We start from the raw sequence: 57,671 nt of genomic DNA on the forward strand, positions 1-57,671 counted from the left end.
CCAAAAAGGTGGCGTAGGTAAAACCACTACGACCATCAATTTAGCAGCCTCAATTGCCGACCGTGGTTATCGCGTTTTAATTGTGGATATTGATCCACAAGGTAACGCTACCTCTGGTTTAGGAATTGAAAAATCAGAGATTGACCAGGACATTTACAATGTTTTGATTGACGAAATTCCTATTCAAGATACTATTCACCATACTTCAACGCCAAAGCTAGATATGGTTCCAGCCACAATCAACTTGTCTGGTGCTGAAACGGAACTAATTTCAATGATGGCTCGGGAGACACGCTTAAAGTCAGCTTTAGATGCAATTAGCGATCAATATGATTTTGTCTTTATTGACTGTCCGCCATCATTAGGGCAACTTTCAATTAATGCTTTTACTGCATCTGATTCAATTTTGATTCCAGTTCAGAGTGAATATTATGCTATGGAAGGACTTAGCCAACTTTTGAACACAATTCGTTTAGTCCAAAAGCATTTTAATAAAGATCTTGGCGTAGAAGGCGTTTTGTTAACAATGCTTGATGCCAGAACTAACTTGGGTGCTGAAGTGGTTAAAGAAGTGCAGTCCTACTTTAGCAAGAAAGTTTATAAGACCATCATTCCTCGAATTACTAAATTAGCTGAGGCCCCAAGTTATGGTCAGCCAATTACAGAATATGCACCAAAATCTCGTGGTGCCAAGGTATATGATGATTTAGCAAAAGAGGTGTTAAAAGCTCATGACAAGAGACTCAAGAAGTAAAGAGCCAAGAAAAAAGGGCGGCCTAGGTCGTGGTCTTGAAGCCTTATTTGAGGATGAGCCTCAAGTTCAAGAGGCAGAAGAAGTCCAAGAACTCGATTTGGGCGATATTCGGCCGAATCCTTATCAGCCTAGAAAAAGATTTGATGATAAGAGCTTAAAAGAACTGTCGGATTCTATTAAGGAAAATGGTGTTTTCCAGCCAATTATCGTGCGCGAATCAGTTAATGGATATGAGATCATTGCTGGTGAGCGTCGTTTCCGTGCTTCTAAATTGGCTAAGAAGAAGACTATTCCAGCAATTATTCGCAAGTTTAGCGAAAGCCAAATGATGGAAGTGGCAGTTCTAGAAAACTTGCAGCGTGAAGATTTAACTCCACTTGAAGAGGCGCAAGCTTATGAAATGCTGCAGAAGAATCTTGGCTTAACGCAAGAAGAAGTTTCGAAGCGGATGGGCAAGTCGCGACCATATATTGCTAATTATTTGCGTTTGCTCACTTTACCTAGCAAGACTAAGCGTTTACTCCAACATGGTGAACTGTCGATGGGACAAGCTAGAACGCTTTTAAGTTTGAAAGATAAGGAAAAGATTGATGCGCTGGCTAAGCGAGTAGTCAAGGAAGGGATGCCGGTGCGTAAGGTTGAAGCGGTAGTCAGTGAATTGAACGCTAAAAAACCTCGCAGCAAAAAGACCGTCAAGAAATCGGCCTTTATCCGGGCTAGCGAAAGCCAATTGGCTAATAAGTTTGGCTCTAGCGTCAATATTTCAGAAACACAAAAAGGAAAAGGACATTTGTCAATTGATTTTGCTTCAACTGATGAATTGAACCGCATTCTTGATTTGTTAGGTGTTGATTTAGATGGCTAAAGAAATTGTTTATAATTTGGCTGATACAGTTCAAATGAAAAAGCCTCATGCTTGTCAGACTAATGATTGGGAAATCCTGCGCATGGGTGCTGATATCAAATTAAAATGTATGGGTTGTGGGCACATAGTCATGATGCCGCGCAGCGAGTTTAACCGGAAGCTAAAAAAGCTATTAACTAAGGCGAATGATCCGGTTAATGCAAAAAAAGAGCAATATGTGCCAAAAGATCGTATCGCTCGGCCAAATTTTGGATAAAATAGACAAGTAAGTAAAAATAAAAAATTGATTTTAGAAAAAGAGGACAACAAATGTCATTAACTGCTGGTATTGTTGGTTTACCAAACGTTGGTAAGTCAACTTTGTTTAATGCGATTACTAAGGCTGGTGCCGAAATGGCTAACTATCCATTTGCCACCATTGAACCAAATGTCGGAATGGTTGAAGTTCCTGACAAGCGTTTGGCAAGAATTCAAGAATTGATTCCTGCTAAGAAGATTGTGCACACAACTTTTGAATTTACCGATATTGCTGGATTGGTTAAGGGTGCTTCAAAAGGTGAAGGTCTTGGTAACAAGTTCTTGGAAAATATTCGTCAAACTGATGCCATCGTTCACGTTGTTCGTGCCTTTGATGATGACAACATTACCTCAGTTACTGGTAAGGTTGATCCAGAAGAAGATATTAATACGATTAACTTGGAACTTGCCATCGCTGACCTTGATGCAGTTAACCGCCGAATCAACAAGGTAAAGAAGGTTGCTCAACAAGGTGACAAGGAAGCCAAGGCTGAAATGGCTGTTTTGAGCAAGTTGCAACCAGTACTTGAAGAAGGTAATGCTGCTCGTTCAATCGACTTTAATGAAGATGAACAAAAGATTGTTAAGGGCTTGTTCTTGTTAACTTCCAAGCCAGTTATCTACGTTGCTAACATTGCTGAAGACTCAATGGCTGATCCAGAAAGCGACAAGTATTACCAAATTGTTAAGAAGCATGCCGAAAGCGAAGGTGCAGAATGCTTAGGTATTTCTGCTGCAACTGAAGAAGAAATCGCTGGTATGGCTGATGATGAAAAGAAAGAATTCCTTGAGATGGAAGGCGTAGAAGAATCAGGCTTGGATCGTTTGATTCGTGCTGCATATCATATCTTAGGCCTTAGAACTTTCTTTACTGCTGGTGGTCCCGAAACTCGTGCCTGGACTTTCCACAAAGGGATGAAAGCTCCACAAGTTGCTGGTGTTATTCACTCAGACTTTGAACGTGGCTTCATTCGGGCCGAAGTAGTTTCATTTGATGATTTAGATAAGTTAGAAACTATGCAAAAGGTTAAGGAAGCTGGTAAGTTGCGTCTTGAAGGCAAGGACTACGAGGTTCAAGACGGCGATATTATTGAATTTAGATTTAATGTCTAGGAGTAAGAATGGCTGAAGAGACAAAGAAAGAACAAGATCAAACCAAAATTAACACTGAAAAACAAGCTAAATTAAAGAAGCAAACCGAGCTTGACACTCAAGATGAAAAAATTAAGCAGGAAGATCCAAAAACTTTGCGTGAAAAATTGAGTAATAAGAATAGGGATTATGTTTTCCGCTTGGAAAAAGAATTACAAAAACAAGGCTCAATGTCACGCGCTGATGCGGTTGCAATGACTAATGGCTTGCTCAGTGAAATCATTATTGCCCAACGTCATGGACAACCAGCCAATGGGCTTTACCTGGCTTCACCAGCAATTAAAGCTGAACAAATGCTTCATCCTAAGAAAAAGCCAGTGGCTACACCAACTTGGCAATTGATGGTTGATGGTAGTTTGCTTTATTCAGCACTGTTTTTTGCCATCTTTGGGGTAATGGTTTCATTTGAAAGTGGCAAACAAGCTTACAACGCACAGTGGGGCGTGTTAACTTTAGCAAGTATTGGTATTTTAATGGGTATAGTAATGGTCAAGTACAATGACTTACTGGTACCACAGGCAGGAAAACGACCTTCATGGGTTAAACTGATTCTAGGTGGAGTAGTTGTTGTGGTAATTATGCTTGTTGTATTGACCGTTTTGGCAACTCCATTATTACGTCCTATTAACCCTGTTTTGCCAGGACCAATTGATGTGGCTATTGCGGTAGTTGCTTATGGTGTACGTTATTTATTCAGAAAGCACTACAATATTATTGGTTCCGCATTTGCACCAAGGCCACAACAACATAAATAATTTACCTGTTTTGCAAGCATGTTAATTGAATTTCCGTAAAAATAAGCACATACTTAAACTTAATATAGATAAAAAAGATAAATGGAGATGATCCATTTATCTTTTTATTTGCGAGATTGAATAAAAGAATAGAAGGGTGGGTCTCTATGATCAAAACATTGAGCAAATCAATTAGGCAATATAAAAAATTGTCTTTGCTCTCACCAATGTTTGTTATTGGTGAAGTTATCATTGAAATGCTGATACCATATTTGGTCGGAATTTTGATTGATAACGGAATTATGAAGGGGGATATGTCCTATATTAGTAAAATGGGGCTATTGCTATTAGTGTTAACCATTATTTCGCTAATTTTAGGCGCTAGTGCGAGTTATGTCTCAGCTCATGCAGCTGCTGGTTTTGCCGCAAACTTGCGCCAAGACATGTTCTACCATATGCAGGACTATTCTTTTGAAAATATTGATCACTTTTCAAGTGCCAGTTTAGTTACACGTTTGACTACTGACGTTAACAACGTGCAAATGGCATATCAAATGATCATCAGAATTGCTGTTAGAGCACCAATGATGTTCATCGTTTCAATTATTATGTCAATTATTATTAGTCCGCGTTTATCATTAATCTTTGCAGTTTTAGGACCGGTTTTTGCAATTGCTTTGGGTTTGATTATTAAAACCGCTTATCCATACTTTCCTAAGATTTTTAGAGGGTATGACCGAATGAACCAAGTTGTGCGTGAAAATGTACGTGGTATTCGTGAAGTTAAGACTTACGTCCAAGAACAATCGCAGATTAAAGAATTCAAGAAGTCATCAGGTTTTATTTACAAGTTATTTGCGACTGCACAAAAGATTATGTCTTTGAACGCATTAGTAGTTGCAGCTGTTTTGAATATTTCAACGCTGTCAATCTGCTGGTTCGGTACAAAAGAAGTGGTTGGCGGTAGTTTACAAACTGGTCAATTAATTTCAATGTTTACTTATTCAAACTCAGTTTTGTTTAGTTTAAACATTTTAGCTATGATTACTACGCAATTGGTTATCTCAGGTGCCAGTGGTCGTCGTATTGCTTCAGTGATTACGGAAGAACCAACAATTGAAGATCCTAAGAAGCCATTGAAACGTTTGACCAATGGTGAAATTATCTTTGATCACGTTAGCTTTAAGTACGAACCTGCGGACAAGGCTGATGCTTTAAAAGATATCAATTTGCACATTAGGCCAGGTGAAACAATCGGGATTATTGGTGAAACAGGTTCATCGAAGTCAACCTTGGTTTCAATGATTCCGCGTCTTTATGATGTTACTTCTGGTGCCGTTCGGGTTGCAGGACACAACGTTAAGTCATATGACTTGAAGACCTTGCGTGATAACGTTGCGATGGTTTTACAAAAGAATGTGCTGTTCACAGGAACGATTAAGGATAACCTCAAGTGGGGTAACGAAAATGCAACCGATGAACAAGTTGTTGCCGCTGCTAAAATCGCCCATGCTGATGGTTTTATTCGTGAAATGCCAGATGGTTATGACACAATGGTGGAACAAGGCGGTAACAACGTTTCTGGTGGGCAAAAGCAAAGAATTACTATTGCCAGAGCCTTGCTTAAGAATCCGAAGATCTTGATCTTAGATGACTCCACCTCAGCTGTTGATACCAGTACTGAACGACAAATTAGAACGTCTTTGGCTAAAGATATGCCAGAAACTACTAAAATCATTATTTCACAAAGAATTGTTTCAATTAAGGATGCTGATCGGATTATCGTCATGGATCATGGTCAAATTCAAGCTATTGGAACCCACGATGAATTGATGAAGACTAACGAACTTTATAGTTCAATCGCTAAATTCCAGGAAGAACAAGGAAAGTAGGTGAGCAATTTGGATCAAGCAATGGAAAAAAGTAAAAATCAAACAAAGGGTAGCAGAACCAAAATATTATTGCGCCTATTGAAACTGGTTAATAGTACGAGTCCATGGATGCTCATCGTTTCCATGATCACTATTGTACTAGCAGCTGCCAGCAACGTTATTGGCTCGTTATTCATTGAACGTTTGATCAATAATTATATTGTGCCTTTAACTAAAGAAAAAGTTCCTAACTATGGCCCTCTAGCTACTGCAATTGCGGTAATGTTTGGGATCTATGCTATTGGCTTTTTATCCAACTACCTCTTTAACATGTTAATGGGTGTTTTGGCACAAAAGGTCCAATACCGTGTTCGTAACGAAATGTTTACCCACATGGAAAGCTTGCCAATTTCATACTTTGACCAAAATGAATTTGGTGATATCATGTCGCGTTATACTAACGATATTGATACCTTGATGCAGATGATTTCACAGTCAATTCCACAATTTACTAACTCAGCTTTGAGTTTATTGTTTGTAGTAGTTGCTATGTTTTCACTTAGTTGGCAATTGACGGTGTTCTCCTTCATTATTTTTGCTTTATCATTTGGAATTGTGCGCTACTTAACGGTTAGATCAAGTCACTTCTTCCAAGTCCAACAAAAGAAGCTGGGCCAAATCAATGGTTATAATGAAGAAATGCTTAATGGTTTGAAGGTCATCAAGGTCTTCAGCCATGAGCCACAATCTAAGGAAGGCTTTGATAAATATAATGATGAGTTGCGTCAAGCCTCAGGTAAGGCTAACACTTACGCTACAATTTTATTCCCAATTATGGGTAACATGGGTAACTTGCTTTACGTTTTGATCGCCTTTGTTGGTGGTGCTGCTGCAATTAATAGTTGGGCTCCGCTTTCACTTGGTGCCATTGGTTCATTCTTACAGTTATCTAAGCAATTCAGTATGCCAATTGCCCAAATTTCGCAACAATTAAACTCTATTGTAATGGCTTTAGCTGGTGCAGAAAGAATTTTCAACTTGGAAGATCAAAAGTCAGAAGCTGACCAAGGTACAGTTACTCTTTCTAAGAAAAACGATGAAGTCGGCAGTAAGTGGTACTGGAATGTACCACAAAAAGATGGCTCAACCAAGAAGGTTCAAGTTCGTGGTCATATTATTTTTGATCATGTTAACTTTAGCTACGTACCAGATCATCAAATCTTGCATGACATTTCCATTAATGCCAAACCGGGAATGAAGGTAGCTTTAGTTGGTGAAACCGGTGCAGGTAAGACAACCATCTCTAACATGCTTAACCGTTTCTACGATATTGATTCAGGAACGATTACTTATGACGGTATTCCAATTAAAAACATTAAAAAAGATGATTTGAGAAAATCACTTTCAATTGTTTTACAGGAAACCCACCTCTTTACTGGCACAATTATGGACAATATCCGCTTTGGTAATCCAGATGCCAGTGATGACGATGTTTATCAAGCAGCCAAGTTATCACACGCAGATGAATTTATCCATGACCTTGATCACGGTTATGAAACTGTGATTGATGGTGATGGCGGCGACCTTTCACAAGGGCAAATACAGCTGTTGTCAATTGCGCGGGCAATGATTGCTGATGAGCCAGTAATGATTCTTGATGAAGCTACCTCAAGTATTGATACTCGAACTGAAAAAATGGTTCAAGCCGGGATGGACAACTTGCTTACTGGTAGAACTAGTTTTGTTATTGCTCACCGTCTGTCAACGATTGTTAACTCAGATTTAATCTTGGTACTTGATCATGGTCATATTATTGAACATGGTAACCACGATGAATTAATCAAGCAAAAGGGTTACTACTATGAACTCTACACTGGCAAGAAGGAAATTCAATAAGCGTTAAACAAGGCAGCTGCTACTTAATCGTGTTGGGATAAGGGCAGAAAGAAGGCCTTTATTATGAAAAAGGGTAGTCTATGGCTGGTATCAATCTTATTGGTACTGCTTGGAGTGATGGTCTACTGGGATCATGGTTTTAAAGATTTTGGTCGGTCGGGAATGATCTTAACTTCAGTTTTACTTGTTTTAACGATTTTAATTGCATTCTTTGCGACAGTTAGTGATACCTTTAATTCTTGGATCGGCTCCTGGTGGGTTGTTCCAGATGGTATCTTATTCGGTTTTGCTAGCATGCTTGATTATGCAGCAGCACCTAAGATCTGCTGTTTTGCTTTGCTATTTATCGTCTGCGTTTATGTCGAAACTAAATTGCATGATGATAAGGTAAAGTAAATAGAATGAATACACGTTTTTCATTGATAAACTTGGGACTGATTAATCAGTCCCTTTTTTCCTTTCTATAATTTATATATTTCACTACTTAAATACGATATAATACATAGTGAATATCATAAAGGGGGTGATTATTTTGGATCAGTCTATAACTATTAAAGCACAACTGCTTAATATTGATGGTGAAACTGCAAGTGCGTTTAGAGATACTGTGCTTATGTATCGTGATGCTTGCAACTTTATTTCTCAATATGTTTTTGACCATGATTTTGAATTGCATCAAGCTAAATTGAACAAAGCTTTATATCATGATTTGCGTGATAAGTTTGCCCTTAAAAGTCAAATGGCTCAATCCGCAATCAAAACTGTAATTGCAAGATATAAGACGGTTAAGACGCAATTAAGTCAAAAGCCTTATCGCTATGATACTGGCAAAACAGATTCCAAAGGACATGCTATCTGGTCACAGTTTTCACGTGGTCTTTCTTGGCTTTGGCAGCCTATTTTCTTTAAACGTCCACAACTTGATTTACAGCGTGGTCGGGATTGGTCTTACAAAGCTACTACTAATCAGCTATCCTTAAATACCCTGCAAGGCAGAAAGGCAGTTGATTTTGCTTGCAAGGGCTTTGACCAATACCTTGATGAAAGCAAGTGGAAATTTGGCTCGCTTAAACTACTGCAATTTAGAAACAAATGGTATGTACATTTAAGTGCCACAATCTCATTACCTGACTTTCAAGCCTCACAAGCTGAGCATGTTGTTGGAATTGATCGTGGATTGCGCTTTTTAGCTTCTTGTTATGATGAACAAGGCAAAACCCTGTTTTATAATGGGCAGAAAGTATTGCGTAAAAGACGGAAATATAAGAAACTGCGTGCTCAGCTTCAAGCCAAGGGTACTAAATCTGCCAAAAGAAGATTGAAGAAGATTGGTCAACGAGAGAACCGCTGGATGAGCGATGTCAACCATTGCTTAACTAAGACACTCATTGACCATTATGGATCTAACACAATCTTTGCATTAGAAGATTTAACCGATGTGCGCTTTGCGACTGAGAAGTCCTCAAAAGATCGGCGCTATGAAATGGTATCGTGGGCTTTTTACCAATTTGAGCAGTTTTTGACTTACAAAGCCAACTTAAACTCTTCTGCTGTAGTTAAAGTCCCAGCTAAATATACCAGTCAGCGCTGCCCTAAGTGTGGACGGATTCGCAAGGAAAATCGAAATCATGATTTGCATTTGTACGTTTGTGACAAATGCGGCTATAAGTCAAATGATGATCGTCTTGCCTCAATGAATATCCAATTTTTAGGCACGCTATACCGCAGTGGTGAAGAGGCACCGCAGTTTAATAAACAAGCATCTGCCGAGTAAATCTTGGCAGATAAACGGGCATAGTCAACTGCCCGATGATGTAGTCTCTTTAGGTGGGAGTCACAAGACGCTAATACCACTATCTGTAAGCAGATGAGAACTACAAACCCCTGAATTTATTCAGGGGTAGTTGATGATGGAGAAACGTGTATTTTTTAGTACTAGAATTTCCCATAGAAAAATCTTCGAAATTTGTGGTTATATTTCGAAGGCTTTTTTTGATTTATTCTTGTGCTAATTTACTTACAATGAATGCGTTTAAAGAAACATTTTCGTCTTCGGCTTCTTCAGCTAGGTGAGCGTGTAATGATTTAGGCATTCTTAATAATAATTTTCCTGAATATTTTTTGGTTAATGGTTCAGGAATTTTTACATTGCGTCGAAGACAAGATGAAAACCATGCTTTTTTTGCTTCTTCTAGTTCAGCCATTCCTTCTTCTAGATCATCACCATAGGCAATTAGGCCAGGAAGTCTTGGTACTGTTACTCTGTAGTAAGTTTCACCATCATCTTCCATAATTTTTTGAAATTCAGTCTTTTCTTACTGGCTTTTGCCGAAACTTTTCTTCTAATTTTTTAGAAAAAATAAAGATAGGGGATGATCTTAGGCCTTTTTATGAAAAATGGGTAAAATAGGGATAAGATTTGCTAAACTATAAATAGTTAATTCGAAGAATAATAAACAAGAAGGAGGAACATTCCTCGTGAAAATTTTAGTTGTTGATGATGACAAAGAAATCGTAGAACTATTAAGCATCTATCTTAAAAATGAAGGCTATGAACCTGTCGCAGCTTACAGCGGTAAGGAAGCAATTACTAAATTGACCACTACGCCAGATATCGTTTTGATGATTTTGGATGTGATGATGCCAAATATGTCAGGAATCGATGTAATTAAGGAAGTTAGAAAAGACTCCGATATTCCAATTATTATTGTTTCTGCTAAAACCGGTGATATGGACAAGATTCAAGGATTAATCACTGGTGCCGATGACTATGTTTCTAAGCCATTCAATCCACTTGAAGTAATGGCTCGTGTACGTTCACTTTTGAGAAGAAGTCAAAAGCAAGTTAAGAATGAAAAACCAGATATTTTGGAAGTAGGACCATTGGTAATTAACCGTGATTCACATGAAGTTAAGACTATTGATGGTAAGACTATCCAATTAACTGCCTTAGAATTCGGTATCTTATACTTACTTGCTAGTCACCCTAACCGTGTTTTTTCAGCTGATGAAATCTTTGAACGTGTTTGGCAACAAGAATCAATTGTTTCAGCTAAAACTGTCATGGTACACGTGTCACACCTTCGTGATAAAATTCAAAAAGCCACTGATGGTGAGGATGTCATCCAAACTGTTTGGGGCGTAGGTTACAAGGTCGAGGCATAAGATGAAAAAAGAACGCGTCAAGCTAACTGGCGCCGAAAAGAGCGAATTGTTTGCAGAAGGGGTCGTAACGGTCGTCCTTCTGCTTTTATTAAATTTATCAATTATCATTCTGATTCACTTAGCTATTTTGCAGGATGAAAGCCTGGTCAACGGAATCTACTTTCTAAAAAAGACGATCACTTTTGCAGGTGGCTATCATCTCTGGTCCTGGCAAAACGTATTCATCGTCTTAATGGGAGTGGGCGACTTGGTTGTTTTGTACTGGCGCTTGATTCGACGCTATCACCAAATGCAGCTACGTCACATTATTTTGGAACTTCACTATATTGCTAATGGTCATTTTGATCATCGGATTAATTTTCGGGTACGACCAGAATTGCAACGAGTAGTGGATTCGATTAATTCGTTGGTTGATAGTACTGTAAATTCGATTAATGAAGAACGGGCAATTGAGCAATCTAAGGATGAATTGATCACTAATGTTTCGCACGATATCAGAACGCCGCTAACATCAATTATTGGTTATCTTGGTTTGTTAAAAGCAGGAGTGACTTCGCCAGAAGATCAGAAAAAGTATGTCAATATTGCCTATACTAAGGCAGAACAAATGAAAGCACTGGCTAACGATTTGTTTGAATATACTACTTTGAAGTCGACCAATACTAAGTTAAATTTGACTGACTTGCATATTTATTCAATGTTGGAGCAGGTAGCGGCCGGTTTTGAATTAGAAGCAGAAAAAAATGGCATTGAAATAGAGATTGAAGCGCGGCCAAAGAATCTAACGATTAAGGCTGATGCGGAAAAGCTGGTCCGCGTTTACAATAATTTGATTTCTAATGCTTTCAAGTATGGTACAGGGGCAACTAAAATTAAATTGGTAGCCAATTTAGTCAACAAACGTGAAGTAGAGTTGCGCGTTGAAAATAATGGGGCACCAATTCCGAAGAAATCATTAAATAAAATCTTTGAGCGTTTTTACCGGGTAGAAACTTCGCGAAATACTAAGACAGGCGGAACTGGTTTGGGATTATCTATCACCAAAGGTGTGGTTGATTTACACCATGGTACAATTCGCTGTGAATCAAACGAAAAGTGGACTAGTTTTATTATTCGTTTGCCACTTGATCCGAAGAAAGCGTCACCAACACACTAGCTGTGTTATAATTTTGACTGAAATGTTTTAAATACAACGAGGAGAAAAGCTAATGAGTATTTCCTTAAATACCTGTATATTAATCTTAAAAGAGCATCACTTGCTCAAGTCAAGCGCAGTGCAAGATACAGTAGCTACTAAAATGGACTATGTGTCTTATGACTCACGCGATATTCAAACTAATACATTGTTCTTCTGCAAGGGAGCAGGCTTTAGACCAACTTATTTGTCAATGGCTAAAGACAATGGGGCCATTTGTTATGTAGCTGAACAACCATATCCAGAAGGAAAAGGAATGCACGCTTTAATTGTGCGCGATGTTTCTAAGGCAATGGCTCTTTTGTCAGCTGCTTTCTTCCGTTTTCCACAAGATGACTTGTTTGTTGTAGCTTTCACTGGTACAAAGGGAAAGACTACATCAGCATACTTTTTGAAAGGGATGCTTGATCAAGCAAATGGTGGTAAGACAGCTCTGATTTCTTCAGTTAATGATGTGGTCGGTCCTAAGCCTGAAGATAGCTTTAAGTCAAGCTTGACCACACCAGAGAGTTTGGACTTATTCCGAGACATGAGAACGGCTGTTGATAATGGCATGACTCACTTGGTAATGGAAGTTTCTAGTCAAGCATATAAGAAAAATCGTGTCTTCGGTTTAACTTATGATTTAGGCTTTTTCCTGAATATTAGTCCAGACCATATTGGTCCTAACGAACACCCTAATTTTGCAGATTATTTGCACTGCAAGTTACAATTGCTTGTTAACTCACGTAAATGTATTATCAACGCTGAAACTGCACACTTTGATGAAGTCTACGCTGCCGCAACAACTACTACCAACCCCGATAGTATTTATTTGTTTGCCCGCGATAATTTTGAAAATCCAGACTTGAAGCAGCCAATTGATTTCAGATTCTCTTCTGAACAATTAGATATGAAAGAAACTCGGTTCAATTTAGTTTGTGCTAGTGATAAGGCACGTAAATTGCCAATTAATGGTGATTATACTTTAAAGATGCTGGGTGATTTCAACGAGTCAAATGGTACTGCCGCAATTATTGGAGCAGGCTTGGCTGGACTTAACCATGATCAATGTGCGAAGGGTATTCGCGATGTTACTATTCCAGGCCGGATGCAAACCGAGAGAACAAAGAAGCACGGCATGGTTGTAGTTGACTACGCTCATAATAAGGCCTCAATGATGGCTTTAATGAGATTTATGCGTAACGAATTCAACGATCCTAAGATTATGGTTGTTGTTGGAGCTCCTGGTGATAAAGGCGTGTCACGTCGTCCCGGTTTTAGTGAAAGTTTGACTGCATACGCAGATAAAGCATTTTTAACTACAGACGATCCGGGCTTTGAAGATCCAAAGAGTATTGCCGAAGAAATTGATTCAGGAATAGATCACTCTAAGTGCGACGTTACTATTGAGTTAGATCGTAAGAAGGCCATTCATGATGCGATTGCCATGGCTACGCCAGATGATGTTGTGCTAATCTGTGGTAAGGGGGCTGACGCTTTCCAAAAGATTCGCGGAGTAAATACCCCATATCCATCTGATATTGTGGTTGCACAGCAGGTAATTAATGAGTTGGAAGGTCAAGAAGAACACTTTAGAAAGTAAGTGAAAATAGTGAAACACTTCTTTAGTATTATTGGCGGCATGGGAACTATTGCCACAGAAAGCTACGTTCGTTTAATTAATCACCGTGTAAAAATAGCTAAGGACCAAGATTATTTAAATTATATTTTGGTTAATGATGCACAAATTCCTGATAGAACGGCTTATATTAAAGATCATACTAAACCAAACTTTTTCTATGATTTACGTGACGATGTGCTGGGCCAAGCCAAATTGGGACCAGACTTCTATGTGATGCCATGCAATACCGCTCACTATTTTTATGATGATTTGGCTGCATTGACTGATATTCCATTTTTACATATGATGAGAATAGCAGTGCATCAATTTATTGAAAAATACCCACAAGAAAAGAAAATTGGCTTGATTGCGACTGAAGGGTCAATCTATGATCATTTGTATGTGGATGAAATTCATGCGGTTCACCGTGAGGCAGAATTAGGTGGTCCGGAAATTCAACCGATGGTTAATAAGCTCATTTATTCCGATATTAAAGAAAAGGGAATGGTTGATGGTAAATTGTACCACCAGATCTTGCAAAAAATGCATGATGATTATGGCTGCAACGTAATCTTGCTGGGATGTACAGAATTGTCGTTAGCTCAGGAAAAGGCACCAGATCATCCTTACAATGTGATTGACCCACAATCAATTATTGCGGATGTATCGATTGAATTAGCTTTGAAGATTCGTAATGGTATGGATTCTAAAAAAGCATGTGCTAAGTATATGTATAAGTAACTCTGCAATGAGGTAAAAAGCTCTGCTACTTGCAGAGTTTTTTATTAAAATAAATGAATCGATGAAGAACATGAAAGATTCTAAAATGGTTGTAGGGATGCATCCTGATATTAATGAAAAAGTCGAAAAAGAGGGATAAAAATGTATCAAGAAAATAAAGATGGTTTAAAACAATGGCTATTAAGTAATATTACTGACCTACTAGTAAATGAAGATACTAAGCCAGAAGAAAGAAAAATCCTACTTGATGCAAAGCATGAGTTAGAAAATGGTGAATCAGCTAATTATGTCTGCAACTTAATTCGAGTTGGTCTTGATCCATTAAGCTGGCAGAGTAAATTGTCACATGATGTGATGAAGTTTCATTATGCAATTACTAGTGATGCTCGTCCCGTATCAGCTAAAGCAGGTGCATGTGGTGGTGCTGCCTTAGGAATGGCTTTTTCAGGTCTTATGGGCAAATAATTATTGATTCAAAAGGGAGATTAAGCGCCATATTTTGCTTAATCTCCCTTATTTTTTACCAAATAAGTCTAAAAAACGACCGAATCTGTCACTTTTGTTTATTGACCTTCAATTTGTGGCACAATATTTTTATGAAAGAGAAAACTTGATGAACAATAAAAACTCTAAACCTAAATTTTCAGGTTTAAATATGCTAATTTCAATTTTAATTGGCTGGGCGATTTTTTTCTTTGGGGCCTGGGCCTGTATGAAATTTAGCTCGGAATTTTTTGCTATGCCTCGCTTTATTGCAGTGATTATAGTTTCTATAGCTGGGGCGGTAGTGATCGGACCAGCTATCTATGGCTTTTTATACCTGGGGAGAAAAAAGTAAATACTAAAAGATGTTGACAAATTGACTAATAAATATTAGTGTATTAGTTAAGTAGTACAGAGAGGACTCGTAGACATGCTGGTAATGAAAATAATTTTTAACGTGCTAATCGCATATTTGGTAATTTGCACAGTAATTTCAATCATTAGAACTGTAGGTGCCAAACGCGAAGAGTGGCATGTTTACAACGGCCAGGGCATGAGCTTCAATCAAGCTTTCGTCAGATACTTCATTGAAGATGCGACTCTGGGTCAAGTGACGATATAGCGGGGGATAGATCAATGCTTTACTTAGTATATATTTTAATCGGTATGTTAATTGTCTTGGGTGTTAATTTGTTAATCACTGCATTTTGGGCTTTACATGATATGTATGTGAAAAAAGAAAATGCAGATTTACCTACTTTTAAAAAGTATTTTGTGAAAAACAATAATATTCCAACTAAGATGTCGGATTTATTTAACTAGAAACTGCCGTAAGGCAGTTTTTTTGTTTTCATATTTTGTGTAATAGTTATTTAAATGAAAGTCGATACTATCGCATTTTAAAGTGAGGTAGTATGGAAATTTGCTTTTTTAGATAAAAAAATCTTCAGTTCTTGTTTTTGACACCGCTTACAAAAGCGGATACATTAGTTAATATAGGATGTTTCAATTTGGAAAGAAGTGTCAAAGATGGACTTTAAAAAATTAACTGCAACAGATATAGATAATTTGAGTAAATTTATCTCAGATCCAGAGCGATTCATTACTAAGCCAACTGTTCATTGGGATCATGACCAATTTAAGACGGTTAGAGCAATGCCTGACTTGGTAATTCAACCTGAAACTAATGAAGAAGTCGAAAACGTTGTTAAATATGCAAGTGATCATCATATTCCTATCGTTCCGCGTGGTAATTCGACTGGTCTAATGGGTGGCAATTTAACCGTTGAAGGTGGCATTTCACTGGATATGGTGAAAATGAATAAGGTTTTGGAATACGAGCCAGAAAGTCTAACGATGACTGTGCAAGCAGGTATTCGGTTGAAAGATATTGAAGAATATTTAGCCAATAAACCATTTACTTATATGCCAGCTCCAGCAATGCATTGGGCTACAATTGGTGGTAATGTGGATACTAACGCCGGTGGGTTGAAAGCAATTAAATATGGCGTTACTCGAGAACATATCCGCGAATTGAAGGTTGTTTTAACTGATGGTAAACTTTACAAATTTGGCGCTAAGGCAGTTAAGTCCTCATCAGGTTATTCGTTAAAAGACCTGATCATTGGCTCAGAAGGGACTTTAGGTGTAGTAACTGAAGTTACCATGCGTTTATATCCACGTCCTAAACAATCGATCAATGCAATTATTCCGTTTCCTAATTTGGATGAAGCAATTAAATCAGTACCAGCAATTTTGGCTTCTGGTGTAGTGCCAACAACCGTTGAATTTATGGGTAGAAAAGTCATTAGTCTCTGGGAAAAGTATTACGATGAAAAATTCCCAATTGCAAATGGCGATGGCTTCATTATTCTAGGGCTTGATTCTTTAACTAAAGAGGAATTGGATGCGGAATTAAAGCTTGCCCTTGCAGCAACGAAGAAGTTTAAAGCAGCTGATGCGGTAATTTTAGATGCTAATTCAGAGGAAGCAAAGAAAATTTGGGCTTGTCGGGAAGCATTACTTTTGGCTATTCAAAAGTCCACGCCAAAGATGGATGAAGTTGATATTTGTGTGCCAATTAATCATATTCCTGATGTTTTGCATAGAGTTGATGAATTGGAACAAGAGGTTGGTATGCGAATTCCTAACTTTGGCCATGCAGGCGATGGTAATTTACATATTTATCTTTGCTCAGATGCAATGAGTGACGAAGAGTTTGAGCAAAAGAGTCATTATGTGATTACCGAACTTTATAAGACAGCTAAAGCTTTGGATGGAAATATGTCTGGCGAGCATGGTATTGGTTATGCCCGCAAAGATTGGTTTGAGGATTTCTATGGTCATGATTACACTGAACTTTTGAGAAAGATCAAGCATGTTTTTGATCCAAATTATGTTTTGAATCCAGATAAGATTTTTCCAATGGAATAAATTAAATAAAACTGCCGTAAGGCAGTTTTTTTGTATTTAAATACAAAAATTTTTGAAGGTGTTTTTTCTGGTATGACCCAATTGATTAGCTTATTGTGCTAAAATTGAAAGCGAATACATAACTTTTGATTTTTTAGAGGTAAATTATGATTAATCAACTTACTGATTTTACTAAAGATGGACAAAAAATTACCTTAAACTATGAGAATGGACCAATGATTTTGACCGTGTTAACACCGGAAATTATGCGATTCTTTCAAGATCGAGGTAATGCTAGCAATTCTTATGCTATCGAAGGCGATAAAGAAATTAAAACTGATTTTACAGTTAAAAATAAAGGCGGTCATATTGAAATAGCCACGGCTAAGTTGATAGTAAAAGCTTATGATGATGAAAAAATTGACGTCTTTGATGAACAAGGCAATCCATTGGTCGTAGATTATCGGGGGAAAAGAACCCCAATTGACCGACAGATGGATGAGGAACATTTGAAGTTGGCTGAATCTGAAGGCCATGATGTGGATAAATTGTTGGGGAAGCATGACGGCGATTATTATGAAGTGGTCAAATCACTAGCAGATGACGAAGAATTTTATGGCTTGGGTGATAAAACCGGCTATTTGAACAAACGCCACTATGCTTATGATAATTGGAATACTGACAATCCTGATCCGCAAGTAGAGAGCTTTACCCGTTTGTATAAGTCGATTCCAATTTTATTAGGATTAAAAAATGGTCATCCTTATGGTATCTTTTTTGACAATACTTACCGTAATCATATTGACTTAGGTAAGGAAAGCAACAATTATTATTACTATTCAGCTGATAATGGTAATTTAGATTATTATGTTATTGGTGGGGCCTCACTCAAGGCGGTTGTCACGAATTATACCTACTTAACAGGCCGTGTACCAATGCCACAGAAGTGGACTCTGGGCTATCAGCAATCGCGCTGGGGCTATAGTGTTAGCCAAAAGCAGGTAGAAAAAATTGCGGAAAATCTGCGTAAATATGATTTGCCTTGTGATGTCTTGCATCTTGATATTGATTACATGAAGGGCTATCGTGTCTTTACTTGGCGCAAGGATACTTATGAAGCTCCAGAAGAGTTTATTAAAAAAATGCGTAAATTGGGCTTCAGGATTATTACTATTATTGATCCGGGCGTAAAAAAAGATGATGCTGATTATAAAATTTATCAAGAAGGTATTGAAAAGGGCTACTTCGTTAAGGCAACAGATGGTACTGTTTATGTAAATGAAGTTTGGCCAGGGGATGCCGTCTTCCCAGACTTTGGCCGTGAAGAAGTGCGTCAATGGTGGGCTAAGAACTGCAAGTACTTGGTTGACCTAGGCGTGGCTGGTATTTGGGATGATATGAATGAACCTGCTTCATTTAGAGGTGAAATTCCAGGCGATGTTGTTTTCCATAATGAAGAAGAAGCTTCAACGCATAACAAGATGCACAATGTTTATGGTCACAACATGGCTAAGGCAACTTATGAGGGTTTGAAAAAGTATTCAGGTAAGCGGCCATTTGTAATCACGCGTGCAGCATATGCCGGAACTCAAAAGTTTTCCACAGTCTGGACGGGTGATAACCAAAGTTTGTGGCCACATGTGCAAATGATGATTCCGCAATTATGTAATTTGGGTCTGAGTGGCTTCAGCTTTGCTGGTACTGACATTGGCGGCTTTGGAGCTGATACAACGCCAGAATTATTAACACGTTGGATTGAGGGAGCATTGTTTAGTCCGCTTTATAGAAACCATGCGGCACTTGGTACGCGCTCACAAGAACCATGGGTCTTTGGTGAATCAACTTTATCGATATACCGTAAGTATTTGAAGTTACGCTACCGCTTTATTCCTTATTTATATGATGAATTCTACCGTGAAACTCAGACTGGGCTACCAGTTATGCGGCCGTTGGTCTTAAATTATGAAAATGATCCACATGTGTATAACTTAAACGATGAGTATATGGTAGGCGAGGACATTTTGACAGCTCCAGTTGTCCAGCAAGGTCAAACTAAGCGTGCGGTGTACTTACCTAAAGGTGAATGGATTGACTTCTGGAACGGTGTAGAGTATTCAGGTGGGAATACAATTTTAGTTGATGCTCCAATTGATAAATTACCGCTATTTATTAAAAAAGATACGATTCTACCGTGGGGTAAGGAAGTCGACCATATTTCTGATGAACCGGATAAAGATATGACATTCAGAGTATTTGGTAATGGCGGCAAGTATAGACACTATCAGGATAACGGCGTTGACTTTGAGTATCAAAAAGGCGAGTATAACTTGTACGATATTGAAGTTGATCATGATCAAGTGACGGTCAAATTAGCGCATCATGGCTATGCACATGAATATCAGCGAATTATAGTTGAATTAGCTGATCGTAAAGTAGTATTTAACTACTGCGAAGGCGAATATACAGAAGCATAATTTAAATGACAGGAATAACTCCAAATAACAGGGTTATTCCTGTTATTTTTGTTTTTTATTGTATTATTCTAAAAATATTTTTGTTGGATAAAACGTTGATTTATCAAGCTTTATGAAGGATGGCTTACGTGAAGAGAGAAATAAGTGATTGAGAGGTAATAACGATGATGACTGAATTAACTACTGAAACTGAATTAAGATTTAACGTAAAGACTGTTAGTGTTGAAGACATGACCAACATGCTTGAAGAAGACGGCTGGAAGCAAGAATCAATGCATTTTGCAGAAAACAAGATCTCAGCTAATGCAATGGCATCAATGCTTGAAGATTTAGGTTGGAAAGAAAACTAAAAGTCAAAATAAGAAAAATTCTAACTACGATGTAGTAGTGAAGTCACATCGCATTATCAATCAACTAAGAGAGCTAGTATGGAAAATATTCCATGCTAGTTTTTTTATTGTGGAAATTATATATCTGCTTTTATTGCAAAAAAATATTTAATTATTGTATTGCAATTACAAATTATCGTAATACAATAATTAATGAAAAGAGTATTAAACGAAAGAGAGGGAGAAAAATGAAAAAGTTTGTTTTAAATTTGCTTACGGTAATAACGTGGATTTATCAAGTGCTTTGTGTATTTAGCATTGTTACGTTTGTTTTAGCAGGTGGCTTCACAATTTTTGTATTATCACAGCCCGGAGCTGGTGCAGAAATAAGTAAAGGCATGAGTGATGAACTCGGTGTCCAGTTCAGTAGTACATGGATATGGCTAATGCTAGGGATGTTTTGCCTTTTCATTGTTGCCATGGTCGCTCAGTTTCTCATTTGTGGTTACGCACGATTGATTATTAAGAACATTAAACAAGAGATTTATTTTGCAGTAAAAAATTTACAACTGCTGAAAAAACTATTGATTTCAGTATCTGTTTACACAGTCGCAACGATAATTTTCTATATTGGGATTTACAGTAACTACGCAACTTTAACTAAGATTGCTAAAACTTCATCCGTTGACATGATTTATCCAACCAGTATTACTAATAGCTTGTTCTTCCTAGCAATTTTGTACGTAGTTTACCTAGTCTTCAAATATGGGATGAAGGTTCAAGAAGACGCAGATTCAATTATTTAATAGGAAGTGATATAGGTGATTGAAGTGACACTAGATTTTATGCTTTTGAAGCGAAAGATGTCTTCAAAGGAGTTGGCAGAGAAGGTTGGCATCACGCCGGCTAACTTGTCGATTCTGAAGACAGGAAAGGCGCATGGCGTTCGCTTCGATACGTTGAGCAAGATCTGTGAAGTCTTGGATTGTCAACCAGGGGATTTATTAGTTTATAAAAAAGATGAAGAATAAAATGCAAAATCAGTCCGAAAAATGACAGAATTGGACGGTTTTACCTTTTACATGAATGATAGGGATATGATTAATTTAAAAGGATAAAAGATTATTTCCTGGGAGATAATCGCTGAATTAGAGGAAAGAAAAATGCTGTACTTAATTTATATTGTGTTCGGCTTACTGATTGTTTTAGCCGTTAATTATGCCGTTACAGCATTCTTAGCTGTTCATGATTTGCTTAAAAATAGAGAAAAAGATCAATTAAGTTTTGGGGATGCATTCAAGAAATACTTCGCCAAGAACAACAACATTCCGACTAAGTTTTCGGATTTGTTTAATTAAAAATGAAAGACAAATTTCCTTGAGGTAACAAGAATGAATAACGAAAAATTTGCTCGTGAAAACAAGAGAATTATTAAGGGCATGGGAATTGGAGCAATTGCGGGTCCGCTGGTTTTCTTAGGGATAATGTATGTTAAAAATCATGGTCCACTTCAGGCTTGGCAGATTATTGCATCTATTGCAATTGGATTCGCTTTTGGCTTGATAATTGGCGGCATTATTTCTGCTAACTTGGCCGTTAGCAAGACAGTAGATTCAAAGATTCCATGGCAGAAGAAAGTGTTGAAACTTGCTCCTCAAGTTATTGGTACAGGAGTAGTGGTTGCTGCAGCTAGTGTAGTGATTACTTTAGTAACCAATTGGGGGTCAGTTGATATTGTAAAAACAATTTTTTCAACCGATACTTTATGGCAGTTCTTTGACGGTGTACTTCTAGGTCTAATAACCATTAGATAAAAAGCCGAGGGGATAGATAATGTTGGAAAAAGCTAAAAAACAATTCACTGGTGCTGTGATTTTCTCTGTTATTGCACTAATTGTCGCAATTTTTAGTATTACTGGTAATGGTACAACTTGAAAATTATGTACCGTTATTGTTATCTTGTTGATCTGGTTAGGCTATACAAGTATCGGATATTTTAAGCTTAAAGCAGAAAATGATAGCGACAATTATTAGTATATGTACCACATAATTCCCATAGCAGAAGTTAAAAAGGAATGAATGCCATGAAAAATACAGTTATTTCTATAATTATGATAATTGTTATAGTAATTACACTATGTTGGTTAGTTACTATTCCCCAGGTAATGCGGAACAAAACATCAGATGGTTATCAACTAAGATTTATTAGGAAATCTACTAAGGTATATCCTCATTTTTGGCAAGCATATTGGCGGCAAGCACTGCTGAATATTTTGGATGTGCTTGCATTCTTTGGCGATAATTATTCTTAGATATTCAATCAATAACATATAAAAGTTGAGGAAAAGCTCATGTTAAAAATAGAACACCTAAATAAAAGCTTCGGGTCAACACAGGTTTTGTTTGATGTTAGCTTCAATGTGTCAGATAGACGTATTCTCGGACTGGTTGGTAAAAATGGGTCGGGTAAGTCGACGATCTTTCATAGTATTTTGAAATTCGTTGATTATGACGGTCAGATTAGTATTGATGGACATTCTTTCAACGCTAAAGATTATGACAATATTGGCTATCTGCCTGAAGAGCGAAGTTTGATGCCTAAATTAACTATTGAAGATCAGGTAGTGTTTTTAGCTAGCCTTAAAGGGATGCCGGCTAAAAAGGTAAAAGAAGAATTGCCTGATTGGTTATCACGCTTAGCTGTTAAAGGGATCCCCATGGATAAGATTAAGTCTTTGTCTAAAGGTAACCAACAAAAAGTACAGATGATTGCGACTTTAATTCATCAACCTAAATTGATTATTTTAGATGAACCATTCAGTGGACTAGATCCTGTTAATGTCGATCTAATGAAGCAGCTGATTTTGGAAGAAAAAAGAAAAGGCGCTACAATCATTTTTTCTGATCATGATATGCGTAACGTGGAAGAATTGTGCGATGACGTCGTAATGATCAATGATGGGCATATCGTCTTGAATGGCCCAGTAAATGAAATTAAGAACAGCTTTGGTTTAACTCGAATTTTTGTCAGGACAGACAAAAGTGCTGCTGAATTATCAGCCTTGCCAGGTGTAAAAGATGTAATTTTGCAAAACAATGGAATGAAGCTGCTTATTCTTGCAGACGAAAAATATGGTAAGGATATTTTTAACCAACTTTCGGCCGGTCAATATATCCAGACTTTTGACCAGGAACCTCCAACTTTAGACGAAATTTTCAAGATGAAAGCAGGTGCTCGTCATGAATAAGATCTGGCTTGTCGCTAAAGAAACCTACCGTAGAGAAGTGAAAACTTGGTCATATTTGTTGATGATTTTAGCACCGTTTCTGCTCGTCTTCTTTTCATTTGTTATCGGAATGGTATCAGCTGGCGGTAGTGATGACAACTATGTCGGGGTAGTTACTTCTAATTCTGCCTTAAAGCAAGCAATTAAAAAGTCAGAAGACTTTGACAACTATAGCACTGAAGCTAAGGCTAAAAAGGCGTATAAAGATGAAGATATCGATGGCTATGTTTTAATTGAACAAAAGAATAATCAATTAGCTGCAACTTACTATAGTGATGAAAAAATGGACAGTGATCTAAAATCAGAGCTGCTAACGAGCCTAAACACCGCCCAGCAACAATTGAATTTAAGTAAGGCCAAGCTAACGACAAAACAGACTCAGTCTTTAGCTACGCGGGCGCAATTTAAGCAACAAGTTAAGCATGTTGAGAAGAAGAGCTTTGACAATGATCCTGTTAAGCAAATTTCCTTCTGGGTTTTGCTGATTATCTTGTACATGCTTGTGATCACTTATACGCAAGTAACAGCACAAGATATCGCTACGGAGAAGGGTACCAAGATAATGGAAGTAATCTTTTCGAGTATGCCAGGTGGCGATTATTTCACTGGGAAAATTTTAGGTATTTTTGGTGAAATTATTACCCAAGTGTTAATTTATGTTGTTGGTTTTGTGGCAGTTTATTGCGCGGCCCCATACATCGATGGCTTTAGCGATTTATTTGGACAGTATAAGCCGATGATTGATCAAGCAATTGGCAATCTGGCTTCTTGGGGATTGGTGTTTACGATAATCGGCTTGGTATTGTTTATTATCTTTGCAGCTTTCTGTGGCGCTTTGGTTGCTAAAAGCGAGAATGCCAACAAAGCGGTGGGACCACTATCTACATTGATGTTGATCGGGTTCTTGTTCACAGTCAATATGCAATCAGGTGGGGATACGATTTTTGCTAAAGTATTATCGTACATCCCGTTTCTATCATCATTTGTAATGCCAGCTAGAGTAATTATGGGTAACGCAACTAATTTAGAGGCAGCTATCTCTGCTTTAATTGCTTTAGCCGCTACAGTAGCGTCATTTATCTGGATTAGAAAAATCTATCCAAACTTGATTTTGCAAACAGATGATGTCGGCCCATGGCAAAACTTTAAGCGTAGCTTGAGAGGCTAGACAAAATATATTTAATAGCAAAACGCGCTGAATCAATAATGATTCAGCGTGTTTTGCTTTTGCAAGGTTAATAGATCTTTGGTTCTCTTTCTTAGTCATCTTTACGGATTCTTAGTCAAATAGGGTAAAACGACTAAGAATAATTCCAAATGACGAAGAAAAGATGTCGTTTCAATCAAAAAACGGCATCTTTTTTGCATATAAATGAATCTTATTGAACAATAATAAATAAAAATGACACTTTTTGAAGAAAAATGATTGATTTTGGAGGAGAAAGCGAATACAATATTTATCGAGGTGAAAAATGATGCTGACTCAGGAGCGCCAAAGCTTAATCGAAGACTATGTTAATCAACACGAGTTATGTCGCGTAAGTGAATTATGTGACTTAACCGCAACATCTGAATCAACTATCCGTCGAGATCTAATTCAGATGGAAAAAAATGGGATCCTTAAGCGTGTTCATGGCGGTGCCCAATCAGTTAAACATTTTTCTCGTGATGTATCACAAAACGTTCGCTTCAGTTTGAATCATGACGCAAAAATCACTATTGCTAGATATGCCGTGCAGAATTTTGTTCGTCCAGGTGACAATGTCTTCATTGATGCAGGAACAACAACTTATGAGATGGTACCATTTTTAGCAGAGGTTGCTAACGTCAAGATTATTACTAATGGTGTAGAGACTGCTTTATGCAGTTTAAATCACGGAATTAACACAATTCTAATTGGCGGTGAAGTTAAGGACGATACGCATGCTGTTATAGGTCAGACCGCCTTAAGTCAGATTAAGGCAATGAATTTTTCAGCTAGCTTCGTTGGTGCTAATGGAATTGAAAAAAATGGCAATCTAACTACACCTGATCCAGAGGAAGCTGCGGTTAAGGCAGCCGAAATCAAACAGGCAAGACACGCTTATGTATTAACTGATAATAGTAAAATCGGTGAGCGTAACTTTGCTGTGTTTGCCAATACAAGTGACGTGATTGTGGTAACTGATCAACTAAAACCAGGTCAAAAACGGTCATTACCAGTCGGTATTGAATTAGAGGAGGCAAAATAGGATGATTTATACAGTAACTGTTAATCCAGCGCTTGACTATGTTCTTCAATTAGAAAAAGTTAACCGCGGAGAAGTTAACAGAACTAACAATGATTCATTTTTAGCAGGGGGTAAGGGAATTAACGTTTCTCAAATCCTTAACCAATTAAATGTTGATAATACGGCATGGGGCTTCGTAGGTGGCTTCACTGGTAAGGAATTGGTTCGTCAATTGAATCAAAAGAGAATTGAAAGTGATTTCGTTACTATTTCAGATAACACTCGTGTGAATGTTAAGATCCACGCTGAAAAGGAAACTGAAATTAACGCGGCTGGTCCTAACATTACCGACCAAGAAATCACTGCTTTTAAGGATCGTTTAAACGATTTAAAGAAGGGCGACATTGTAGTAATGAGCGGTTCTCTTACTCCTAGCCTTCCAACTGATTTCTATCAATCATTGCTTCCTACTATTAAAGAAGCAGGTGCAGAATTTGTTGTTGATACTACTGGACAAGCTTTACTTGATACTTTGGCATATAAGCCACTAGTAATTAAGCCTAACCACCATGAATTAGCAGACTTGTTTGGCGTAACTTTTGATTCAAGTGATGTGATGCTTGAATACGCACAAAAGCTTTTAGATAAGGGTGCTCAAAATGTGATGGTTTCTATGGCTGGTGAAGGTGGTTTCCTTCTTACCAAGGATCATGTTTACCATGCTAAGGGTGCTGTTGGTACTGCTGTTAACTCAGTTGGTGCAGGTGATTCAATGATTGCCGGCTTCGTTGGTACCTACTACAAGACCCAAGATCCTAAGGAAGGCTTCAGAATTGGAATGGCTTGTGGTGCCGCTACCGCCTTTACTAAGGATATTGCAGTTAAGAGCCAAATTGATGCTGTTCTTCCACAAATCAAAGTTGAGCAAATTTCTTAATAAAAAACGAGGGGAAAAATATGAGAATCAAGGATATTTTAAGCCCTGACTCCATGATTATGGAGCTTAAGGCTAAGAACAAAGAAGATGCCATTAAAGAAATGGCTGACCTTGAAGTAGCAACTGATATCGTTAACGACGAAGATGCTTTTATTAAGTCAATCTGGGCACGTGAAAACGAATCAACTACTGGTATTGGTGGCGGAATTGCGATGCCTCACGCACGTAACAAATCTATTAACAAGGCACGCGTATTATTCGCCAAGAGTAAGGAAGGAATTGACTATAATTCACTTGATGGCCAACCAGTTCACTTATTCTTCATGATTACTGCACCAGATGGTGCTGACAATACTCACCTTCAAGCATTAGCAAAACTTTCAGGTTTGTTAATTGATCCTGATTTAGTTGAAGCTTTGAAGAATACTAAGACTCCTGAAGAAGTTATCGATCTTTTTGAAAAGGCTGAAGCTAAAAAAGACGAAGAAGACAAGAAGGCAGCTGAAGCTAAGAAGGCTAAGGAAGCTGCTAAGGCTCAAGGTACAAGTGATGACGACAACAAGCCATTGATTGTTGGTGTTACTGCATGTATTAACGGTATTGCCCACACTTACATGGCTCAAGAAGCCTTGATCAAGGAAGGTAAGAAGCGCGGCATCGAAGTTAGAATTGAAACTAACGGTTCAGAAGGGGTTAAGGATAAGTTGACTCCTGATGAAATCAAGCGTGCTAAAGGTGTTATTATCGCTTCTGATAAGAAAGTTGATATGCCACGTTTTGACGGCAAGCACTTAGTTAACCGTCCTGTTGTTGATGGAATTAACAAACCAGGCGAATTAATTGATGACATTATGGGTGGTAAGGCTGATGTTTACCATGCAAGTGCTCAAGACAAGTCAACTGAATCTTCATCAACTGAGAAGCCAGGTTTGTGGGCAGGTATCTACAAGAACTTGATGAATGGTATTAGTCACATGCTTCCATTCGTTATTGGTGGTGGTATCTTAATGGCCATCTCATTCATCGTAGAAAACTACATGGGTGGCGCTAAGACTCCTGCTTTCATCTTTTTAAACAATGCTGGTAACTTGGCGTTTGCCTTCATGGTTCCAGTTTTGGCAGCCTATATCGCTGAATCAATCGGTGATTTGCCAGCCTTAATGCCAGGTTTTGTTGGTGGTTACATGGCCTCTATTGTTAACGGTCAATTCCAAGTTAACGTTCAAGCTCACGCAACTTCACCAGCCGGCTTCTTAGGCGGTATTGCTGCTGGTTTTATTGCTGGTTACTTGATGGTTGGTTTGAAGAAAGTATTTGCTAAATTACCTCGTTCTGTTGAAGGTATGAAGCCAATGCTGTTCTATCCAATTTTAGGATTGCTCTTTATTGCAGCAATTATGTTCTACATCATTAACCCAATCTTTAGTGGCATTAACTTTGCTATTACTCACTTCTTGAACGGAATGGGTACTGGTAACTTGGTACTTTTGACCACTATCCTTGCCGGAATGATGTCAATCGATATGGGTGGTCCTTTCAACAAGGCTGCTTATGTCTTCGCTTCAGGTGCATTTGCTAACGACCCTCACTCAGCTACTGCTGCTATCTTGATGGCTGCTGTAATGGTGGGTGGTATGGTTCCACCATTTGCTACTGCAATTGGTACTACATTCTTCAAGAACAAGTACACTGTAGAAGAACGTCGTGCCGGTGTTTCTAACTGGGTATTAGGCTTCTCATTCATTACTGAAGGTGCTATTCCATTTGCTGCTGCTGACCCAGGTCGTGTAATTCCATCATGTATCATTGGTTCAGCTGTTGGTGGTGCTTTAGTTGGTTTATGGCACGTTGGTGTCCCAGCTCCTCACGGTGGTCTTTGGGTATCACCACTTGCTGGTAACATCGGTGGTCCAAGCCACATCTTATTCTACTTCCTAGCTACTATTATTGGTTCAATCGTTGCTGGTTTAATCATGAGTTTCTGGAAGAAGAATGTCAAAGAAGACCCAAACGAATAATACTATAAGTAATATCGAATATTAGTATTATTAAATAATTCTGGTTATTAATCAAAAAACAATACATTTTGGCAAAAACGTATTATAATATAAATATCTTGATGATCTCTACTTAAATCAAGATACTCTGTTATGTTTTGCGCTACCTTCGGGTAGCGTTTTTTTGTGCCAAAATATACGCTATAATAAATTAAAAAGGATGAATGGGTGAAGAGAGTGGACGAGCAAATTATTCGGATTACTAGGGCGTTGAATCATCCGATTAGAATTCAAATTCTTTATTATCTAAATGATCACCAAAAAAGCAGCGTTAATAACTTAGTTAAGCAATTCGACGTGAGCCAGCCGGCTATTTCACGTCATTTAAGGATTCTAGAAGAAGCAAAGCTAGTTAAGAGTGAACGAGTTAAGCAAGAGCGTTATTACAGCTTAGAAGACACGCACGTGATTAAGATTTTGGATGTTTTGCGGCAGCACGTGAAGGAAGAATTTTAGTCGGGTTTGACAATTATATAAAAATATGTTTATATAATAATGTAATTTTAGAACAAAGCATTTAATAAAATTCAGCAAAATTTTATGACTTAAATTATTGATAGCATCAGGCTTATGGGAGACTGGTGCTATTTGTCTATGCAAAAATATGTTGACATATGTAATTAACTAGATTATTCTAACTTTTAGTTAGAATTTATGCTGAATTTTCTAACTTAAATGCTTTTTTATTTTGCACAAGGAGGATATTTTATGCAAAATGCGAAATCTAAAATTACGAAGTTAATCTCTTTTTTGGGACTAATTGGCGTTATTGCGCTGTTAGTTTCAGCTTGCTCGAATAGATCAAATTCGACGAGCAATTCGGGTAAAGTCTCGATCATTACCACCACCAATGTTTATGCAGATATTGCTAAAAATGTTGTAGGAAAATATGGTACGGCTAAGGCAATCATTAGCAATAGCAGTACTGATCCTCATGATTTTGAACCAACTACGGCAGATGCTAAAGAATTGACCAAGGCAAATATTATTGTTGCTAATGGCTTAGGCTATGATTCTTGGATGAATAAGCTAGCTAGTTCTGTTAGCAAAAAGCCTGTCTTAGTTGGTGAAGACTTGATGGGATTAAAGAAGGGGGATAATCCGCATATTTGGTACAATCTAAGTATGCCAACCAAGTATGTTAATTACCTAGTTAAGCGTTTATCTAGGCTTGATAAAAAGCATGCAGCTTATTTTAAAGCTAATGGTGACAAGTATTTAGCTAAGATTAATCAAGTTAAACAATTGGTGAAGACTAATAAGAAAAATAGTAAGCCAGTCTTTGTTAGTGAACCTGTCTTTGATTATGCTTTAAGAGAAGCAGGATACAAGATTGGGGATAAGGGCTTTGAAGAAGCAATTGAGAATGGTACTGATCCGAGTCCTAAGATGATTAATCAAATGAATAATGAAATTAAAGCAAAGAAGATTGCATTCTTTGTTAACAATACACAGGCAAGCAGTTCAACTGTGAAGTCATTTGTAAAATTAGCTAAGGAAAATAATATTCCAGTGTTAAATGTGCGGGAGACTATTCCTAACCACACTACTTACTTGGCTTGGATGAAAGAAAATTATCAAAATTTGGCTAAAATAGAAAAATAATAGCAACTTAGGGAGGAGGTAGAAGAGTGATTTTAGAAGTAAATGATCTCTCGATGAGATTTGATACTAAAGATGTTTTTCAAGATTTGAGTTTTCAGCTTGAAGACGGGTCAATGACTGCACTACTTGGACCTAATGGAACAGGGAAGACCACCTTAATTAAGATTTTAATGGGGATGTTAAAGCCGACTGCGGGCAACTTTAAGTTTGATTCAGACGTTAAGTTAGGTTATGTACCCCAGTTTAGAAATATTGATGCGGAGTATCCATTGTCGATTCGCGCATTTATTGGACTTAACGCCCCATTGTTTAAGACCAAAAAGGTTAAGGAACAGATTGATCATCAGTTAGAAGAAACTCATTTAGAAAAGATTCAGAATACCCGAATGGGTGAGGCATCAGGTGGACAAAAACAACGTGCATATTTAGCGCAGGCTCTACTTGATCATCCCAATATGATCATCTTAGATGAAGCAACAGCTAGCCTAGATCCGGCTGCTAAGGAAGAATTGATGGGATTAATCAAGCACCTGAATCGTGAACACAAAATTACCGTTTTGTTTGTCACTCATGATATTCCTTTAGCTAAAAAGTATATGACTGATTATCTATATTTAAATAAGGGAACGATCAGGCAAGGAAAGATGGATAAATTTAAGGAGGATTTCGAATAATGTTTCAATACGAATTTATGCGTTATGCCTTCTTAGCTAGTACATTCATTGCGATTACCTGTGGCGTGGTCGGTGTATATGTAGTAGCACGGAGTTATGCTTTTTTAGCTCACACACTGTCAGAAATCGGCTTTGCTGGAGCAGCTTTTGCCGTCTTTATCGGCATTGCACCGTTATGGGGGATGCTACTATTTACCTTGCTCGGTTCAATTGGAGTAGGAGAATTGTCCTTGCACAGCGATCAAAAAGAATCGTCAGTTAGTGCGATCTCAGCTCTGTTTATTGGGCTAGGTGTGCTGTTCTTAGCCATTTCTGGATCAAATAGCCGTTACGCTACTAATATTCTGTTTGGTAGTATCATCGGTGTTGATAAACAAGGCGTGATTCAGCTAGTGGTTTTGTCAATTCTAGTTTTACTATTAATTATTTTGGTAGCTCGAAGCTTGAATTTTGACTCATTTGACCATATCGGTGCCGTTGCACATGGTGTACATACTGGCTGGGTTGGTATTGCTTTCTTGGTAGCCTTGGCTATGTCAGTTGCTATCGGTGCCCAGATTGTTGGTTCATTGCTAGTCTTCATTCTATTAACATTGCCATCTTCAACGGCGCGCTATATTGGTAAAACAATACCAGCAATGATCAGTTGGTCCGTGTTTTTCGCTTTAGTTGGCGTGTGGGCTGGACTGTATCTCGGCTTTATCACCAACTGGCCGGTAACTTTCTTTATTGCAACGATCGAAGTGGTAATTTACTTAATCGCTTATGGTATTCACGTAATTAAACATCGCTAAAAAACAGAAGTCAGGCTGAATTCGGTCTGGCTATTTTTTTACGCAAAAAAAGAACTACTCTATTCCACGGAGTAGTTCAAACATGATGTGAGAAATTTTACTTTCCATTAATTGTTATATAGTTTGTTGGTTAAACTTGCAAGTGAAATTTGTGAAAATTGTAATTTTAACTAAAATTTTGTGTCTTATTTTAACTTTTTACCCAAATCATGATTAAATAATATAGTACAACACTTTTGATGATGGAGGATTTTGATGTGGATTAGATTTGCGATCGCATTGTTGCCGATCGTTTGGTTGATTATTTCGCTGGGAGTTATGCGAATGCCAGCTGCACGCGCTTGTGTCATTGGCTTAATTTTGACGATGGTGTTAGCAGTCTTTAGTTTTAAATTACCGGTGCTAGATACGGCAAGTGGGGCGCTAGAAGGCATTATCATGGGCATTTGGCCGATTATGTTTGTTATTGTCATGGCTTTGTTTGCATATAACGTTACTACAGAATCTGGCGGTATGGAAACTATTCAAAATATGCTGGCGACGATTTCAACCGATAAGCGGATTATTGTTTTGATTATTGCTTGGGGATTTGGTGGCTTTTTAGAATCAATCGCTGGCTTTGGGACTGCGGTAGCAATTGCGGCAGGAATATTGATTGCCTTTGGCTTGGATCCGATTCGCGCGTCAGTCATTAGTTTGATTGCTAATACAACTGCGACGGCTTTTGGTGCAATTGGATTACCAGTTTTAACTTTAGCTGAAGTGACGGGTCTACATCAAGAAAAACTATCCTTCATCGTGACATTGCAATTATCTATTTTGGTAATACTGGTCCATTTATTTTAGTTATCTTGACTGAAGGCAGCATTAAGGCAATTAAAGGTGTAGGCTTTATTACATTGATGTCAGGATTGGGAATGGCTATTCCCCAGGTAATAGCTGCAAAATTTGTAGGGGCAGAATTGCCTGCAATTGTTGGCTCATTGTGTTCAATTGCGATTACAGTCTTATTAACTAGATGGCATGATAATGAAGAAGAGTCAGATGTTTTACGTCCACATGCTAAGGAAATGCTCAAGGCGTGTTCACCATTTATTTTGGTCTTTATCTTCGTGATCTTTGCTTCTTCATTAGTTCCAACTGTCAATGATGTACTTAATAAAGTAACCACTAATCTTGTTGTTTATACAGGAAAGAACCCAAATACATTGTCAATTAGTTGGTTATCTTCTCCTGGAACATTAATTTTTGTAGCTACATTAATTGGTGGGGCGATTCAGGGTGTCAGCTTGAAAAAAATGATGCAAATATTAGGACAATCGATAAAAAGCGTGTGGAAAACGACGATTACGGTTTGTGCGATTGTGGGCTTAGCTAAAGCAATGGTTTATGCTGGTATGACGAATGCATTAGCAGTGGCCTTGGTTGGCCTTTTAGGACCAGTTTATCCATTGTTTGCGCCGTTAATTGGTGCACTAGGAACATTTTTAACAGGATCTGCTACATCAGCTAATGTTTTATTTGGTAATTTGCAGTATACTGCAGCAACGGACTTAGGCGTAAGTAAGTACTGGGTTGTAGCCTCGAACATGACAGGGGCCACGGCAGGGATGCTTTCACCGCAGAATATTGCAGTAGCGACTGGTTCGATTAATCGTGAGGGAGACGAAGGCGAGATCCTAAAAGAAACGGTCAAGTGGGGCGGTTTGTATTTGGTAGTCTGCTGTGTCTTTTTGTATATAGTTGGCTTAGTTGCTGGGATGATATAAGTGAAAAAATAAGAGCTAGTAGTTCACTAAAATGAATTGCTAGCTTTTTTAATTATTTACTATTTTTCAGTTAAACCTTTAAATTTTATTCAACCACATGTCTTTCAAATGGGTCATCAGAAATGTCTTCAGCCAAAATATCTCTTGACCATTGCTTAGCTGAGAATAATGAGTGGTCGCGATAATTACCACAAGATTCAATTGTCGTTCCTGGTACGTCTTCCCATTTAATGTTGTCACGGATTTCTTCTAATGACTCCTTAAGTGCCTTGGCAACTTCAGTAGTTGATGGGGTGCCCCAAACTAAAAGATGGAAGCCAGTCCGACAGCCAAATGGTGAACAGTCAATGTAGCCGTCAATTCGGTCACGTAAAAGACCGGCTAAAAGGTGTTCAATCGTGTGCAAGCCGCCAGTAGGAATGGCGTTCTTATTAGGTTGAACTAAACGCAAATCGAAGTTGCTAATCTGGTCACCTTTTTGGCCTTTTTCAACGGTGATTAAACGAACGTAAGGTGCCTTAACTTTAGTATGATCTAATTCAAAACTTTCAACTTTTCCCATGATTAATTTCTCCTTTGTCTAAATCTATTTATCTTTATTTTAACTAGTTAATTGCCATTTAGCTCCAAACTTGCTTGGCGGTGTCGACAACCAACTTGATCTTTTGCCACTGGTCATCTTCGGTTAACGTGTTGCCTTCTTCAGTTGAGGCGAAGCCACACTGTGTGCTTAAAGCTAGATTATTTAATGGGTGGAATTCAGCTGCTTCTTTAATTCTAGCGATTAATTTTTGTGGATCTTCTAATTCTGCTTTTTTACTAGTTACTACACCTAAGACAACAAGTTTGTCGTTAGGAATTTGTGCAATTGGATCAAAACTGCCAGATCTATCATTGTCAAATTCAAGATAAAAGGCGTCGACATTTTCTTTAGCAAAAACATAGTCCGCTACTGGACCATAACCTCCTTGGGCTGCCCAAGTTGAGTGATAGTTACCGCGACAAATATGAGTTGATATTCGCAAATCTGTTGGCAAATCTTTGATTGCATCATTGTTAAGCTTCAAGTATTTTCTTTTAAGGTCGTCTAATGAAAAGTCATCTTGTAAATGACTTTTCCAATAGCGCTTATCTACAATCATACCCCAAGTACAGTCATCGAGTTTAATGTCGCGACATCCTGCATCGTATAAGGCTAAAATTAAGTCTCGGTATGCTTTAGAAATATCGGTGAGTAAATCTTCTTCTGAACTATAAATCTTTTTAAGTGCGGCAATATTTTCTTCTCCACGAACAAGTTCTGCGTAAAATTGTGCGGGAGCTGGAATACTTTGCCGTGGGATTACGTTAGCGCCAGTTTCATCGACAACCTTTTTTAAGTATTCAAATGATGAAAGATCTGGATGTTTACCAGTAAATTTAATTTTCCCCTCAACTTGGGCAGAGTCGTTACGAGTTTCTTCATCATGGAAGAAATAGCCGTGGGCCTGCTTAGTATGTTTAATACCCCAAAGCCCCAGAAAGTATCGAGGTGCCAGTAACTTCTTCTAAATTCACCATCAGTTACGATTTTAAGACCATGATCAATCTCTTTTTGAACTAATTCTCTGATCTCTTTATTTTCAACATGAGTTAATTCTTCTTGCTTAATCTTTCCTTCTTCAAATTCTGCGCGAGCCTTTTTTAATTCTGCAGGTCTTAAAAAGCTACCAACGATATCGTAATGTAATTCCGTCATAATTTTTCTCCTTAGTTTTGCTTCGATGTTTTATTTAACGATGAAAAGTCCGATGATAATCAAGATCAACCAGACAAGGGTGCACATTCGATTAAATGCCTTTTTACTGATGATGATTCGTGAACTTGTAGTTTTGATAGGTTTATCCATTGTCTGGCTCCTTTCTGAAAAATTAAATAAGCAAAATAAAAAGCGCCCTTAGCATAGAACTTCTATGCTAGGGACGCCTAAGCGTGTTACCACCCAAATTCAAGCTAGCTTCACAGCTAACTCCTTACTAAGTACTCCCAGGATTGGGAAGACTCGGACGGGTAACGATCGTCACTCGTAAATTGCTTACTTAATAGCTTGCTCTTTAAAATAGCTCCAAGACCATATTCGTTACTCTCGACTACATCGGCTTGCACCAACTCCGACTCTCTGCAGAAGTCTTAAGTAATTACTCATCTCTTCTAAGCTTTTATTAATTTAATTGTCATTATAATACGACGATGAAAAGAAGAAGTCAAGGAAATTTTTGAAAAATCAGGATCATTAACAAATAATCAGTATCAAATCTAGTGAAATGATACCGATTTTTTAATTTTCATGAATTACTTGGTTAATCCATTGGTAAATTTCTTGGTAATTTAGTTCATTGTCATCTATTTGAGCAATCTTTAAGATTTGATTTGCTAGATCTTGCCAATCACAGGTTAATTCATAAGAGTTTCGTCTTAAAAATAGTAAGAATGCAATTGCTGTAGTTCGTTTATTTGCATCTTCAAAAACATGCTTTTTAACTAATTTAATTAATAAAATCCCAGCTTTTTCAGCAAAAGACGGATATAATTCTTGTCCAAAACTAGTTTGCTTAGGTTGAGCAATTAAAAAATGAAGGGCTTCTGCATCCCTAACGTGAGGTTTTTGTCCCGTTGCACCTTCTCTTTGAATAACCCTTGCATTGATTACTAAAATATCCTTTTCTGTTAGATAATTGATCTTCATTGACTACTTATCCTTTAAGTACTCTAACATATCCCAGTAATCAGAGATTAAGCCATCTATTTCTTTTAAATTTTCAGAATTAGGACGGTCTGATTTTTTGATTTTTACTTCAACAATATCGCCTACTTTGAGATTTTGCTCTTTTACTTCCTTAGCTGGGATATTGATAGCTAAGGAAGAACCATTTTTAACGACCTTTTTATATAAAGTTTCAGCCATATTTTCCACCTTTTCTCGCACTATAATACTTATATACGTATTATACATATTGAGCGATAAATATGCCAAGCAATAAATCAAGATCATCAACAAAAAATCGATATCAAATCTCACGAAATGATATCGATTATTTTTATATGAGCGCGATTATTTACTTCTCAATCAAATTCTCAAATTCATTCAACCGCTTTTCAAAAGTCTTGAATGCATCCTCCAAGTAGTCTGGCTTGGTCATGTCTACGCCAGCACGCTTCATGATCTCAGTTGGGTAATCACTTGAACCAGCTTTAAGGAAGCCAAGGTAGGCATCCCTCTCAGCAGGCGTTCCATGAACCACCTTGTTTGCTAATGCCGTTGCAGCCGCAAAGCCAGTCGCATATTGGTACACATAGAAATTGTAGTAGAAGTGTGGAATTCGTGACCATTCAAGCGCAATGTCGCCGCCTGGTTCAACGCTATCTCCGTAGTAATGCTGATTAATTTGACCGTAAACGTCGTCTAAAGTGTCAGCAGTCAGTGGTTCTCCCTTAGCATCAGCTTCGTGCAAGAATTGTTCAAACACGGCAAATTGAGTTTGACGGAATAAAGTACCTTTAAATGAATCAAGGTAGTAATTTAAGATAAAGGCCCGCGTCTTAGGATCGGTAATGTGGTCTAAGAAATATTCGGTCAAAATATTTTCATTAGTAGTTGAAGCAATTTCAGCCACAAAGATTGGATAGTCGCCGTAAACGTAAGGTTGAGTATTGCGAGTGTACCAGGAGTGAACAGAGTGACCGGTTTCGTGGACTAAAGTATAAAGTGAATCGATGTTATCTTCCCAGTTGAGCAACTCATAAGGATCGGTATCATAAGCACCACCGGAGTAGGCACCAGTTACCTTGTTTTTAGATTCTATTGGGTCGATGACACGATTATTAAAAATATAGTCAACATGCTTCAAGTAGTCTTCACCAAGTGGAGCCAAAGCCTTTTTTGCTGTCTCTTTTGCTTCTTCGAAATTGTATGAAAGAGAAGGTCTTCCGGTTAGTGGCACATACATGTCCCACATTTGCAGATCCTTCAGGCCTAAGATCTTTTTACGTAGCGCAACATAACGGTGAAGTAAGTCTAGGTGTGAATCAACTTCCTGGATTAAAGTGTCATAAACTGCTACGGGTACGCCATTATCGGCTAAAGCAGCTTCACGAGCTGAATTATACTTGTGCACACGTGCGTTATAGTTGTGCTTTTTTACAACGCCAGACAAAGTTGAAGCCAAGGAATTTTGGAACTGTCCATAAGTGGTATAAAGTGTATCAAAAGCACCTTTTCTGACGTCACGGTTTTGTGATTGAATTAATAATGAGTACAAACCGTCGGACAATTGTTCCATATTGCCATCGTCATCTTGGACGTAGCCGTATTCCATGTCGGAATTGGTCAAAACGTTAAAAGTATTTTCGGAAACGCCCAAAGCATCCCCAGCGTCAGCGATTAATTTTTCTTGTTCAGCTGGCAGGGTGTGAGGGCGCTTATTAGTAATCATTTCCAAGTAGTGAGCGTAATTCTTTAATCTTGGTTCAGCTTGCTTAAATTCAGCTAGCTTGTCACTAGGGATGCTCAAGATTTCTGGGTTAATAAAACTAGTAGCGGCTTCAAATTGGTTAGCTAAGCTTTGCACTCGGCTGACGTAGCCTAGATAATGTGAATTAGCCGTATCAACATCACTGGACATGGTGGCATAAACATAAATATTTTCCACCTCGCGCTTAACGGCCAAAATCTTGGTTAAACCTTCGTACAAATCCTTGCCAGATTTTGCTAATGTGCCTTTTAATTCACCGAGTTGATCGACTTTTTCTTGGGCAGCTGCATAGGCCTGTTCCCATTCTTCATCATTTTTAAAAATTCGGGTCAAATCCCACTTAAGTTCTTCTGGGACTTCATTTCTGTTTGGTATCGCCATAATTTTCCTCCATAATTATTTCAATTTGTATACATCTTAGCTTGTTATGCTATTTTTCGCAAAAAATAAGTTATTATTAATTATCGGTATTTTTATTTTATCTAGAGACGAAAAGTGATACAAATAAACTAACTTCTATTAATTTCGAAGGGAAAAGATCAAAAGAATGGACCAAAATCCAAAACGAAGAGAAGATTATCGTGCTCGTCGTTCATCGCTTAATCTTCACCGTAATCGTGCATTTGCGGCAGATGCGTCAGCGTTAAGACCAGGGAATTTCTTGGCTCGACTAGTTGGAGTGGTAGCCTTGTTGGCTGTTTGCTTCGGCGTAGCCTGGACAGCGCATATGTATTTTACTGTTCACAGCGTGATTGATGGCAAAAACGGCGGCAATACTGCTACTTCAGCTAAAATTGCTAATCGACAGCCAATTTCAATTTTAGTATTGGGAGTTGACCAAGGAATTGAAGGCCGGCATGATCGGGGAAATTCGGATACCATGATTTTAGCAACGGCTAATTCGCAAAAGAACTCGGCAACGATGACCTCAATTCCACGTGACACTTTAGCAGATATTAAGGGCGATCCAGGCGACAAATACTTTATGTTTCGGGTGAACTCTGCTTATGAAATTGGCGGACACGAAGCAAGTATGAAGACGGTCTCGTCCATGCTTAATGTGCCAATCAACTATTATCTTGAAGTTAATATGAAGGCATTGAAGAGCTTAGTTAATGCAGTTGGCGGTGTTGACGTGAATGTGCCGTTTGACTTCTCGTATGACTGGTGTGATTTCCACAAAGGCAAGCAGCATTTAAATGGACGGCACGCGGTGGCTTATGTTCGAATGAGAAAAGAAGACCCACGTGGTGACTATGGTCGTCAGATGCGCCAGCGTCAAGTAATTGAGGCAATTGCCCACAAGGCCATGTCAGTTAATACCATCAGTAATTACCGCAAGCTAGTTGATGTTTTTAATAAGTATGTGAAAACTAATTTGACCTTCAACGATATGTTAAGCTTGGCGTTGAATTATCGTGGCTGTATGAAAAATATGAAGAGCAGCTATATTCAAGGTCATGATGCCTGGATTGATGGTTCTTCGATTCAAGTTGCTTCAACTAAGGAATTGCAAAAGACTTCTGATCGTGTGCGCAAGAACTTGAACTTGCCAACGCAAACGTTGAACAACGAAGAAACGCGGCAAAATGAATTAAATGATCAAAATAACCACATTAAGTGGGATGATCCGCAAGCCTTTACGAATTATCAAATTTATGATCAAAATCAGGATAAGCCAGCCGGCGGTTCTAATTCTGGCTATGGTGAAGGAAAAGGAACGGGCAGTTCGTCTAGTTCAAGTTCATCATCAAGCAGTGGTTGGCATTTTCACTGGTAAATAGAAAAAGTATCCGACAAGGATACTTTTTTTCTGCGGTAAAATAAGCTTAAGAGGTGAGAAGGATGATTGGAACAATTGTAAATACATTGGCTTTATTAGTAGGAACTAGTATTGGCTGTTTTTTGAAAAAAGGAATCAACAAACGATTTGAAGATGTGCTCTTTATTGCGATGGGGTTGGCAGCTCTAGGAATTGGCTGGGAAAATGTCACTAATAATATGCCCAAGAGTCATTATCCGGTTTTATTTATTGTCAGCTTAGCCCTTGGTGGTTTATGCGGCACGGCTTGGGATATTTCTGGTCATTTTGATCGCTTAGTAGAAAAGACGGGCAAATCAAACTTAGGCAAAGGTCTGGCCACCGAAATTTTGCTTTGTTGTATTGGTGCCTTGTCAATTGTGGGACCAGTAATTGCCGCAGTTAAGGGTGACTATACGATGTTGTTTACTAATGCAACGTTGGATTTTGTGACCTCGATGGTTTTTGGCGCAAGCTTTGGCTGGGGGATGCTCGTTGTTGCTCCAGTGCTATTTTGCTGGCAGGGTAGTATTTACTTGGTTGCTAAATTTCTGTCGGCTAGCTTTTTCACGGGTCCACTGGTAACCGAGATTTCTATTGTTGGTGGTTTTTTGATTGCCTGCTCTGGCTTGGCCTTATTAAAAATTCGTGATGTCAAAACGCTAAATTTTTTACCATCATTGTTAGTTCCAATTATCTTTTTCATTATTAAAGATCTGACTGGTTGGTTTTAGTTGAGAATAGTAATTTTACCAGTTTTTAGATCTTGAGATTCTATTTTTATTATTTTTTCTCCATTTGGAAAAGGATGAATAAATTTTAGATTTAATAAAGAGATAGGTATCATGTAGTTTTGATTATTTAATAGTGCAAGAGCTAGTATGCTTTTGTTGGTACGTATAGAGTGATCAAATTTTAAATATGTAAAATTACTGCGTCCTGTTAATCTTAAATGTGGTCCAAGCATTTCTTGAAATTGATTCATAATTTGTAATTTTTGAAAGGTAGACCCATCTTTTTTTATAAGTATTTTTTGATCTAATGCATCATTAAAAAATTTTCTTGGACCGTCGATATACGCTACTCCACACAAATGCATAAAATTATCTCTTCTAGCAGTAAGTTCGATTTTTTTATTCTTAGTAGTGTAGATAATGGTTTTGTTTACAAAGTGTTTGCTGTAAAAGTCAGCATTATCATAAATAATCGACATATAACGACGTAATTGTCCGATTTCTTTTAAATTTGCGTTTTTAAATAAGTTGCGATTCATCTCTTTTTTCTCCAATAAAAAAGAGTTCACAAACTCGTGAACTCTTAAGTCGGTTTAATTTTGGTGTCTGCCACCAGCTAAGCCCTTATGTCTTAGATATATAATATCAGGTTTATTTTGGTCCCTGCGACCCGTCAGGCCCTTATGTCCTGCATTAGAATCAGATTGACCATGAGCCGACCACTCATTGATGCTAAGCATCGTATAACATAATTATATTTGAGTTTGTTTTGGTAGTAAAGTATTAAGATTCCAAACACTTGTTTTATTAGTTTACCTAATATTTAACGCAATGACAAGCGAACAAAGTAGTTTTAACGTCGAATTAATCTAAAAATTTGGCCGTCATAGCCATTAATTAATTTTGGCTCAATCCCCATTAATTTAAAACCGCAACGCTTTGCGACATTGCTGCTCTTGTCATTGCCAACGGCAACGAGCAGATCAATGTATTGCAAGTTCAATTCACTAAAGGCATATTGGCATAACGCCGTTACACTCTTAGTAACAATGCCGCGGCCTTGATACTTGCTAGCAAGCCAATAGCCAATCTCGGCTTTTTTATTTGGCACTAGCTTATGCAAGTCGATCATGCCGCTAGGTTCGCCATTGACTAAAATAGTGAGCACGAGCATCGTCTGCTGGGACATTTTGGTTTGAATTTGCTTAATAAATTTTGCTTCATCGTTAGCTGAGTGCATTTGATCAGCCCAGGCTAGCCATTGACCTAATTGCTTTCGATCGCGGACAACAGCTTGATAAAGTGCCTCAGCTTGCGTAATTTGAGGTAAAACTAGTTCAATCTTTAAGTCCTGTTGTTGAAAACGAAGTGGGAAAAAATAGTATTTTTGCTTTTCTTGGCTCATTTTTCTTCTTTCTTCGTGCAATTTCATTTTTGCTAAGTATACTTAACTTATGTAAAAAATAATGAAAACGTCGTATCTTGCAAACTTTAACAATTTTTGCTAAGTTCGTAAAGTTACTAGGTCTCAATTAGGAAGGAAAAGATTATGCAAAAGAAAGAAAAAGAATCAATATTTCCAGTTATTTACGGCATAATTTCAGCTCTAATTTCTTTTATTGCCGTATTTTTTATTTGCTTGCACAGCTTTAGAATGAATTTGCAGCTAGCAATTATTCTAGCTGGTGTTTTTGCCATCTTTTTCTTCGGCTTGTCTTATTTCAGAGGACATGCTTCAGTCGAAATTAAGCGCATTGTTTATAAATATAAGCTGACCGACCAAGAATTGGCTAAAATCACCGGTATGAAGGCCAGTGATTTTCCAATTTATCACGACCATTTGCAATTAATTTTGCCTAAGCGCTATTGGCCTCGTGTTCTTGATGCACTTCAAAATTATGAAAAAGAACATGAATCAGCTAAATAATAGGGGATGAAAAATGAGTTTATTAACTGTTAAAGATTTAAGTCAGAGTTTTATTGATAAAACTTTATATGAAGATGCCAACTTTGTGCTTAACAAAGAAGACCATATGGGGGTTACTGGTCAAAATGGTGTTGGTAAGTCAACGTTAATTAAGATTTTAACGGGTGAAATTTTGCCCGATGATGGTCAAGTAACTTGGCAAAATAAAATTGATGTTGGTTATTTGGACCAGTATGCTAAATTGGCACCTGGTGTGACTATCCGTGGCTTTTTGCGGACGGCGTTTGATCATTTATTTCAAGAAGAAAAAGAGTTGAATGATCTGTATGCCAAATATGCCGAAAACGGGGACGAAGCCCTGTTAGAAAAAGCCGGCAAGGTACAGACTTATTTAGAAGAAAATAATTTTTATGACATTGATACTGAGATTGAACAGGTTGCGTCAGGGTTGGGCTTAGCCGATCTGGGCTATGACCATGATGTTTCAAAGTTATCTGGTGGTCAGCGCTCAAAAATTATTTTGGCTAAATTACTTTTGCAAAGTCCAGATGTCTTGGTACTAGATGAACCGACTAACTATCTGGATGTCTCTCACATTGATTGGTTAGTTGATTATTTGAATAATTTTGATGGTGCGTTTATCGTGGTCAGCCATGACTATGACTTTTTAGGCCGAATCACTAACTGCATTATCGATATCGATTTTGGCACAATTACCCGTTATACAGGAACGTTGAAGCAAGCCTTGCGGCAAAAAGCAGCCAACCGTGAGACCTACTTGAAGGCTTATGCTAACCAGCAACGCAAGATTGCTAAGACTGAGGCCTATATTCGCAAGAACAAGGCGGGTACACGTGCTAAGAGTGCTAAGTCACGGGAAAAGCAGCTGGCGCGGATGGATGTTTTAACACCGCCAAAAAACAACCGCAAGGCACGCTTTGAATTTCCATATGTTGCGACTGCTTCTAATTTGTTGCTACAGACGCAAGATTTGGTCATCGGTTACGACCATGCTTTGGTCAAGTCAGCCTTCAATTTCTCTGTTGGTGGGGATGAAAAAGTGGCGATTACTGGTTTTAACGGAATTGGTAAGACTACCTTGCTTAAGACATTGTTAGGGCAATTAAAGCCAATTTATGGTTCATATGAGTTATCTGTTACTGCAAAGTTGGCTTACTTCAAGCAAGATCTAACCTGGCCTAATAGCAACATGACTCCACTCCAATATTTACAAGAAGAATTTGAACGCAAAAAGCCAAAGGAATTGCGACAAGCGCTGGCACGCATGGGCTTAACTGCACAACAAGCAATGAGTCCGCTAAAGGAACTTTCTGGTGGGGAACAGGAAAAAGTAAAATTAGCTAAGATGCAGTTTGAACCAGCTAATTTGCTTTTCCTTGATGAACCTACTAATCACTTGGATAACGATACCAAGGATGCTTTGAGAAAAGCGATTGTTAACTTCCCAGGCGGAGTCATTATTGTTAGTCACGAACGTGACTTTTTCCGCGGTGATTGGGTCGACAAGACCATCGATATTGAAACTATGAACTGAGGCTAAAACTATGTCTGAGAAGCGGGATGTCCAATTTTATCAAGAAGTAATGGATATTTGTTTAACTGCGGGCCGACTAATGATCGAAGGCGGGAGCGAAATGTATCGGGTAGAAGATACAATGCTCAGAATTGCTCGCAATGCCGGAATTGATGATCCGCGTGTCTTTGCGACGCCAACCTGTGTTTTCATGAGCTTAGATGGTGGCAAGCTGAGTCAGATGAAACAAATTCGTGATCGCAACATCAATTTGGAATTAGTAGACCGGGTTAATGACTTGTCGCGCCAATTTGCAGTTGAAAAAATCACTCTTTCTGAATTAAAAGAAAAGATTGCTTTAGTATCACAAGCACCTACTTTCCCAATGTGGCTCCAGGTATTGGGAGCTGCTGTATTGTCTGCTACCTTGATGGTTTTGTTTATGGATAATTACGACTGGGTTGATTTCCCAGGTGCTGCCTTAGTAGGGGCTGTTGGTTTTTGGTCGTATTATGAGTTTAAAAAATATACTAAGATTCGTTTTTTATCAGAGCTAATTGCAGCAATGGTCATGGGGATCTTGGCAGTATTACTCAATCATTTTAATCCACAAATGATTACTGATAATATTTTGATCGGCGCTCTGATGACTTTAGTCCCAGGCTTGGCAATTACTAATGCTTTGCGAGATCTATTCATGGGAGATTTATTATCAGGGATTATGCGAATGTGCGAGGCTGTGTTAACCGCTTTAGCTTTAGGCGGTGGAGTTGCACTTGTACTTAAATTCATAGGAGTATAAAAATGCCACTTTGGTTAGAAATTATTATTAATGTCATTTTTTCTTATGTAGCTTCGGTGGGTTTTGCATTAACTATTAATATACCTCATCGCGATCTTCACCTGTCAGGAGTCAGTGGCACAGTGGGCTGGATGGCATATTGGACTTGCTTTAATTTGGGATTTGGGCGAATGATTTCAAATTTAATTGGCGCCTTTTTGATAGGTATTTTGGGCTTGTGTTTTGCACGCATTAAAAAAAGTCCAGTGACGGTCTTTAATATTCCTGCCTTAGTACCGTTAGTCCCGGGCGTGCCTGCTTATCAAGCAGTACGTGCTTTAGTTGTGGGGGATTATAGTCAAGGAGAGAATTTGCTTCTACGAGTAGCAATTGTTACTGGTGCTATTGCTTTAGGTTTCATGTTATCGACTATGTGTACTGAAGTTTTTTATAAATTTAAATATCGTCATTTTAAAAGTGCTAGACTGTACATCAAACATAAAAAATAGTACAATTACTGACTGACGAGTCGATTAATGAACGCGAGATGCGTATATTTATGAGATAGAGGACATCCGCCTTAAGTGGCAAGCACGGGAAGTGCTGATGTTGGACGCACTGATGTGAACAGTTTAAACGTCCACATATGCTTTGAGCATGTGCCTTGAGTTAAAAGGACAAGCCTTCGTGGCTTGCCCTTTTTTGTTATTTGATGTAAAGTGCCTGTCGTCCTTGCTGGTCATAACTCAATTCTAAGTTATGCCAATTAACCGGTTGGTTTTTAATACCGTAAGGATTATTAACATAGACGAGCTTCTTTTGCTTGTTGTATCCCGTGATCACGCAGGCATGTGATGACGGTGTAACGTTGACTTTACCAGTATTGGTTTCCCATGTTTGCATATTGTTAACATGATTAAAAGTGGTTGTGGTAATGATCAGCACGGGATGCCCATCGGAGATTAACTTGAGAATCGCTAAAAAATTGCTGCCAGAGGCATCTTCTATGTGGTTGGTATATTTACGTGCAACATCAAATAAAGGCCCGTGATAAACGCACCAGCCAGCATTAGCGACAGACATATGGCCGACAAAGCCTTGATTGGGGTTGCCGCGATATTTACCGTTGACGGTGAAAGAATCAACATGAGCAATATTATCGGCGAGATCATATTTGTTAACCTTAATGTCATAGTAATTCAGTAACATTGATAGGCTAGTAACCTCGCAGCCGTTGGGTAGATCGGGCAGTTGATTTTCTAGCGGGACATTGAGCCGCTGTTCTTCCTTCATTGTCATCCAATTAATTTCATTATCGATTTTATTTTTGTTAAAAAGGTAAATCAATCCTATAATGAGAATTAACGTAATGGGAATGAGTAAAAATAAATACTTAAGATCAAATTTTTGCTTTTTCATAGTGTCATTTTAACAAATAAAAAGCTAAAAATACTGAATTGAATCCTTAAAAAGGATGACAAAAAATTTTTTTGTAGTATTTTGTAATTATAACCAATGAAAAAGGAAAGTTTATTTTGGAAATTAATTTAAAAGATCTCAACGAAAAAATTGAAAATCAAGATTATATTCAAGATCTTGAAACAGTTAAATATGCCGACATTAGCAAGTCGAAGAGCAAAATCAAGCCGTATGCTGAAAAGATGGTCAAGGAAGTTATCGCTGCTTTTAAGCATAATTCATTGATCCAAACGCAACTAGCAGTGACGGGTCAGCGGCCGGCTACTTTTGCCTTGGAGACAAATATTATCAATTTGCCTTATAGCAATTACAAACGAGTTGCTAACTTCTTTGAAGAGGGTAAGGAATATCCTTTAAATGTTTACTTTGAAACGCGCTCTGAATACGTTAATGTTTCAGGCTTTAGAATTGATCAATTAGCCAGTGAAGCAGAGATCGAACAAGATCCAGCGAAGATTGTTGATCAACTGGTGGAGGCAATTATTGAAAAGCTAACCACAATACGTGAATATAAGAAGCCTGAAAAAAAGGAAGCAGAAAAGAAAACCGCTACTAAAAAGACAACGAAGAAAACTGCTAAGAAGTAAGAAAAGACGCAATCGAAAATTCGGTTGCGTCTTTTGTAATTATTTAATTTCTTTAAACTTAGTCAGCGATTGATCGTTAGTGTAGAAGAAGAAGTCTTCAAGCACTGCACTCTTGATGACCCCTTTTTCAATAATAGGGTTGATTGAATCAGAAGTGTCAGGATACTTGGCTGAAAAACCTAGGTTGAGGTAGGCCTTGTTGACACTGTAGTAGAGATAGTGCGTAACATCATCGATCCAGTCAGTGCCCTTGTACATTAACTCAATGTGCTTCTTCTCATTATCAATTAGCATATCGTACAAGTTATCGATCCATTCTTTTAGCTCTGCTTGCTCAGTTTTACCTAATTTTTGGTAGCCTAAGCGGAACTTGTAACCAGGATAAATTCCACCAAATGAAGTGCCACGTAAAGCTAACTTAACAATTTCAGCTGTTCGTACCATTTTGCCTTGTCCGAATAAATAAAGCGGAGCGTAGAAGGCAGAATGATAGAGAGCTGTCTCTAGGATAACGTTAGCTGCCTTCTTTTGTAGTGCATCCCCGCCTTGGTAGATTTTATTCAAAATCCGAATCTTCTTTTGCAGGTAAGGATTGTCATCAGCCCAGTTAATAACGTCTTTTGCTATATTTGAGTCCGTCAACTCGTTGATAACGTAGCTGTAGCCTTTATTGGCAATAGATTCCAAATATTGCAAGGCATTCAGCACAGCTGCTTCCTCTGGTGTGATGGCATCTACCTTAATTTGCTCTAGCCCATTTTTCATTTGGAGTCCAGATGAAAAAGATAGTGCTCCGAATGCGTGAAGCAAGGCATCTTGCACCGGCTTGTCTAATTGTAAAAATTCTTTTTTATCTTCTCTAACTGGAACATTACGGGGTTCCCAGATAATATCATTCAGGCGGGACCAAGCAGATTTGTCAACCCGGTCCTCCATGTCATTCCAGTTAATTGCTTTGTAATATTTTTCAGTCATATTTAATCTCTAAAATCACTCAAAAAGCTGATATTCCCACGTAATTCCTTAGGCTTTTGGACTTGCTTAGTACTCTCACCAGCAGAAAGATCGTGTACGATTTTTCGTACATTTTTGACATCTTGGTTAGTACCACTAAATTCCAAAAGATACAAAATAGGCACTTTCAATGTTGCCGCGATCTTTTTGGCAGTTTGAGCAAAGAGGTCGTTAAAGTTTCGGTTGCCACAACCGATAATCCCTATAATATTTTTTTTGTTATCTTTATACGTTAAAAAATCAACGACTGAATCCATCATGAAGTCCTGATATGAGGGTACGATTAAGATATAAGATTTTCCCATATCATACTTAGGGTTGGCATCGTCGATTTGATGGGCCGAAAGTTGAGTTTTCTTAATAAAACGTTCCGTTTGCCCAGTAATTGAATAAAAAGCTATTGCTACCATAATGTTCCCTAATAAATCTAATGTACTAGTAAGATCTTCTCACTATTTAACTAAGTATTCAATTATTATCCTATTCAAATTTTACTTTTTTTACCATATAATTGAAAAAAAGGAGGATTAAATGGTTAGCTGAAATATAGAATTTAATGGCAATATAGAAAAAGATACAGGTAATTTGTTCAGAAAGGCAAAACATAGAAGCAAATTAACTGCTGCTAAAAATTTAATATTTTGTTCGCTTGTTTTTGTTACATCCTTTGCTAAACTTATGTTTGCATTGGAGGTGAAACAAATGATCAAAACTCAGGTAGTCGAATTAAGGCCAAATAAGATAATGCAAAGAGAACTTGAACGTCTTTGTAACTATCGCAGATACTGCTGGAATCTAGCTTTAGCAACCTGGCAAGACATGTATGAAGCTCGGACTTTAGACAAGGATAATAATCCTAGTCCTAATGAGCATCGAGTGCGGGATGAATTAGTCAATAACAAGGCTGATTGGCAATTTGTTTTGTCTGCTCGCTGTCTGCAATTAGCAGTCAAGGATCTGGCTAATGCTTGGAAGAACTTCTTTGACAAGACCCAGCCTGATTGGGGCAAGCCGCATTTCAAATCTAAGAAAGCTCCACGTCAAGGCTTTAAAACTGATCGCGCCAAGATAATTAATGGCAAGCTTAGATTAGATAAGCCTAGAGGGATTAAATCTTGGTTTGATATTCCAGCATACGAGGCATTAAAGATGGAAGAGGTTAAAATTGCCAGCATCTTTAGAGAAAGAGGACATTATTACGCTGCCCTTTCCTATGAAGAAGAGGCTGGACTAAAGGCTAAAACTGGCAAAAAGACCGCCATCGATGTCAACGTTGGGCATTTCAACTACACTGAAGGCAAGATTAATGTTTTGCCAGCAAAACTACAGAAACTGTACAAGCGAATCAAGCATTATCAAAGAGTATTGTCTAAAAAGAGAAGAGTTAACGGTAAATCGGCAAGCCAAAGCAATAATTACCTGCAAGTGAGAACCAAGCTTCAGCGTGATTATCGCAAAGCAGCCAATATTCAGAATGATCTTTTGCAAAAATTTACCACTGAGCTTGTAAACAATTATGACCAAATCGTCATTGAAGACTTGAATGTCAAACAAATGATGATGACCCATGTGGCTTCCAAAGGCATGCAAAGGTCACTATTTGGCAAGTTTAGACAAGTCTTGACTTACAAGTGTGAATGGTATGGCAAAGAATTAATTCTAGCTGATAAAACATATCCATCAACACAAAGATGTGCCAATTGTGGCTATGTCAAAACTGGTGCAGACAAAATTACTCTGCAGGGCAATAGAAAACATGGCACCAAGCATAATGAATACATTTGTTATGAATGTGGCTATAGCAATGATCGTGATGACAATGCAGTATTAAATTTACTAGCGTTAACAAAATAAAAATAATGGGCTGGCTAAGCCCTTAAGCTGCAAGAGTTAGTCAATGCGATTACTCCCCAGATGGAATATCGGAATACTGATGAAGACAGCAGTAAATAAGACAAAGAAAGGAAAATATATTTCTTTCTGACATGTAGAAATATGAAAACTTCTGCATGTTTCTATGTTTTATATAGCAGGACGAGATATGTTCAGCTGGAATATCATTGGGATCTTAATTTGGGTTGCCATCATTCTTTATTTAGTTTTCATCGTCCAGAACATCCGTCAAAGACGGATTAAGATGATTATCAAACAGCATAAACGCTTTAGTTGGCCGAATATGGCTCTTAATATTGTGGAAATTGTAGTACTTTTATTAGCTGCAGGTTGGATGTTTAATCAGACCTTTATGGACAATCCAGACCTGGAAGATGCAAACCGCATTACTTCAAGCGTGAAGTATGAGCCACTGATAATGCGTACAGGTGCGGGAAATTCAAGCTATGTAACAATTGATTCTGCTAAGAAGAGATATGGCTCACAAACTTATACTTTTTATCGCGATGGCAGCAAGGTCACGATTGGTAGTGACTATGCCTCGATTGCTTATGGTAACACTGCGCTTGATGTGAATGCCGAGAAGATTCCTTATGTAAAAAAGGAATTGGCTAAAATGGATAAAAAGTATCAACGTGCTTACGTGGCAATTTATACGGCTAAGTACAAGCGGAATTGGCAAAATGGAATCGGGATGCATGCAGGTCATTTAGCAACTCGGTACTACTTAATTCGGGTGCCAGATTCAAGCTTTATTAAGCAAGAAAAATAATGTTTAAAAACTAAGAAAAAGTTAGGCGAGCAACTACCTAACTTTTTTTATGTTTAATTTTCTTTTCTGGTTACGCTAGCTAACAAGCTGCCTTCAACGAAAGCCAGGATGAAGCTAGCTGTTAAGAAGTCCATTACGTTACCTGACGAGAATGCTGCGAAAATCATAAAGGCGATTGAAAGCAACATTGAGCTGATCAAATAAGTCCGCTTTTCTTTGTTCATTAGCCACTTGATTAAAGCGTAGAGCAGGATAATGACATAAGGCCCAATGAACAACAGCATGCCGATCCAACCAAGTGAATAAATTTGACTAGTGAAATCACGTTCAAGGTTGAAAATGTTGGTTTCTCGTGTGTAAGAAATGCCCAGGAACTTGTCGAGCCGATTGTTGTTAGTCTTCACAACTTGATCAAGCATCGCTTTTTCTACATGTCGGTTTTGCATTCTAGCGGTGCCTGGCTCGTTCATGATTTTGAGCCAAAATTCAGGATCGTATTTATAAGGGTAGCTTTTAAAAACAAACTTCTTATTTAAGGCGTAATCTTGATAATGATTGCCGATGAAATTCGTTAAAAATTCCTTGCGCTGTTTACCTTGAGGATATTTTTTTAAGCCAGCATTTAATTCTCGCTTGGCCTGTGTCAAAGAATCATCGGATTGCTGAGCCAAATATTTTTCATAATTATAGCGCTGGATTGCTGGACCAAAGGGGATGATGGCAAAGGTGCCAGCTTCGATTAAAAGCGCCACGATAATGGCTTTGCCGTTTTTGTTAACATCCTTAACAATAAATAAGTGGAAAACATACAGCAAAATACTGATAATCACGCCACCGATTAAACCGATGAGGGCCACTTTGGTTCCTAACTCGATCATCGCTAAAGCTTGAACTACGTTCAAAGTGACGATTTTCCAGTTAAAACGACTGAACATGAAGTAAAGCATCAGAGGCACCAGCATAAAGAGTACGGCTGATACCATGTTGGCAAAATTGAAGAAGCCTTTGGAGGCCATATGGGAGTAACCGATATTGGGGTTAACAAACCATTCAAAAATATTAGCGCTAATCGGGCCTGTCTCGTAGCTTCTAAGCGAAATGACAAAAAGATTGGTAATGACAATTGTAAATGAAAAAAGTCCGCTGATGCCTTCGATAACGTGTCTGAATTGCTCCTGACTGAAATTCAATTCTTTTGTAAAAAAGATCACCATCAGAGGTAAAAGCATTCTAATGAGATAAAAAATTTCGCTTACGGTTGAATAATTGTAGTCATTAGGATTAATGCTGTTAAAGTTTTTGACGTGGATTAAGTGAATAATCGAATACAAAATTAGTAGGGCTAAATATAGAATTAACCACTTGTCTTGCCCTAATTTTTGCCAATTTTGCTTTTGACTGAAAAACATACAGAAAATCACAAAAACAGCTAAAATTCGGATAATCGTAGGTAGAGTAAATGGTAAAACTTCCGCTAATTTACCGTTGTAGAACCAATAAAGGTCTAAAAAGGGCTGGATTAAAATAAACCAAAATAAAACAGTTCGCGTTTTTTCTTTCATAAAATATTTCCTCTCGTATCGATGTCCTAATTTTAGGCAAAAAAATAGCTCGCGTAAACATTGCGCGGGCTATTTTTGTCAAATTTTACTTCTTGTCTGCTTCTTTTTTATCGTCGTTCTTCTTGGCAATTTTTTCAATCTTAACTTCATTAGTTGAAGCAGTCTTACTGTTCTTGGCGGCGCGAGCAGTCTTTAAATGTTTGAAGTTAACTACGATCTTATTGTTCAAGTCGCTGATAGCAGTGGCGTCAACGGGATCGTATGAAGTAATTGCAAGCAATGCGGAATTTTCGTAGATCTTTTCAACTTTGCCTTGGAATGGCTTCTTAAGTTCTTCTTCTGATTTGGCACCAACGATTGCACCAACTTTTACATCTGCTTTTTTCATCTATAATTCTCCCTTCCGAGAAAAAGTTTTAGTCTTTTATAACACAAGAATGCTATTATAAAAAAGCAACATTTTCAAGTGGGGAGAATCAGGTTTTGAAAAAAATAATTCTTATTGCAGGACCTAGTGGCGCTGGCAAGACGACTGTTTCAGAATATTTAACTGAAAAATATGGTATTCCACGCGTATTAACGCATACCACGCGGCCGATGCGATCAGGCGAAAAACAAGATGTGTCATATCATTTTGAAACAGACGAAACTTTTGCCCAGCTGCACTTTTTTGAACATATTAAGTATGGATCTTATCAGTATGGCTCAAGTCGTGAAGCATTGAATTTAGCTTGGAAAAAAAGCAACTTAGTTTCTCTAATTGTCGATATCAAAGGCGTTTATACCTATATTCAGCAATTGGGTGACAAAGTCTATTTCCTTTATATAACAACATCTACCAAAAAAGAGCTAGAAGAGCGTTTGCTCAAGCGCGGTGATGATCCAAGTAAGATTAAAGAAAGACTTAGTGGTAGTGAATTAAATGCATTGCCAGCTGATCTGAAAAATTACGCTCATATATTAATTAACGACAATTTAACAAAGACCAAAAGTGCTCTCGATGCACTGATAGCAAAGCTTCGCTAGCTTTTTGGGTCTTCTCTTTTTTACATAAAATGTGTTTTTTAACAAGGTTTCTTAACGCGATAGTAGCTCTTTTGAAACATTCGTGTAACATTCAATCGGTATTATATAAAACGTCAATTGATTTAAGAAATCAAAAAAACAATTTAGTAATTTTTAGAGGAGACAATTAATTTTGAATTTTAGACGTACTTTAGTAAAATACACCGCAGCTTTATCAGTATTCTTTGCCGGTATCTCAGCTATCAATGTTCCATCAACTGTTCACGCTGATGACGTTGAAAACACTACTGTAACTACTAACAACTCAATTTCAGATCTTGAAACTACTAAACCTGACTCAAGTTCAGTTAAGCAAGAATCAGCTGCTACTAAGAAGCGTAATGCAGTTGTTAAGCTTGTTAAGAAGCAAATCGGCAAGCCTTACATTTACGGTGCTGCTGGTCCTAGCGGTTTTGACTGCTCAGGCTTAACTACTTACGTTTTCAAGAATGCTATTAACAAGACTTTGCCAAGAACTACTTACGGTCAAATTACTCTTGGTAAGACCATTTCAGTTTCAACTAAGAAGCTTAAGAAGGGTGACTTATTATTCTGGGGTAACTACCATGTAGGTATCTACGTAGGCAACGGCAAGTTTGTTCACGCTCCAGCTCCTGGTCAAAATGTTAAGGAACAAACCTTAGCTTCATTTTACCCATCATCAGCTAAGCGTGTAATCGACTAATTGCGTTAGTCTTCCTAAAAATAAAATATCTAATTAAGATAGTTAGGGAAATCTCCCTAGCTATTTTTCTTTTTGACGGAAACGTAATATTTATTAAATCAGTATTACTTTTGTAACACTACTGTAACATTAGGACATTATTATAGATTTTGTTAAATACGTTAAAGAAATTTAAAGATTTTTCGATGAATTAATATTTTCGTTACCAGCTTAAGTAATAAATTCTAAGAATGCTTATATATATATAGTGAAAACATATAGGAGAATTTGATGAATATTAAGAGCAATTTCGTAAAAGTTACCGCAGCTGCTGCATTAACTCTGACCGGTGTAGCTGCAGTAAATGTCATCAAGCCAGATTCAACTAATGCTACTGTTCAAGCTGCTACTACCAAAGTAAAGATTAACTACATTGCAGGTTATGGAATTAACATCTGGGACAACTACAATGGCGGTCACTTTACTGGTCAACGTGCTCAACATGGTACTACTTGGAATGTTTTTGACACCAAGACTGATAAGAAGGGCCGTACATGGTACCAAATTGGTGATAACCAATGGATTTTAGCTCAATATACTGTTGATGCTAGTTCAGATAAGGCTCAAGCAGTTAAGAAAGCTAAAAAGGCTAAGAAGTCAGTTCAAGCAACTGGTGATGCTTCAGCAGTTATTACTTTGGCTTCAGCACAATTAGGCAAGTCCTATGTTTGGGGTGGTACAGGAACTAACGGTTTTGACTGTTCAGGTTTAGTACAATATGTTTACTCTAACGCTGCTGGCGTGAAGTTGGGTAGAACTACTTATGATCAAGTTAAGCAAGGATCAACCGTTTCTATGGATAATCTTCAACCGGGTGATTTGCTTTTCTGGGGTAGTGCAAGTGCTCCATATCACGTAGGTATCTATGTTGGTAACAACCAATACATCCACGCTGCTACACCAGGTCAAGGCGTAATCAAGCAAACTTTGAGTTCATACTTCTACCCAAGTGTTGCTAAGCGTGTTTTAAATTAAGATAGTAAGTAATGAAGACGGATTCCAGTGATCCGTCTTTTTTGTAATATTGTAATGTTCTAATTTGCTTCTTGAGGTAGGACATGCAATAATGAAGGCGTTACATAGTAAGAGTGGGTAATTTTAGGTGAAAAGTTTTCACCTGTTTCGCTACCAAGGGGATTCAATTATGAAACATAATTTTTTTAAAGTGGGAGCGGCTGCAGCCCTGACCGTTACGGGTGTTTCCGCAATCACATCAATGAAAACTGTTCGTGCAGCTAATTTTACTGCGATTAAGCAAGTTAAGATTAGCTATTTACCAGGTAAGAGCCTGAATATTTGGACCAACTATGAGAATGGTCAATTCATGGGTTACCGTGCTAAGGACGGCACGGTCTGGAATGTAGCTGAGACTGCACTCGATAAGAAGGGCAACTTGTGGTACAAGGTTGGAACGCGTGAATGGATTGAAGCGCGTTATACCGTAGATGTTACTGCTGGAGAAAAAGCAGAAGTATCGCAAGCACCAACTGTTAAGAAAACGGAAGCTAAGCAGACAAAGACTACTGTTAATAAGAAGACAGCGGCAGTAGCTACTAAAACGGCTACTCAGAAGAAGGCTGAAAAGATAGCTAAGGTGAAGAAGGCTAAGCAAATTGTTAATACGGCAATCAAGAAGACCAGCCAAAATACTAACCAAACTTCTTCAACGCAAGCTACTAGTAAGGCCGCTTCAATTGTTGCGCTAGCTAAACAACAGATAGGTAAGAATTATGTCTGGGGTGCAGAAGGTCCGGATTCATTTGACTGTTCTGGCTTAGTACAATATGTTTACCAAAAAGCGGCCGGTGTTAACTTGCCAAGAACAACTTATGATCAAGTTAAGGTTGGTCAAACTGTTTCATTGAACAACTTGCAGCCAGGTGACTTAGTCTTCTGGGGTTCAACGACAGCTCCATACCACGTTGCAATTTATGTAGGAAACAATCAATATGTAAACGCAGCAACACCGGAGCAAGGTACTATTTTGCAAACGGTATCGAGTTACTTTACACCATCGATTGCTAAGAGAGTGCTATAGAGAAGTAATTTTGAATACTTTTAGGCAGGCGATTAATGCGCTTGCTTTTTTGTATTGATAAAAGTTTTCTCTAGACTGAAAAATTCTACTTTTTTTGTCATAATTTTCTCTGTACTGAAATTTTTTAGTTTTTTTGTCATAATTTTCAGTGTGGAGAAAATTATAGCAAAAATTAAAGAAGGGATTAAAATGACACCCATCAAGACCGTTTAAGCAGAGCCATGTCCAGAAATTCAACGCAGTATACTCACCTTTGCAGCGAGTATATTAAGCAAGCGGTAAATGCGTTCTTAGGACAAATGATGTCAGTTGAATAGATTTGACATCATGACCTAATATTTTCTGACATTATTGATTTTCTAACTGAATAGCTAGTAGCGGTATAATTAAAGCCGATATTAATTAGAAGGGGTGGATTGAATGGCGAAGAGACACCAATATCTTTGGTGTTTGGTTGAATTGCCTAACGGCAAACGCGAATGGTACTGCATTTCTAAGGTATTGCGCAAGGCCTTACTTTTGGAAAAAATTATCTGCATAATCGATACTGGCGCAATACTTTAATTGGTAGCTACCTCAATGTTGCTCGCACGCGTTATCATCATGATCGGGCAATTATTACAGTAGGAAGGGTAATCCGAGTGAAAATTTTATATTATCCTACTCAGGATTGGCATTGGACACGCAATCAATTCATTGCGGCTAGCCAACTGGAAAATTTTACAACCGCCTATAATTATATGAAGCACAATTATGCTTGGTATAACAAGCTATTGATTCATCATGCGTTACGTCATTGGCGTAGAATAAGCGCTTCTAAACATTGCAATAAATTCTAAATCATATTAAAATAATAAAAGAAAAGGAGCTAGCGAGTACCAGTCGCTAACTCCAATCGTAACTTAAGATGACTGTTGTTTCGGCTAATCCTTGTGATTAGCTTTTTTTGTTATCGCATACGCAATAGCCAAACGAATAGCGAAAAAGCCTAAGGCATTCAGCACAATCGCAATAGCGATAGCCCAAGCAATCATTTGGAAGCCTACTTCTCCAATCTACCCAATTATGCATAGCTTCCACCTCCATAACTTAAGAATTGATCGAGGGGTGTGTAGCCATGCTAAAGTTACTAAGTCTTAGCGGTAGCTAACCGCTACAATAGACCTAAATATTATTTTACATGAAGATTGTTGAACAGACTACAATATTTGTTACTATCTAAAACGGCTCAAGCAGGATGTACAACTGCTTGAGCCGTTTAGCATATCAACGTATTTCATTTTCGATGCTTTACAATCTGTTTATTTTTCAATGTGCTATTTTGCCTGAAAAATCTGAAACTGTAGCTATAATGTTTGCCGATTTGTACACGGTACTTGTGCGTGTTGATTAACTTGGTTTTGCCAGGTCGGTAAGTGATCGTTGTTGTGTAGCCGTCACCGTAAAAAGTGGTGCCGAAGTTGCGCACCTGTGTCGCTTGCCGCTTTTTCTTGGTGGTCAAATCCGTGATGTAAATTTTCGGCTGACCAGAAATTCGCTCGGTTGTTGAGTAAGACCATGGCGTTTTACCACCAACTAATTCGTAGGGAAAAACGCCGGCAGCTGGATAAACGATTCGGCTTTTCACAGGCTGACGCAAAATATCATCAGCAAATAGTCCATGTTCAACAGAATACAAGACATTATTTTCAGTGCCATAAGCAGCACCAATTCCCATTCGGGTGGCTCGCGTCGACAGGATCATGCCGCGGTGACCGATGTTGCCATTATCTGCAATATTATTATCTTCACGTATCAGATCGGTGACGATCTCGCCAGCGGTAGTTCCGCTAGTTGATTCTGAAAAATTGATATTGCCCAATGTGGTATTTTCCGCTGTATCCCAGTCAGTATCACTGATATAGCCAGGCTTGACGTAACCTTGTAAGCCATGGGCTCGCAGATT

General features: G+C 38.0%; 60 protein-coding genes, 2 pseudogenes and 1 other annotated feature (2 of these 63 cut by a window edge). Of the genes and pseudogenes, 48 read left to right on the top strand and 14 right to left on the bottom strand.

Annotated features, from left to right (window positions below; genetic code table 11):
* The 9 genes from CP363_RS02080 to CP363_RS02120 form a co-directional block, all read left to right on the top strand.
* Window positions 1–754, top strand: partial view of a ParA family protein gene (locus CP363_RS02080; protein ID WP_005721788.1) — the 3' portion only. The gene continues 26 nt to the left of window position 1, outside the view; 754 of the gene's 780 nt are visible here — the last part of the coding sequence; its start codon lies off the left edge, out of view; it ends in the stop codon at window positions 752–754.
* Window positions 732–1,619, top strand: coding sequence for a ParB/RepB/Spo0J family partition protein (locus CP363_RS02085; protein WP_089145811.1), 888 nt, complete (start codon window positions 732–734; stop codon window positions 1,617–1,619). Before CP363_RS02080 ends, CP363_RS02085 begins: the two co-directional genes overlap by 23 nt.
* Window positions 1,612–1,875 carry a DUF951 domain-containing protein gene (locus tag CP363_RS02090; protein WP_005723772.1) on the top strand — a complete coding sequence of 88 codons (264 nt, stop codon included), beginning with the start codon at window positions 1,612–1,614 and terminating at the stop codon, window positions 1,873–1,875. Before CP363_RS02085 ends, CP363_RS02090 begins: the two co-directional genes overlap by 8 nt.
* 53 nt (window positions 1,876–1,928) lie before the next feature.
* Window positions 1,929–3,029 carry a redox-regulated ATPase YchF gene (gene ychF, locus CP363_RS02095; protein WP_089147101.1) on the top strand — a complete coding sequence of 367 codons (1,101 nt, stop codon included), beginning with the start codon at window positions 1,929–1,931 and terminating at the stop codon, window positions 3,027–3,029.
* An 8-nt stretch (window positions 3,030–3,037) separates the two neighbouring features.
* Window positions 3,038–3,823 carry a DUF1129 family protein gene (locus CP363_RS02100; RefSeq protein WP_098035756.1) on the top strand — a complete coding sequence of 262 codons (786 nt, stop codon included), beginning with the start codon at window positions 3,038–3,040 and terminating at the stop codon, window positions 3,821–3,823.
* A 146-nt stretch (window positions 3,824–3,969) separates the two neighbouring features.
* A complete protein-coding gene (locus tag CP363_RS02105; RefSeq protein ID WP_098035757.1) occupies window positions 3,970–5,694 on the top strand; it encodes an ABC transporter ATP-binding protein in 1,725 nt (574 codons plus the stop codon).
* A 21-nt stretch (window positions 5,695–5,715) separates the two neighbouring features.
* Window positions 5,716–7,569: an ABC transporter ATP-binding protein gene (locus tag CP363_RS02110; RefSeq protein ID WP_061205199.1), complete on the top strand. Its 1,854-nt coding sequence runs from the start codon at window positions 5,716–5,718 to the stop codon at window positions 7,567–7,569.
* Window positions 7,570–7,632: 63 nt separating this feature from the next.
* Window positions 7,633–7,965 carry a hypothetical protein gene (locus tag CP363_RS02115; protein ID WP_089147098.1) on the top strand — a complete coding sequence of 111 codons (333 nt, stop codon included), beginning with the start codon at window positions 7,633–7,635 and terminating at the stop codon, window positions 7,963–7,965.
* A 136-nt stretch (window positions 7,966–8,101) separates the two neighbouring features.
* On the top strand, window positions 8,102–9,343 hold the full coding sequence (locus CP363_RS02120; protein WP_098035758.1) for an RNA-guided endonuclease TnpB family protein: 1,242 nt from the start codon (window positions 8,102–8,104) through the stop codon (window positions 9,341–9,343).
* A 223-nt stretch (window positions 9,344–9,566) separates the two neighbouring features.
* Here CP363_RS02120 and CP363_RS02125 read toward each other — a convergent pair whose 3' ends face one another.
* The gene (locus tag CP363_RS02125; RefSeq protein ID WP_081307150.1) at window positions 9,567–9,860 is read right to left on the bottom strand and encodes a toxin-antitoxin system HicB family antitoxin; all 294 of its coding nucleotides are present in this window, start codon (window positions 9,858–9,860) and stop codon (window positions 9,567–9,569) included.
* 187 nt (window positions 9,861–10,047) lie between these two features.
* Between CP363_RS02125 and CP363_RS02130 the strand changes: the two genes are divergently transcribed.
* From CP363_RS02130 to CP363_RS02260, 25 genes and pseudogenes are all read left to right on the top strand, one after another.
* Complete coding sequence (locus CP363_RS02130) at window positions 10,048–10,734, top strand: response regulator transcription factor (RefSeq protein WP_005720977.1); 687 nt, start codon at window positions 10,048–10,050, stop codon at window positions 10,732–10,734.
* A 1-nt stretch (window position 10,735) separates the two neighbouring features.
* The gene (locus CP363_RS02135) at window positions 10,736–11,890 is read left to right on the top strand and encodes a cell wall metabolism sensor histidine kinase WalK (RefSeq protein ID WP_098035759.1); all 1,155 of its coding nucleotides are present in this window, start codon (window positions 10,736–10,738) and stop codon (window positions 11,888–11,890) included.
* A gap of 52 nt (window positions 11,891–11,942) precedes the next feature.
* Window positions 11,943–13,514, top strand: coding sequence for a UDP-N-acetylmuramoyl-L-alanyl-D-glutamate--2,6-diaminopimelate ligase (locus CP363_RS02140; protein WP_098035760.1), 1,572 nt, complete (start codon window positions 11,943–11,945; stop codon window positions 13,512–13,514).
* A gap of 9 nt (window positions 13,515–13,523) precedes the next feature.
* Window positions 13,524–14,273 (top strand): aspartate/glutamate racemase family protein, encoded by a 750-nt coding sequence (locus CP363_RS02145; RefSeq protein ID WP_005721782.1) that lies wholly within the window; start codon window positions 13,524–13,526, stop codon window positions 14,271–14,273.
* 141 nt (window positions 14,274–14,414) lie between these two features.
* Window positions 14,415–14,738 (top strand): bacteriocin immunity protein, encoded by a 324-nt coding sequence (locus CP363_RS02150; RefSeq protein ID WP_098035761.1) that lies wholly within the window; start codon window positions 14,415–14,417, stop codon window positions 14,736–14,738.
* A gap of 148 nt (window positions 14,739–14,886) precedes the next feature.
* Entirely contained in the window at window positions 14,887–15,111 is a 225-nt protein-coding gene (locus CP363_RS02155; protein WP_005726533.1) for a hypothetical protein, read from the top strand.
* A 281-nt stretch (window positions 15,112–15,392) separates the two neighbouring features.
* Window positions 15,393–15,578 carry a hypothetical protein gene (locus CP363_RS02165; RefSeq protein ID WP_005720986.1) on the top strand — a complete coding sequence of 62 codons (186 nt, stop codon included), beginning with the start codon at window positions 15,393–15,395 and terminating at the stop codon, window positions 15,576–15,578.
* A gap of 207 nt (window positions 15,579–15,785) precedes the next feature.
* Window positions 15,786–17,189, top strand: a complete 1,404-nt coding sequence (locus tag CP363_RS02170) for an FAD-binding oxidoreductase (protein ID WP_089149902.1) — start codon at window positions 15,786–15,788, stop codon at window positions 17,187–17,189.
* A gap of 146 nt (window positions 17,190–17,335) precedes the next feature.
* Window positions 17,336–19,642 (top strand): glycoside hydrolase family 31 protein, encoded by a 2,307-nt coding sequence (locus CP363_RS02175; protein WP_098035762.1) that lies wholly within the window; start codon window positions 17,336–17,338, stop codon window positions 19,640–19,642.
* A 164-nt stretch (window positions 19,643–19,806) separates the two neighbouring features.
* The gene (locus CP363_RS02180; RefSeq protein ID WP_061205100.1) at window positions 19,807–19,992 is read left to right on the top strand and encodes a hypothetical protein; all 186 of its coding nucleotides are present in this window, start codon (window positions 19,807–19,809) and stop codon (window positions 19,990–19,992) included.
* Window positions 19,993–20,219: 227 nt separating this feature from the next.
* Complete coding sequence (locus tag CP363_RS02185; RefSeq protein WP_061205101.1) at window positions 20,220–20,777, top strand: hypothetical protein; 558 nt, start codon at window positions 20,220–20,222, stop codon at window positions 20,775–20,777.
* A 15-nt stretch (window positions 20,778–20,792) separates the two neighbouring features.
* Window positions 20,793–21,002: a helix-turn-helix transcriptional regulator gene (locus CP363_RS02190; RefSeq protein WP_003549779.1), complete on the top strand. Its 210-nt coding sequence runs from the start codon at window positions 20,793–20,795 to the stop codon at window positions 21,000–21,002.
* A gap of 132 nt (window positions 21,003–21,134) precedes the next feature.
* Window positions 21,135–21,329: a hypothetical protein gene (locus CP363_RS02195; protein WP_089145816.1), complete on the top strand. Its 195-nt coding sequence runs from the start codon at window positions 21,135–21,137 to the stop codon at window positions 21,327–21,329.
* A 33-nt stretch (window positions 21,330–21,362) separates the two neighbouring features.
* The gene (locus CP363_RS02200) at window positions 21,363–21,785 is read left to right on the top strand and encodes a hypothetical protein (protein WP_089145817.1); all 423 of its coding nucleotides are present in this window, start codon (window positions 21,363–21,365) and stop codon (window positions 21,783–21,785) included.
* Window positions 21,786–22,055: 270 nt separating this feature from the next.
* Window positions 22,056–22,283 (top strand): hypothetical protein, encoded by a 228-nt coding sequence (locus CP363_RS02210; protein ID WP_233186491.1) that lies wholly within the window; start codon window positions 22,056–22,058, stop codon window positions 22,281–22,283.
* 39 nt (window positions 22,284–22,322) lie between these two features.
* Window positions 22,323–23,219 (top strand): ABC transporter ATP-binding protein, encoded by an 897-nt coding sequence (locus CP363_RS02215; RefSeq protein ID WP_089149898.1) that lies wholly within the window; start codon window positions 22,323–22,325, stop codon window positions 23,217–23,219.
* A complete protein-coding gene (locus CP363_RS02220) occupies window positions 23,212–24,426 on the top strand; it encodes an ABC transporter permease (RefSeq protein ID WP_180706774.1) in 1,215 nt (404 codons plus the stop codon). The genes CP363_RS02215 and CP363_RS02220 overlap by 8 nt, the downstream gene beginning before the upstream one ends.
* 307 nt (window positions 24,427–24,733) lie before the next feature.
* Complete coding sequence (locus CP363_RS02225; protein ID WP_005721017.1) at window positions 24,734–25,489, top strand: DeoR/GlpR family DNA-binding transcription regulator; 756 nt, start codon at window positions 24,734–24,736, stop codon at window positions 25,487–25,489.
* 1 nt (window position 25,490) lies between these two features.
* Window positions 25,491–26,405: a 1-phosphofructokinase gene (pfkB, locus tag CP363_RS02230; RefSeq protein WP_005721020.1), complete on the top strand. Its 915-nt coding sequence runs from the start codon at window positions 25,491–25,493 to the stop codon at window positions 26,403–26,405.
* A 20-nt stretch (window positions 26,406–26,425) separates the two neighbouring features.
* A complete protein-coding gene (locus CP363_RS02235; RefSeq protein WP_098035763.1) occupies window positions 26,426–28,423 on the top strand; it encodes a fructose-specific PTS transporter subunit EIIC in 1,998 nt (665 codons plus the stop codon).
* A 216-nt stretch (window positions 28,424–28,639) separates the two neighbouring features.
* On the top strand, window positions 28,640–28,918 hold the full coding sequence (locus tag CP363_RS02240; protein ID WP_041811225.1) for a helix-turn-helix transcriptional regulator: 279 nt from the start codon (window positions 28,640–28,642) through the stop codon (window positions 28,916–28,918).
* 252 nt (window positions 28,919–29,170) lie between these two features.
* Window positions 29,171–30,067, top strand: coding sequence for a metal ABC transporter solute-binding protein, Zn/Mn family (locus CP363_RS02245; RefSeq protein WP_013086924.1), 897 nt, complete (start codon window positions 29,171–29,173; stop codon window positions 30,065–30,067).
* Between the two features lie 26 nt (window positions 30,068–30,093).
* Window positions 30,094–30,741 carry a metal ABC transporter ATP-binding protein gene (locus CP363_RS02250; protein ID WP_005721761.1) on the top strand — a complete coding sequence of 216 codons (648 nt, stop codon included), beginning with the start codon at window positions 30,094–30,096 and terminating at the stop codon, window positions 30,739–30,741.
* Complete coding sequence (locus CP363_RS02255) at window positions 30,741–31,535, top strand: metal ABC transporter permease (RefSeq protein ID WP_005721027.1); 795 nt, start codon at window positions 30,741–30,743, stop codon at window positions 31,533–31,535. The genes CP363_RS02250 and CP363_RS02255 overlap by 1 nt, the downstream gene beginning before the upstream one ends.
* A 255-nt stretch (window positions 31,536–31,790) precedes the next feature.
* Window positions 31,791–33,304, top strand: a pseudogene (locus tag CP363_RS02260) (L-lactate permease).
* Window positions 33,305–33,389: 85 nt separating this feature from the next.
* On the opposite strand, the gene CP363_RS02265 reads toward CP363_RS02260, so the two are convergent.
* From CP363_RS02265 to pepF, 5 genes and pseudogenes are all read right to left on the bottom strand, one after another.
* Entirely contained in the window at window positions 33,390–33,866 is a 477-nt protein-coding gene (locus tag CP363_RS02265; RefSeq protein WP_089147039.1) for an S-ribosylhomocysteine lyase, read from the bottom strand.
* Between the two features lie 58 nt (window positions 33,867–33,924).
* Window positions 33,925–35,042: pseudogene (locus CP363_RS02270) on the bottom strand (5-methyltetrahydropteroyltriglutamate--homocysteine S-methyltransferase).
* Window positions 35,043–35,258: 216 nt separating this feature from the next.
* Window positions 35,259–35,506: a binding site (T-box leader), on the bottom strand.
* 115 nt (window positions 35,507–35,621) lie between these two features.
* The gene (locus CP363_RS02275; protein WP_089143643.1) at window positions 35,622–36,029 is read right to left on the bottom strand and encodes a type II toxin-antitoxin system death-on-curing family toxin; all 408 of its coding nucleotides are present in this window, start codon (window positions 36,027–36,029) and stop codon (window positions 35,622–35,624) included.
* A 3-nt stretch (window positions 36,030–36,032) separates the two neighbouring features.
* Window positions 36,033–36,248, bottom strand: a complete 216-nt coding sequence (locus tag CP363_RS02280) for an AbrB/MazE/SpoVT family DNA-binding domain-containing protein (protein ID WP_005723825.1) — start codon at window positions 36,246–36,248, stop codon at window positions 36,033–36,035.
* A 151-nt stretch (window positions 36,249–36,399) separates the two neighbouring features.
* Window positions 36,400–38,196, bottom strand: a complete 1,797-nt coding sequence (gene pepF, locus CP363_RS02285) for an oligoendopeptidase F (protein WP_089151072.1) — start codon at window positions 38,194–38,196, stop codon at window positions 36,400–36,402.
* A 166-nt stretch (window positions 38,197–38,362) separates the two neighbouring features.
* Between pepF and CP363_RS02290 the strand changes: the two genes are divergently transcribed.
* On the top strand, window positions 38,363–39,595 hold the full coding sequence (locus CP363_RS02290; protein WP_098035764.1) for an LCP family protein: 1,233 nt from the start codon (window positions 38,363–38,365) through the stop codon (window positions 39,593–39,595).
* Between the two features lie 65 nt (window positions 39,596–39,660).
* A complete protein-coding gene (locus CP363_RS02295) occupies window positions 39,661–40,350 on the top strand; it encodes a DUF554 domain-containing protein (protein ID WP_060463889.1) in 690 nt (229 codons plus the stop codon).
* Here the strand turns inward: CP363_RS02295 and CP363_RS02300 are convergent.
* On the bottom strand, window positions 40,347–40,889 hold the full coding sequence (locus CP363_RS02300; protein WP_233187123.1) for a PBECR4 domain-containing protein: 543 nt from the start codon (window positions 40,887–40,889) through the stop codon (window positions 40,347–40,349). The two genes, CP363_RS02295 and CP363_RS02300, sit on opposite strands and share 4 nt — an antisense overlap.
* A gap of 314 nt (window positions 40,890–41,203) precedes the next feature.
* The gene (locus tag CP363_RS02305) at window positions 41,204–41,755 is read right to left on the bottom strand and encodes a GNAT family N-acetyltransferase (protein ID WP_005722451.1); all 552 of its coding nucleotides are present in this window, start codon (window positions 41,753–41,755) and stop codon (window positions 41,204–41,206) included.
* Between the two features lie 144 nt (window positions 41,756–41,899).
* Between CP363_RS02305 and CP363_RS02310 the strand changes: the two genes are divergently transcribed.
* The 4 genes from CP363_RS02310 to CP363_RS02325 are packed head-to-tail and all read left to right on the top strand — an operon-like array spanning window position 41,900 to window position 45,101.
* On the top strand, window positions 41,900–42,277 hold the full coding sequence (locus CP363_RS02310) for a hypothetical protein (protein ID WP_098035765.1): 378 nt from the start codon (window positions 41,900–41,902) through the stop codon (window positions 42,275–42,277).
* A gap of 13 nt (window positions 42,278–42,290) precedes the next feature.
* Window positions 42,291–43,832: an ABC-F family ATP-binding cassette domain-containing protein gene (locus tag CP363_RS02315; protein ID WP_098035766.1), complete on the top strand. Its 1,542-nt coding sequence runs from the start codon at window positions 42,291–42,293 to the stop codon at window positions 43,830–43,832.
* A gap of 10 nt (window positions 43,833–43,842) precedes the next feature.
* Window positions 43,843–44,613, top strand: coding sequence for a threonine/serine exporter family protein (locus tag CP363_RS02320; RefSeq protein ID WP_013086907.1), 771 nt, complete (start codon window positions 43,843–43,845; stop codon window positions 44,611–44,613).
* Window positions 44,614–44,615: 2 nt separating this feature from the next.
* Entirely contained in the window at window positions 44,616–45,101 is a 486-nt protein-coding gene (locus CP363_RS02325) for a threonine/serine exporter family protein (RefSeq protein WP_061205119.1), read from the top strand.
* Window positions 45,102–45,297: 196 nt separating this feature from the next.
* Here CP363_RS02325 and CP363_RS02330 read toward each other — a convergent pair whose 3' ends face one another.
* On the bottom strand, window positions 45,298–46,011 hold the full coding sequence (locus tag CP363_RS02330; protein ID WP_098035767.1) for a C39 family peptidase: 714 nt from the start codon (window positions 46,009–46,011) through the stop codon (window positions 45,298–45,300).
* A gap of 116 nt (window positions 46,012–46,127) precedes the next feature.
* On the opposite strand from CP363_RS02330, the gene CP363_RS02335 reads away from it, so the two are divergent.
* The gene (locus CP363_RS02335) at window positions 46,128–46,658 is read left to right on the top strand and encodes a hypothetical protein (protein ID WP_035443227.1); all 531 of its coding nucleotides are present in this window, start codon (window positions 46,128–46,130) and stop codon (window positions 46,656–46,658) included.
* A 39-nt stretch (window positions 46,659–46,697) separates the two neighbouring features.
* On the opposite strand, the gene CP363_RS02340 is transcribed toward CP363_RS02335, so the two are convergent.
* Both CP363_RS02340 and nrdI read right to left on the bottom strand, forming a co-directional pair.
* Window positions 46,698–47,633: a ribonucleotide-diphosphate reductase subunit beta gene (locus CP363_RS02340; protein ID WP_098035768.1), complete on the bottom strand. Its 936-nt coding sequence runs from the start codon at window positions 47,631–47,633 to the stop codon at window positions 46,698–46,700.
* Between the two features lie 2 nt (window positions 47,634–47,635).
* Window positions 47,636–48,082, bottom strand: coding sequence for a class Ib ribonucleoside-diphosphate reductase assembly flavoprotein NrdI (gene nrdI / locus CP363_RS02345; protein WP_023488188.1), 447 nt, complete (start codon window positions 48,080–48,082; stop codon window positions 47,636–47,638).
* Window positions 48,083–48,374: 292 nt separating this feature from the next.
* Between nrdI and CP363_RS02350 the strand changes: the two genes are divergently transcribed.
* Both CP363_RS02350 and CP363_RS02355 read left to right on the top strand, forming a co-directional pair.
* Window positions 48,375–49,526 (top strand): RNA-guided endonuclease TnpB family protein, encoded by a 1,152-nt coding sequence (locus tag CP363_RS02350; protein WP_098035769.1) that lies wholly within the window; start codon window positions 48,375–48,377, stop codon window positions 49,524–49,526.
* A gap of 187 nt (window positions 49,527–49,713) precedes the next feature.
* Window positions 49,714–50,337, top strand: coding sequence for an LVIS_2131 family protein (locus CP363_RS02355; protein WP_098035770.1), 624 nt, complete (start codon window positions 49,714–49,716; stop codon window positions 50,335–50,337).
* Window positions 50,338–50,390: 53 nt separating this feature from the next.
* Here CP363_RS02355 and CP363_RS02360 read toward each other — a convergent pair whose 3' ends face one another.
* Complete coding sequence (locus CP363_RS02360; protein WP_005725484.1) at window positions 50,391–51,899, bottom strand: O-antigen ligase family protein; 1,509 nt, start codon at window positions 51,897–51,899, stop codon at window positions 50,391–50,393.
* 85 nt (window positions 51,900–51,984) lie between these two features.
* Complete coding sequence (locus CP363_RS02365) at window positions 51,985–52,287, bottom strand: DUF2187 domain-containing protein (RefSeq protein ID WP_013086899.1); 303 nt, start codon at window positions 52,285–52,287, stop codon at window positions 51,985–51,987.
* Between the two features lie 95 nt (window positions 52,288–52,382).
* On the opposite strand from CP363_RS02365, the gene CP363_RS02370 reads away from it, so the two are divergent.
* The 5 genes from CP363_RS02370 to CP363_RS10890 all read left to right on the top strand — a co-directional run bounded on the left by CP363_RS02370 (window position 52,383) and on the right by CP363_RS10890 (window position 56,290).
* Complete coding sequence (locus tag CP363_RS02370) at window positions 52,383–52,925, top strand: guanylate kinase (RefSeq protein ID WP_013086898.1); 543 nt, start codon at window positions 52,383–52,385, stop codon at window positions 52,923–52,925.
* 172 nt (window positions 52,926–53,097) lie between these two features.
* Window positions 53,098–53,649 carry a C40 family peptidase gene (locus tag CP363_RS02375; RefSeq protein ID WP_089147696.1) on the top strand — a complete coding sequence of 184 codons (552 nt, stop codon included), beginning with the start codon at window positions 53,098–53,100 and terminating at the stop codon, window positions 53,647–53,649.
* Between the two features lie 270 nt (window positions 53,650–53,919).
* Window positions 53,920–54,663: a C40 family peptidase gene (locus CP363_RS02380; RefSeq protein WP_005726403.1), complete on the top strand. Its 744-nt coding sequence runs from the start codon at window positions 53,920–53,922 to the stop codon at window positions 54,661–54,663.
* A 169-nt stretch (window positions 54,664–54,832) separates the two neighbouring features.
* Complete coding sequence (locus CP363_RS02385; RefSeq protein WP_005718198.1) at window positions 54,833–55,726, top strand: C40 family peptidase; 894 nt, start codon at window positions 54,833–54,835, stop codon at window positions 55,724–55,726.
* A 420-nt stretch (window positions 55,727–56,146) separates the two neighbouring features.
* Entirely contained in the window at window positions 56,147–56,290 is a 144-nt protein-coding gene (locus CP363_RS10890) for a hypothetical protein (protein ID WP_223845453.1), read from the top strand.
* Between the two features lie 712 nt (window positions 56,291–57,002).
* On the opposite strand, the gene CP363_RS02395 is transcribed toward CP363_RS10890, so the two are convergent.
* Window positions 57,003–57,671, bottom strand: partial view of a hypothetical protein gene (locus CP363_RS02395; protein ID WP_098035771.1) — the 3' portion only. 360 nt of this gene lie beyond the right edge of the window; only the last 669 of its 1,029 coding nucleotides appear in the window; its start codon lies beyond the right edge, outside the window; the stop codon is at window positions 57,003–57,005.

The organism is Lactobacillus sp. UMNPBX12 (assembly GCF_002553955.1).
Taxonomy (GTDB): domain Bacteria; phylum Bacillota; class Bacilli; order Lactobacillales; family Lactobacillaceae; genus Lactobacillus; species Lactobacillus crispatus.

Excerpts from the sequence above, each read along its gene's own strand:
- CP363_RS02085 (WP_089145811.1), top strand. The coding sequence starts at position 732 with ATGACAAGAGACTCAAGAAGTAAAGAGCCAAGAAAAAAGGGCGGCCTA.
- CP363_RS02090 (WP_005723772.1), top strand. The coding sequence starts at position 1,612 with ATGGCTAAAGAAATTGTTTATAATTTGGCTGATACAGTTCAAATGAAA.
- ychF (WP_089147101.1), top strand. The coding sequence starts at position 1,929 with ATGTCATTAACTGCTGGTATTGTTGGTTTACCAAACGTTGGTAAGTCA.
- CP363_RS02100 (WP_098035756.1), top strand. The coding sequence starts at position 3,038 with ATGGCTGAAGAGACAAAGAAAGAACAAGATCAAACCAAAATTAACACT.
- CP363_RS02105 (WP_098035757.1), top strand. The coding sequence starts at position 3,970 with ATGATCAAAACATTGAGCAAATCAATTAGGCAATATAAAAAATTGTCT.
- CP363_RS02110 (WP_061205199.1), top strand. The coding sequence starts at position 5,716 with ATGGAAAAAAGTAAAAATCAAACAAAGGGTAGCAGAACCAAAATATTA.
- CP363_RS02115 (WP_089147098.1), top strand. The coding sequence starts at position 7,633 with ATGAAAAAGGGTAGTCTATGGCTGGTATCAATCTTATTGGTACTGCTT.
- CP363_RS02125 (WP_081307150.1), bottom strand. The coding sequence starts at position 9,860 with ATGGAAGATGATGGTGAAACTTACTACAGAGTAACAGTACCAAGACTT.
- CP363_RS02135 (WP_098035759.1), top strand. The coding sequence starts at position 10,736 with ATGAAAAAAGAACGCGTCAAGCTAACTGGCGCCGAAAAGAGCGAATTG.
- CP363_RS02140 (WP_098035760.1), top strand. The coding sequence starts at position 11,943 with ATGAGTATTTCCTTAAATACCTGTATATTAATCTTAAAAGAGCATCAC.
- CP363_RS02150 (WP_098035761.1), top strand. The coding sequence starts at position 14,415 with ATGTATCAAGAAAATAAAGATGGTTTAAAACAATGGCTATTAAGTAAT.
- CP363_RS02155 (WP_005726533.1), top strand. The coding sequence starts at position 14,887 with ATGAACAATAAAAACTCTAAACCTAAATTTTCAGGTTTAAATATGCTA.
- CP363_RS02165 (WP_005720986.1), top strand. The coding sequence starts at position 15,393 with ATGCTTTACTTAGTATATATTTTAATCGGTATGTTAATTGTCTTGGGT.
- CP363_RS02170 (WP_089149902.1), top strand. The coding sequence starts at position 15,786 with ATGGACTTTAAAAAATTAACTGCAACAGATATAGATAATTTGAGTAAA.
- CP363_RS02175 (WP_098035762.1), top strand. The coding sequence starts at position 17,336 with ATGATTAATCAACTTACTGATTTTACTAAAGATGGACAAAAAATTACC.
- CP363_RS02180 (WP_061205100.1), top strand. The coding sequence starts at position 19,807 with ATGATGACTGAATTAACTACTGAAACTGAATTAAGATTTAACGTAAAG.
- CP363_RS02185 (WP_061205101.1), top strand. The coding sequence starts at position 20,220 with ATGAAAAAGTTTGTTTTAAATTTGCTTACGGTAATAACGTGGATTTAT.
- CP363_RS02195 (WP_089145816.1), top strand. The coding sequence starts at position 21,135 with ATGCTGTACTTAATTTATATTGTGTTCGGCTTACTGATTGTTTTAGCC.
- CP363_RS02200 (WP_089145817.1), top strand. The coding sequence starts at position 21,363 with ATGAATAACGAAAAATTTGCTCGTGAAAACAAGAGAATTATTAAGGGC.
- CP363_RS02210 (WP_233186491.1), top strand. The coding sequence starts at position 22,056 with ATGAAAAATACAGTTATTTCTATAATTATGATAATTGTTATAGTAATT.
- CP363_RS02215 (WP_089149898.1), top strand. The coding sequence starts at position 22,323 with ATGTTAAAAATAGAACACCTAAATAAAAGCTTCGGGTCAACACAGGTT.
- CP363_RS02220 (WP_180706774.1), top strand. The coding sequence starts at position 23,212 with ATGAATAAGATCTGGCTTGTCGCTAAAGAAACCTACCGTAGAGAAGTG.
- CP363_RS02225 (WP_005721017.1), top strand. The coding sequence starts at position 24,734 with ATGCTGACTCAGGAGCGCCAAAGCTTAATCGAAGACTATGTTAATCAA.
- pfkB (WP_005721020.1), top strand. The coding sequence starts at position 25,491 with ATGATTTATACAGTAACTGTTAATCCAGCGCTTGACTATGTTCTTCAA.
- CP363_RS02235 (WP_098035763.1), top strand. The coding sequence starts at position 26,426 with ATGAGAATCAAGGATATTTTAAGCCCTGACTCCATGATTATGGAGCTT.
- CP363_RS02245 (WP_013086924.1), top strand. The coding sequence starts at position 29,171 with ATGCAAAATGCGAAATCTAAAATTACGAAGTTAATCTCTTTTTTGGGA.
- CP363_RS02255 (WP_005721027.1), top strand. The coding sequence starts at position 30,741 with ATGTTTCAATACGAATTTATGCGTTATGCCTTCTTAGCTAGTACATTC.
- CP363_RS02265 (WP_089147039.1), bottom strand. The coding sequence starts at position 33,866 with ATGGGAAAAGTTGAAAGTTTTGAATTAGATCATACTAAAGTTAAGGCA.
- CP363_RS02275 (WP_089143643.1), bottom strand. The coding sequence starts at position 36,029 with ATGAAGATCAATTATCTAACAGAAAAGGATATTTTAGTAATCAATGCA.
- CP363_RS02280 (WP_005723825.1), bottom strand. The coding sequence starts at position 36,248 with ATGGCTGAAACTTTATATAAAAAGGTCGTTAAAAATGGTTCTTCCTTA.
- pepF (WP_089151072.1), bottom strand. The coding sequence starts at position 38,196 with ATGGCGATACCAAACAGAAATGAAGTCCCAGAAGAACTTAAGTGGGAT.
- CP363_RS02290 (WP_098035764.1), top strand. The coding sequence starts at position 38,363 with ATGGACCAAAATCCAAAACGAAGAGAAGATTATCGTGCTCGTCGTTCA.
- CP363_RS02295 (WP_060463889.1), top strand. The coding sequence starts at position 39,661 with ATGATTGGAACAATTGTAAATACATTGGCTTTATTAGTAGGAACTAGT.
- CP363_RS02300 (WP_233187123.1), bottom strand. The coding sequence starts at position 40,889 with ATGAATCGCAACTTATTTAAAAACGCAAATTTAAAAGAAATCGGACAA.
- CP363_RS02305 (WP_005722451.1), bottom strand. The coding sequence starts at position 41,755 with ATGAGCCAAGAAAAGCAAAAATACTATTTTTTCCCACTTCGTTTTCAA.
- CP363_RS02310 (WP_098035765.1), top strand. The coding sequence starts at position 41,900 with ATGCAAAAGAAAGAAAAAGAATCAATATTTCCAGTTATTTACGGCATA.
- CP363_RS02315 (WP_098035766.1), top strand. The coding sequence starts at position 42,291 with ATGAGTTTATTAACTGTTAAAGATTTAAGTCAGAGTTTTATTGATAAA.
- CP363_RS02320 (WP_013086907.1), top strand. The coding sequence starts at position 43,843 with ATGTCTGAGAAGCGGGATGTCCAATTTTATCAAGAAGTAATGGATATT.
- CP363_RS02325 (WP_061205119.1), top strand. The coding sequence starts at position 44,616 with ATGCCACTTTGGTTAGAAATTATTATTAATGTCATTTTTTCTTATGTA.
- CP363_RS02330 (WP_098035767.1), bottom strand. The coding sequence starts at position 46,011 with ATGAAAAAGCAAAAATTTGATCTTAAGTATTTATTTTTACTCATTCCC.
- CP363_RS02340 (WP_098035768.1), bottom strand. The coding sequence starts at position 47,633 with ATGACTGAAAAATATTACAAAGCAATTAACTGGAATGACATGGAGGAC.
- nrdI (WP_023488188.1), bottom strand. The coding sequence starts at position 48,082 with ATGGTAGCAATAGCTTTTTATTCAATTACTGGGCAAACGGAACGTTTT.
- CP363_RS02350 (WP_098035769.1), top strand. The coding sequence starts at position 48,375 with ATGATCAAAACTCAGGTAGTCGAATTAAGGCCAAATAAGATAATGCAA.
- CP363_RS02355 (WP_098035770.1), top strand. The coding sequence starts at position 49,714 with ATGTTCAGCTGGAATATCATTGGGATCTTAATTTGGGTTGCCATCATT.
- CP363_RS02360 (WP_005725484.1), bottom strand. The coding sequence starts at position 51,899 with ATGAAAGAAAAAACGCGAACTGTTTTATTTTGGTTTATTTTAATCCAG.
- CP363_RS02365 (WP_013086899.1), bottom strand. The coding sequence starts at position 52,287 with ATGAAAAAAGCAGATGTAAAAGTTGGTGCAATCGTTGGTGCCAAATCA.
- CP363_RS02380 (WP_005726403.1), top strand. The coding sequence starts at position 53,920 with ATGAATATTAAGAGCAATTTCGTAAAAGTTACCGCAGCTGCTGCATTA.
- CP363_RS02385 (WP_005718198.1), top strand. The coding sequence starts at position 54,833 with ATGAAACATAATTTTTTTAAAGTGGGAGCGGCTGCAGCCCTGACCGTT.
- CP363_RS10890 (WP_223845453.1), top strand. The coding sequence starts at position 56,147 with ATGGCGAAGAGACACCAATATCTTTGGTGTTTGGTTGAATTGCCTAAC.